The organism is Metabacillus schmidteae (assembly GCF_903166545.1).
GTDB classification, from domain to species: domain Bacteria; phylum Bacillota; class Bacilli; order Bacillales; family Bacillaceae; genus Metabacillus; species Metabacillus schmidteae.
The window spans coordinates 3,597,106-3,654,776 of record NZ_CAESCH010000001.1 but is presented as its reverse complement, the minus strand read 5'-3'; the positions used below and the strand labels follow the sequence as shown (position 1 = coordinate 3,654,776).

Sequence of the window (57,671 nt, the reverse complement as noted above, 5' to 3'; positions counted from 1 at the left end):
GGAAGGGGAATGACCTTGTGGCTCTACACAACTAAAAGTGTGTAATGTCAACAGTAAACGATACTTCGGTATAAACGAACTGAAAGTACACATTGAAAGGTGTCGAATAAGAATGAATCAGACTTTGAAATTAAAATGGCATAGTGTCTATGGGCAAATTCTCTTTGATCGAAAGATCAAAACAGCTTGGGAGAATGTAAAAGTGAATAAGGGTGCAGGAGGAATAGATGAAGAAACGCTTGAAAGTTATGAGAAGAATCTAGAGGAGAACCTTGAAAATCTACTCATGAAACTAAGAGCGAAAGATTACGTACCCTCACCAGTGCGACGTGTTTATATTCCAAAAAAGAATGGGAAGAAACGCCCACTAGGTATCCCAACCATTGAAGATCGTATTGTTCAACAAGCATTACGTAATGTACTAGAACCTAAGTTTGAAAAGGACATTTTCCATAAATGGTCTTGTGGCTATCGTCCCAATGTGGGGGCGAAGCGTGTACTACAATTGATTATGTGGAATATCGAAAATGGCTACAACTATATTTATGATTGTGACATTAAAGGATTCTTTGACAATATTCCCCACAAGAAGCTATTGAAAGTGTTAAACAAGTACATTGCGGATGGAACCGTCCTTGATATGATTTGGAAATGGCTAAAAGCAGGATATATGGAAGAAGGTAAATACCATCAGGTAGATTCTGGAACACCGCAAGGTGGAGTGATCTCGCCTTTACTCGCCAATATCTATTTAAATGAATTGGATTGGACTCTTGACCAACATGGGATAAAGTTCGTCCGCTACGCGGACGATTTCTTACTCTTTGCCAAGAGCAAGGAGGAAATAAAGAAGGCTGAAGAAGTTACAAAGGAAGTATTAAAAGAACTTGGGTTAGAAATCTCTGTGGAGAAGACTAAAATCGTTGATTTTAATAATGATGACTTTGACTTCCTGGGCTTTACTTTTGAGCATTGGAGAAAACGTAAGAAAGATGGGAAACCGTATTACATTACGAAACCTAAAGAGGAAACATGGAGTGACTTTCGCATTAAAATTAAACAACGAACAAGAAAGACTTTAACCTTAAGTAAAGAAAAGTGGCTTGAGAGAGTGAACTCTGTGATTCGAGGGAAAGTTAATTTCTATTTAACGATTTGGAAAGCAGTAGAAGAATTCAAAGAACATGGGCATAAACTAAACTGTTATTTCAATGTTTTTAAGAATGAACTACTCGCAATGGATTCTTACGTTCGAAGAAGGTTGAGAGTGGCCATGATTCATGACCACCCAAGCCAACGCAAGGGGTATGCCATGAATACGAAGTGGAACATAGAATATTTCACTAAGATTGGACTAGTACCTGCGTTTCAGTTGTATTATGGAAAGCAATTTGGTCATACATTGGATGACTACATTCAATACATGAAAGAAAAGCAAAAGAAGAAACAACAAAAGCAAATTCAAAGAGCAAAGGAACGCGGGGAGGAATATTACACTCCTGAACGCGTTCGTAAAATGAACTATGCCAAGCGACTAGCAACATACTGATTAATTCAAACACATTGGTAAGCCGTATGTCTTAATAGGACACGTACGGTTTGATGAGGGGGTAGCCTTGAAAGAGGTTACCCTACTCTATTGTATATAAAAAGCAAAAGAACCGAATCTGTACGATCGGTTCTTTTGCTTTTTTTATTGTCCTTCTTCAGAATCTTCTTCAGAATTTTCTTCTTCTTCATTACTACCGTTAGAGTTGGTAGGAGGAACAGTTGTTTCTACATCTGGTGTGTCAGGCGTTCCACCAGCATCTTCATTTTGACCATCTTCCGGCTTATTGCCTTGATCATTTTCCTGGTTTCCGTCATCTGTATTGCCATTCTGACCGTTACCGTTATTCCCATTATTCCCGTTACCATTGTTTCCATCTTGGTTGTTCCCGTTGTTTTCATTGTTACCTTCTTCGTTACCTTCATTATCTGGTTGTGAGTCTTGATCTGCTTCGTCTTCAGGTAATTCAGGAACATCTCCTTCAGGTTCAGGAACCTGGAGCTTAGTCGCTGCAGCATCACTGCGATTACTATTATCCTCATCACTTACAGCAACTACTTGATAAGAATAAATTGCGCCAGGGATAACGTCACCAACTGTAAAACTCTTATCCTTCGATGTATTTACTACTTCATATGGACCTTCATCAATCGATTGCTTCACTTCGAATGAAACATTTTCAGAGTTTCCATGTTCCCAGCTCAGACTAATCGAATTATTTACTTGATCGTAATTAATTGATAAATTTGATGGTTTATCAATATCAGGTTTTTCAAATTTCTTTGAGACCGTAGTTGGTTCTTCACCTTTTACGAAGTATTCATACGTAATATTGCTGGCCGGAGTGTAGTCACTCGCTAATTTTGCTGGATTTGAGCCTTTTTCAATTGCTTTTTCAACCACACTATTTGGTTGTTCAAAATCAGAGTCATCATCACCGGCAATTTCTGTGAATACTTCTTTAAACATCGCTCTGGCCAAACGTTGATCTTCAGAGTTTAAATAGACCTTCTCACTATCTTCCGTAATATTATAACCAGTCCATACTGCAGCCGTATAATTTGGATTATAACCTACAAACCAAGCATCTTTAGCAGCTCCAGATGGAACATCGTATTTTGCTTTATCGTCTTCCGAGAAATTTGTTGTACCTGTTTTACCAGCTATATTTACCCTTGGAATTTGAACAGATCTTCCTGTTCCATATTCCACAACAGATTTCATCATATCGGTCACCATAAACGCTGTATAATCACTCATGGCTGGTTCAGGATCTGGAGCAAGACTGATTTCAGTTCCATCACTTAACACAATTTTCTTAACAGCATGTGGCTCATTAAATATCCCGTTGTTACCGAATGCACTGAAAGCACCTGCCATTTGAAGAGGGGAAACACCGTGATCAAATCCTCCAATTGCATAGGACTCGTAAATTTCTTCCAGTGGGATACCTAAGCCTTGGGCAAATTTTTGTGCTTTTTCCAAACCAACAGCCTGTAGAGCTTTTAAGGCAGGGATATTACGTGAATCAGCTAATGCATCACGTATTGACATTGTGCCTTTAAAGTTACGGTCATAGTTATTTATAGGCGTTCCATTACTATAGGTATATGGTTCGTCTTTAATCGGATGGTAGGTAGACCATTTTTCATGTTCAATAACAGGGCCGTAATCTAATACAGGTTTAATAGTTGAACCTGGTTGGCGTCTCGTATCAGTAGCATAGTTATATCCACCAACAGGTTGGTTTCGGCCACCACCAATAGCGCGAATTTCGCCTGTTTTTGTATCAATTAAGGCCAACCCTGCTTGGAGCTTATCATCAGGAAAACTAACTGCATCTCCATTTAACACATTCTCAACAGTATCCTGGGCATCAGGATCAAGAGTCGTATAAATCTCTAATCCTGCAGATCCTGCATCAATATCTGTTTTTTCCTTTACTTCTTCAATTACTTCCTCTACGAAAGCATGATATGGATTAGCTTTCTCAGTATCTTCAATTACTGTTGATTGAACAGGGACACTTTTGGCTTCTTTCGCTTCAGCTTCTGTAATAAAACCGTGCTTGGCCATCAGTGTTAATACAATATTACGACGTTTTTCTGCACTTTCTGGATTTGTTCTAGGGTTGTAGTTATTTGGACTCTGCGGAATTCCAGCTATCATTGCTGCTTCATGAAGCTCTAATTCACTTAAATCTTTACCATAAAATGATTCCGCAGCTTGTGCTACACCATACACATTACCAGGAAAATAAATTTTATTTAAATACATCTCAAGAATTTCTTCTTTAGAATATTTTTGTTCTAGTTGAAAAGACAGCCATAATTCTTGAACTTTACGTGTAATGGTTTTTTCTGTTGTTAACAAAGAGTTCTTAATAACCTGCTGAGTGATCGTACTTCCACCTTCAGCTCCAAATCCTTCTTGAATATTGGCAACAAGAGCTCCGCCAAGGCGTATAACATCAACACCATTATGATCATAAAACCTAGCATCCTCAGTTGCCAAGACAGCATTTTCAAGAACTTTTGGAATTTCATCATATGGCACGTATGTACGTTTAACTTGACCAAATTCAGTTATTTCATCGCCATTCATATCATATATTTTCGATGAAAATGAATCTTTTAGTTTTTTATCATCCAGTGGAGGTGCTCCAGCAACCATTACAGCAAATGTTACACCGCCGGCAAGCATGCCAACAATACCAATTGCTAAAAGGCTAATAAGGATTTTTTTCCACAATCCGGGTTTTTGTTTTTTATTCTTCTTTTTCTTTGAACTTTGTTGAGCCTGTTTTTTTCTTCGTTCTTCACGACTCGTATATTGTTCAGACATGTAATTCCAACCTTTCATTTTAGGCTTTACTCATTTTCTTTCATTTTGATAATTAGTTCAAATTAAAGGATCTTTAAAAGTATAGTTTATCTATAATCTTAATATAGTCAATCCTTGCTTGATATCCAGTAGGGATGATATGGCCTATTTCATTCAGCTCTGCCATTGTAATGGATTTTCTGCCACCGTTTAATTGTCGATCCCAAAATGTTAACAGATGTGTAGAATCTAAATAATAAAATTGATTAAAGGCAGATAATATAACAAAACAAATTCCATCTTGAAATAGGACATTTTTCATATGTTCAATTTGATGTGCATGAAAATTTTGCAATGGAAAAGATGTTTTGTTCTTTGTTTCCTTAGCTTCAAAATCAATATATTTACCACGATAAATTCCGTTATAATCTGTTGTTGAGCTTTGTTTAAAATAAGCTTCTTTAATTACAGCAGCACTTCTTCTAGGATAATCCACATTCACAATTTGTACAGGTGTTGGTTTTTTATGTATGACAGCTACTTGATTTTCTAAATAATATTTGTTTGTCTCATTAAGATCATCTTCAAGTGACATGCCACGGTTGCTGTAGGTAATAGAAGGTGGCTGTTTTTTTACTTGTTCAACCTTTGGCTGATAAGCCTTTCCGTTAGGATAACGAAAAATCATACTTTACCTCCTCATTAAAACTACTACCTATCATACCAAAAAAAATGAAAAAGGAATGATAAAAAAGTTTCAATTTTGTTAATGCGTACTTCCTCCTTCATTTGGAAACACTAGATACAAGAGGAGTGTAAAGAATGATGGATAAAAAACCAGGAACATCTCAGTTTAATGAATTAATATTGCTTGCACGTATTGAACAGGAAATTGAAAAGAATAATCTTGACAATATAACAAGAACTAAAGCATATGAAAAATTTTATTTTAAGCACCCTGAGATTAAATGGGCATTTTTAGCAAGCATGGTATCCAGGAATGCTGGTTGGAGTATGACAGATTTAGAAGGAAATTGGTTTCGTAAGGCACTCCCCCAAGAGAAAAGAAGCCTATTGTTCATGACCTATGAACGTGCAAATTGGACGATTTTTTATGACGCATATCCACAGTTGCTTCTTTATGAGTATGCAAAGCACATAAAAAAACCAATATTTAACCTGCTTTCCCATTTTGGTGTATCACAGTTTATGGTTGGAGAATGGGAATACTTCTGGCACTATCAAAAATTAGATCGACTTATGACTGCACTCATTATCAACGAACAAAATGTCATTCAACAACCTGTTATCGAACAGCAAATATATAAACAACATGTCTTTCACTCCGCCCCGTATAAGCTTCAAGATTTGTTCCATTTCAGCACAGTTATTTTTCCAACTCTGCAAGGAAAACTATTTGGTTTTTCTGTTTTTAATTTCCAAACCTTAACAAACCGAATTGACTTAGGAAAACGGTTAGGCTGGCTTTTATTTCAAGCCGGGTTATATCAGCAGTTTGAAGCATTTGCAAAATCTGTACCACACACGGGATCAAGATATGATTATGAAAAGTATTTTCCCGAAAAGAGAAGAAGGGAAACACCTTTATTACGAATGGCATATCCAATTGTCACACATTCATTAGACGGAAAAAGAGAAGATTGGTTTCATGGACAGAGCACAAAAAAATGGTTTAAGGATAAAAAAATACCTTCAAAATATGAATTGACGGATTGGTTTAAACATAAACAAGATCAATTACATCTTCTAAATTTATTGCAGGAATATTGGAGGAATGGGTAAAAAAAGAGCTAAAAAGCAAGGCAATAAGCCTTGCTTCAGTTTGTAGACAAAGTAAAAATCGCTAGCCCTTCAGACTGATTGCTAACGCTTGCTTTCGAGGCACGAAGCCTTGTGAGGAGCGGAGTTACCGGGGTTGGTAATGAGCACCGCAGCAAGGTGAGTAACGAAGAAAGCGAGCGTTTGTCAACAGTCTGAAGCAAGGCAATGAGCCTTGCTTTTTTAAATATCAGTCCTTATGTAGAAGGACGATTCGGACCATCTAACTTTTTGTCCGTAGGAATTTTAGTTTTGTCTTCAGCTGTTTGTTGTTTACCTTTAGGTTTTTTTGCCATCATCAGCACCTCCCATCAATATTTTGCACGATCATCGTCTTTTCCATACAACTCTAATGAAGTTGTCGAAATATGTGCAATTTCACTTTCTTTGCCGAATAGAAACTAGTTTTGTCAAGTATGAAGGGGGAAAAAATGAAATGACGAATACTAAGCAATAGAGGAGGGAGAATGATGAAAAATATGATTGAAAAAAGTGTAATTGAGGAAAAATTAGCAGAGCTGGAAAATGAACTAATGAAACTTGAGATGGTCTTAGATAATCATAAAAACCCTGCATTTACTGAAAAAGAATTATTGGAAAAAGTGAACCGAATCGACCATCAATTAACAACAATATCACATGCATCAATTACCAACGAAGCACATCATAAACAAGATCATTATAAGCAATATCCATTCCCTATCGCTGCAACAAATGTATGAAAATAGTGTATTATAGAGGGATTTTTGATATGATAAGCTTGAGGTGAATAATTTGAGCTATGAATATCTAATCAAATCCTCACTACATCTGTTACAATGTTTAACAGAATGTAAGCAACGATTTGAATCTTTCCAAAAGAAACCTGAGAAAACAGATGCTTATTTCTATGAGCAGGTAAAACCAACTTTTGAATTGGTAAAGGATAAAGCAGATGTGTGGGAACAGCTTGCATCTGAATGGATAAAGAAAAAGAGACCTAAATATATACACCAATCCCAGATTGATTCCGCTAGGGAAAATTTAGAACAAGTTGTTCTCCAATCGTTTTATAAAGACATAAACAACCAACGATTCCATAACATGCATCATTCTGTAGAATACCTATTAAATACAATAATAGATCAAATAGAATAAAAGGACGACTCACAGTGAGTACGTCCTTTTTAGTTTGATTTTTTATTCGTCAACCTTGATACTTACCGGGCGTTCGTTCGCTGTACCTACCGTTTTTATGTCATATTCTACATGTTCAGTATCTTTAGCCATCACTTCCTCACCATGATTGGGAATTGTGGGAGCATGTCCTTTTTCTTTATGATTAAAATGTTTTCCTCTTGCCATTGTTCAGCCTCCTTTTAAGATTCCTTCCTAATATGAGCTAACGTAGCAATATTCATGTATGAACAGAAGTAAAAAGATGAGTGAAACGTTTTACTACGTTGACTTTCTTTTCACGTTATAGGCAAATGAATCATATTATACATTACCATTAATGAGCTATTGGAGGTTTATCTATATGCAACAAGCATATCCATATTTCAATAGAAGATCTAAGAGAAGACAAAACGAGTATTTTCAAACGTATCCGTTTTATGAACATCAACCGATTGGATATCAAAACCCGCAATTTATGAATCCAATGTATACTCGACCACCAGAATTTTCATACCATCAAACCGGATATCAACAACCATATGGAAGTGGCAGTTATAATGGCAATGTAGAAAATAGCTTTATTAATCAACCCTATCCAACACCCTATCCAAAGCCTATGCCTTATTTTAAGCAGCCACAGCCTAGTGGATTTCAAAACGTCATCTCACAATTTAAAAAGTCAGATGGTCAGCTAGACTTTAATAAAATGATGGATACAGCAGGTCAAATGATGAATGCTGTTAATCAAATGGGTGGACTTTTTAAAGGAGTAACATCGATGTTTAAATAATCATCATAGTAATAATTATGTTAGTAAAGGGTCTGTCATGGTAAGACAGCCCCTAAACTTCTTATTTAGTATATTTCTTGGCAAGAAGCTCCTTTACTTCACGATAAGATAGACCGGACTTAGCATTTAACCTTTTAACTTCTTCTACATCAGTGTTAGAGTATTTCTTCGTACTAAAACGTTGCATGAGATTCAATACCTCTATGTTTGTCTTCCATCCGTTCCTTTCTGACTCTTAAAGCAAAGTTTGCTGTTTGAAGATTAGAAATAGCGATGGAGTTTTCCGGACAAGCAAAATCACCATTTTGATGAGATTTTAACTGATCAACGAGTACACTAATAACATCCTCCACTTGACAGCCATTGACACCTTCACGGTCAATTGCGCCAGTTTGGAACTTAATATTAATGTAATGATTACTGTTTCTATTCATATGGACCTCCTGCTTAAGGTTAGATTAGCAACTCATACACTTCATTAAGTTGATTACCTCTTATAAAATCCTGCTCATTAAATGCATACTTAATTTCATCAGGTAAAACATTATTTAGAAATTGAATTTCGTCTTCATCAAGTATTCGAACAAAGTCTAATTCAGAGTGAAATGTACCATGTGTTAATTTGGTAGTAATCCTTTTGCATACTGAGCTTCTATCATAATTTGATAATGATTCTCTTAAGTACCCGAGAGTAAAATCCATAATCCATCATTCCTTAAAAAAATTTTCGAATGTATCAGAATTCGATTGACCAGTTGCGTAAGGATTATCTTCTTTCACATCATCCTTGTCCAAATTCGTTTTAATCACGAGAGACGGAGAAGATGATGCCTCAGCTATTAATCGGTCATCAAGTTCTTTGAAATCAGGTAATTGTTCATTTTTTTTAGGCATACTGTATGCACCTCCCTTATTATTGTTTGATGTGAATTGTTTTTCTTCCGCGACAAAATTTGGATTTTTTACAGGTGTAAAACAAGATGAATGAGTCATGATATAGAAGGGGGTGATGACGATGAAAAAAAGAACACATAAGAATCAAGAAGTTACAAGTTCGGCAAAAGATTTAGCGAAAGACCCTACTCCTGAAGAAAACCCAAAGTATGGGAGTAAATCTCATAAAAATAGTTAAGAAAAAAACGCTTGCTCTCATTTCAGCGATTCATTGATGAGAGTCGAGCGTTTTCATTTGATGTAAGTAATTGTTATTAGCTACTATTTACGAAGCTTAGTTAACCATTGTAGAATAATTATATAGAGTCATCCTCAAGTAATATTTGCTTAGAATTCTTAGGAATTGTAACAAGTAATGAGCCGTTTTTATATTTGGTTTTTATCTCATGTTCTTCTACTTTATAGGGAAGTACAATGGTTTTTGATAAACTATCAAGTGACGAGTAACTTCGAAAAGTTGAAGAGTTTTCGTTATACTCTTTAATTTCTTCCCGATTCGTAATGGAAATCGTTAAATACTGGTCTACGAGCTCAAGTTTGATTTGCTCTTTTTTTACAGGTGGAATTTGCATTTCAATCACACAAGTTTGATCGGTTTCGTAAGTATTAACATGTATTGATTTTTGCGGAAAAGAGCCTTCAAACATAGAATCAAATTCATTCATAAATTGTCTTAACGGTTCTGACCGAAAAAAATGATCAACGATCTGAAAAAAGTCTAACGTTTCATTTTGTTGGTCTTGTTTGTTGTTTGTTAGCTCATTTTTTTTTCTCATAATGTACCCTCCTTGCCTTTTTATGTCAAAGTATTATATGTGGTGAACGAGCCAAATGTTATTTGATTGTAAAAAATTACCTTGCATATGTTTAAGAAGTCCTGCGGTAATATGTCAAGGACCAAAATCAAAGGAATTGGAAATTTCAAGCCCACCAACATCTAAAAAAGACAATACTTAATAAACCCAGTAAATCAGTTATCCATTTACTGGAATTAGTTGAAGGATTTAGGATATTTTATCCCTTAGTTATTCACCTTCCTCCTTGGCGTGTAGACTTGATCGTTGCGTAGCAGCGCATCGACCAACCGCACAAGTTTTCTTGCCGTTAAGACGAGTGCTCTTTTGTGTTGGTGCTTAGGAACCTCACGGTATTTTTTCAGGTAGTATGCCCGAAATTCAGGCTCACATCGTTGAACCGAGTTGGCAGCTTCAACAAGGTAATAACGAAGGAATCTATTTCCTGAACGTATCATTTTGGTTTCCTCAGCTTGAAACTTTCCTGATTGATGCTTGGACCATGTAAGTCCACTATATTTGGCGATAGATGCTTGGTTTTCGAAGCGTTCAATTTGTCCAATTTCCGCTAAGATACCAGCGGTATAAACGGGGCCAATTCCAGGAATCGTCTGTAAGGTATTAGGGATACCTTCTAAAAGCTTCTGGATGGCTTTATCAAGTTCCTTAATTTGTTTAGTTATACTACGGATGGACTCTATTGAAGTCCCTAATAAAAGGTCGATAGAATCTTCCACACACTTTGATAATCGGTAGGAAGAACGCGCAGCCTTTTGAATGGACTTTGCCACACACTCGGCGTCAGCAAAGCGATTTTTGCCCTTATCTTGAAGATAGTCCGCAAGTTCTTGAAGATCCATTGAGCTAATTTCATCTAAGCTATATTGTTCAAGAAATAGCTCTAACATGGCATTTCCAAAAACCGAGCTATCCACTTCGGTCGTAAAGGAACTGCACTTATAAAATAAGTGTTGCAGAAAATATTGCTTTTCTCGTGTTAGGTTGTGAACGAGATGATATCTCATTCTTGTCAACCTTTGAAGAGCAATAAATTGTTCCTGCATAACCGCCGTTAGTGGAAGACGTCCAAAACGTAAGCGATCCGCAATAATCCAAGCATCGACTTGGTCTGTTTTATCCAGGTCAACATAGGACTCTTTAAATTTTTTAATGAGTTTAGGATTAATAGTAAAGACTGTTGTTTTAAATTTTTTAAGAGATTCATCCTCGTGAAAAAACATAGCAGGGTGCCAGCTATAAACTGAAGTGGCCTCCATACCGATTTGAATCTCGGAAATTGAGTTACTTTGGGCTATCTTGACAATCTGATCTTTCAGGTAAGATGCCCCTTTCAAATTGTTGTCAACAGTGAGAGCAGTTAATGCTTCTCCTTCAAAATTCATGACACAAGCTTTCATATCTTGAGAGCTAACGTCTATTCCAACAAATAATTTCATGGTGGTTAACCTCCTTTCATTCTAGGATCAAGGGAAGGACTCTTCGGGATATCCCCAGTGTACTTGTTGGTCAATCACCCTCGCGTATTAGAACTCACACTGGTCCATGGGCTGCCTGGAAGCTGCAACTTCCAGCATGGGCTACCAGAGGGAACAGCCTGCGGGTTAGAAGTTCAAACAAGAACTGAGGAGACAGACTTTTGTAGTAGTCATAGCTACAGGAGACGATAGAAATCCCCCAAACGATCCTAAGACCATTATCTAGGGACATCACGAAAAGTCCACCCCTTGGAATGGGATTTTCAGATAGTGGGGGCTAGCCCCCACTATCTGAACTAACATCTATGGAATTATCAAAGAGCAATTTTTAACTGGAAATTACCTCGAAAGAGGACTATAAACTTACTATACGAGGAGATGATGTTATGCTTAAATCAATTTTTAGTAAAAAAGAAAAACGAAGAACGATAGAAGTGTTCTTTGCTCCGTTATCTGGAAGCTTAATAGAGCTTGAAAATGTTCCTGATCCAGTTTTTTCACAAAAATTGATGGGAGAGGGGATTGCGATAGAACCTGTAGAAGGTAATGTGGTATCCCCAATTAATGGACAGGTTATTCAAGTCTTTCATACGAAGCATGCAATTGGACTCCGTTCAGAAATAGGAATTGAGTGGCTTATTCATATTGGGCTTGAGACAGTGGGATTGAATGGAGTGGGTTTTGATGTGCAGGTGAAGGAAGGACAGAAGGTGAAAGTGGGAGATCCATTAATGACATTTGATCTCAATTTGATTAGAGAAAATGCAGCAAGTACTATTTCTCCTATTATCATTACGAATTCTGATATCGTACAAAGCATTGAGCACCTTTCAGCGGAGAATGTCATTAAAGGTTCCACTCAAATTGCAAATATACACTTAAAATAACAACTACCCGAAAGCAGAATAATTCTGCTTTCTTTATGTTTAAAACAGTTTCTAGTTAATTCCTCTTTATTTGCGAACGTTTATTCGCTAAAATAGAAAACAAAAGCTATATACAAGTAAAAGGTGGATATAATGGAATTCAGAAAATCATTAGAAAGTATTCTTCATTTATTAAAAAATAAACAAGAATTCAATGAGCAAATTGTACATTGGCATACAATCCCTCCTAAAGCGGCTGAAGTTATCAATTTTCCGCCTGATGTTGATCCGCGCTTAAAAGGTGCATTGGAAAAAAGGGGTGTTTCTCAATTATATACACATCAGTACGAAGCATATCAGTTAGCGAGACAAGGTAAAAACTTTGTTGCTGTAACACCAACGGCATCCGGTAAAACGATTTGTTATAATCTTCCTGTTTTACAGCAAGTATTAAAAGAAGAAAACAGCAGAGCTCTTTATTTATTTCCAACCAAAGCATTGGCTCAGGACCAGAAATCGGAAATGAACGAAATAATTGAAGAAATGGGTGTTCAGATTAATTCCTATACATATGACGGAGATACATCACCTGCTATTAGACAAAAGGTTAGGAAAGCAGGTCATATTGTTATTACAAATCCTGATATGCTTCATTCTGCTATTTTGCCGCATCATACAAAGTGGGTTTCTTTGTTTGAAAATCTTAAATATATCGTCATTGATGAATTGCATATTTACAGAGGGATATTTGGAAGTCATGTTGCAAACGTCATTCGCCGCCTAAAACGAATTTGTGAATTTTATGGAAGTAATCCACAGTTTATTTGTACGTCTGCAACAATAGCAAACCCGCAGGAATTAGCTGAGACCTTAACTGGAACGAACATGAATTTAATATCTAGAAATGGAGCACCTTCGAGTAAAAAGCATTTCATCTTTTATAATCCACCTATAATTAATATGCCATTAAATATTAGAAGAAGTGCTACCTTAGAGGTAAGAAGGCTTGCAGGTGAATTTTTGAAAAATAAGATACAAACGATCGTGTTTGCCCGTAGTCGTGTGCGAGTTGAAATTATTTTAACTTATTTACAAGAATTGATTAAAAACGAGCTTACAAAGAAATCAATCCGGGGATATCGAGGAGGATACTTACCAAAGCAAAGAAGAGAAATTGAAAAAGGACTTAGAAATGGCGAGATATTAGGGGTTGTCAGTACAAATGCATTAGAATTAGGTGTAGATATCGGAAGTCTGCAAGTTTGTATCATGACTGGCTACCCGGGAACCATTGCAAGTGCATGGCAACAAGCGGGAAGAGCCGGCAGAAGACAAGGAGAAGCTGTTATTTTGATGGTTGCAAGCTCCAGCCCTCTTGATCAATATATTATTCAAAACCCTCGCTATTTCTTTGAACAAAACCCTGAAACAGCGATAATTAATCCAGATAATTTAGTTGTTCTAGTTGATCATTTAAAATGTGCAGCTTTTGAATTGCCGTTTCGGGATGGAGATACATTTGACGGACTGGAGCTGGAGGATATTTTGCAGTTTCTGGCCGAGGAACGAGTGTTGTATTACAATAACCAAACATATCATTGGATGAATGATTCCTTTCCGGCTCACAACATCAGTCTTCGTTCTGCCTCACAAGAAAATGTGATTATTATAGATCAATCTGATATTTCACATGTAAAAGTAATTGGTGAGATGGATCGCTTTAGTGCAATGACTTTACTCCATGATGAAGCCATCTATTTACATCAGGGCGTGCAATTTCAAGTTGAGAAACTGGATTGGGAAGAGAAGAAAGCGTTCGTTAGAGAAGTAGATGTTGATTATTTTACCGATGCAAATTTAGCTGTACAATTAAAGGTTCTTGAAGAGGATTTAACATTTGAAAAGAACCATATTGTTTTTGGTTATGGAGATGTGACAGTTCAAGCAATGGCAACCATCTTCAAAAAAATCAAATTTGATACACATGAAAATATTGGTTCAGGGCCTATTCACCTGCCTGAGGAAGAGCTTCATACAAATTCTGCTTGGTTAAGCTTGCAGTCTACTGAGATTCAGGAATTAACTGAAAAACGGATAGAGGAATCATTAATAGGTGTAGCAAACGTCTTACAGCACGTTGCTCCGTTAAAGGTCATGTGTGATCCATCTGACTTACATGTTGTAGCTCAAATTAAGGCTATACATAATGGTAAGCCAACTATATTTTTGTATGACCGATATCCGGGAGGTGTAGGTCTTTCAAAAAAAATCTTTGAAACGATGAAACCCGTGCTCTCAGAGGCTTTGAACTTAATTGATAAATGTCCATGTTATTCGGGCTGCCCTTCATGTATAGGTGTAGAAGGTTCATCTGAAACAATGAAAAAAGATGCTTATTTTCTTTTAAGCATATTAAAGGATGAAGCAAATGTCATTAAAACATAAACTGAATCGATTAAAAAAACATGTCGTTCGTGAGGAAGAAGGAGTCATTACTGAAAAAACAGCTCAAGATCCAAATGTACAACTTTGGAAGGATTATCAGACATCTGTTTTCTCTTATGATGGACAGCATTGTTTGATCAGAGAGGTTGTATATCCTCTTGATTATCAACACGGACATTATAAATTAAGAGAGTTTAACGAAGTTGTGGCAAAATGGAATGAAAGTGATCTAAATCATCCCCTCTCTTCCAGGTATCACCTTCCAAGTGAATTGTTTTTCTTTGATACAGAAACGACTGGGTTAGGAGGGGGCACGGGAAATACGATATTTTTATTAGGCCAAGCTCAAGTGTTGGATGATTGTGTCATTGTTAAACAACATTTGTTACCAAAGCCGGGAAATGAAGTTGCTCTCTATCAAAGCTTTTTACAGGGAATTAATAGTAAGACTCTTGTTACGTATAACGGAAAAGCTTTTGACTGGCCACAAGTAAAGACAAGACATACATTAATTCGCGAAAAGGTGCCGAGTCTGCCTCCTTTTGGTCATTTTGATCTATTTCATGCTTCACGTAGATTGTGGAAAAATGATTTGGAATCTGTAAAACTTTCAAAAGTAGAAAGTGAGATATTGGGAATTCATCGAGAAAATGATATCCCTGGATTTTTAGCACCGATGATCTATTTCGAATTCGTCAAACAGCAAAATCCGGAAATTATTACGGGTGTTCTTAAACATAATGAGATTGATGTTTTATCACTTATCACGTTATATATTCATCTTTCTACTAAAATACTGGATATAAATAGTAAAACGACGAACTCTGAACACTATGAAATTGCAAGGTGGCTAGAGTATATAGGTGAGAATGAATCTGCACTCCATGCATACACTTCATTTGTTAAAAAAGAATCTCCTCAGGAACCTAAGGCAAAGTTTGCTTTATCACTTTTATACAAAAAGCAAAAGAATTGGAAACAAGCTGTAAAGCTCTGGGAAGAATTAGTGAGAGGTTCAAAATCAAAAGAGGTTTCTTTTAAGGCTGGAATAGAATTAGCAAAATTTTATGAGCATCATGAGAAAGATTTTGTAAAAGCAATGGAGTTTACAGATATGTTGACACGAATAGTAAATGAATGCAGTGAGTTGAATGATTTAATGCCGCTTAAGGATGTTGTAAAAAGGAAAGAGAGAATTATAAAGAAATATGAAAAAAATATTGCCCGGGCAAGCGCAAAAAATGAGTAATTTCGCCATTTTTTTGACAAAACTTTGAATTTTTTAGAAAGTTGTAAATAAGAATTGTAGGTTTATAGGGAACGATGTAAAATAAGGGACTGTAGTTCAATATTTATCAAGGGAGAAGAACAGCATGTATAAAAGTGTTTTATACTTATTTTTCATCGTAGTTGTATTAACAATGGTCATTCTTACTAACTTTAAAGACAGCTTTTTTACGTTTCTATAAAAATTAGGTTTTTGTATTAGTACATGTATATACCTTTCATCATAGGCTAAAAGTGTAAGACATGATAAAAGATGAAAGGAGAATGCTATATGCATTGTAGACCTAAAGTTATGGCACCAATTGTACACCCAACAAAATGTTGTGTTAATAATACGTACTCTGAAACAATCGTACCACACATTCATCCACAACACACAACAACTGTAAATCATGAATTTTATAAACACCAACACTATTTCCCTCAAACACAATCTGTACAAAATGAGGTTACACACCAACATTTTAACGTGTACGGTCCAACACCAGGTTTCGGACCAGGACCAGGAGCAGGTCCAGGCTTCGGACCAGGACCAGGACCGGGTTTCGGTCCAGGACCATTTTTTAGATAATAAAAAGGAACTAAGGAGCTGAAACCTGGCTCCTTCCCTTTTTTAAGCAATAATCTAGTTCAGTTACAGTTAAACATTCCTTTTATTAAGAGATTAATGACAGGTTTATAACCTCAGAAAAGAGAGAAGTATAATACATGTAATGATATCTTCGTCATAATTAGAAAAACAGTTCGTATAATGTAAAGGTGATTGAATGAAGGTTTTAACCATTTCAGGGTATAAATCCCATGAATTAGGTATTTTTAAACAAGATGATAAAGCTGTGGAGTATATTAAAAAGGCAATTGAGAAGTCATTGCTTGGATTTTTGGATGAGGGATTAGAATGGGTGCTCATAAGTGGTCAAATGGGTGTAGAGTTATGGGCAGCAGAAGTTGTTTTCGAACTTCAGTTGCAATTTCCAGAGTTAAAGCTTGGCATTCTAACACCTTTTCTAAATCAGGAATCAAAATGGAATGAAAGCAACCAGGAATATTATGAATTTATTCTTTCTCAAGCAGATTTTGTAGACAGTATCACAAAAAGAGAGTACGAAAGTCCAATACAATTTAAACAAAAGAATCAATTCCTTGTTCACAAAAGTGAGGGCTTATTACTTGTGTATGACGAAGAAAAAGAAGGAACTCCTAAATTTTTGTTAGAAACTGCAAGAAATAAACAACAAGTAACATCCTATATGATCAGTACAATTAACTTCTTAGATTTACAAAGTGTAGTCGAAGAAGAAACATTAAAAAATAATGATTTCTGGTAAAAAATTAGGTGTTTTACTAAAATTTAAAAGATAATGAAATTGACAATTTACATAATATCTGAAAAAATATAAATTGAGGACTTCGCTATAATGAGGTGAAAGAAATGCTTGCTGATAAATTAAAATTAACAGCTAAAGAAATCTTGGAAAAAGAATTTAAATCAGGTGTTCGAGGTTACAAACAAGAAGAAGTAGATAAATTTTTAGATCTCGTTATAAAGGATTATGAAACATTTCATCAAGAATATGAAGATCTGCAGCAAGAAAATTTACGCTTGAAAAAGCAGTTAGATGATACATACAAAAAACAAACACCTGTACAAACAAATACAACAAACTTTGATATTTTAAAACGATTATCAAATTTAGAGAAACATGTTTTTGGCAGTAAATTGTACGATTGATTCACTAATTATTTCCACTTGTTTTGTATGAGATGATTAGGTATACTTATATTACTGTTTCGTTAATAACGTTCAGGTAATTGCTGCAGTCTATAGGGCTGTAGAGGAAAGTCCATGCTCGCACGGTGCTGAGATGCCCGTAGTGTTCGTGCCTAGCGAATTCATAAGCTAGGGCAGTCAAGTTCGCTTGGCTGACGGCAGGGAAAAGACCTAAGTCCAATCGGATATGGTCTGAATACCTTGAAAGTGCCACAGTGACGAAGTCTTACGAGAAATCGTAAGAGTGGAACGAGGTAAACCCCACGAGCGAGAAACCCAAATTATGGTAGGGGCACCTTCTTGGAGGAATTGAACGAAGAGAAGGACAAAAGCTGAATTGCTTTTGTAGATAGATGATTACCGCCTGAGTACGAGGTTTTTTGCCGTTTGTAGTACGATGGAACAAAACATGGCTTATCGAACGTTATTTGAAATCAGTATGAATTGATAAAGAACAGGGGGCTGATTATTTCAGCTCCTTTTTATTTAGAATATTTTATTGGTATTACTTGGTTATATGTGAAGAATATGGTCGAGGATATAAGATGAATACATGAAAAAAGCTGCATAAGGTAGGGTTGATAATGAAAAATATAACACTAATAGCAACCTCGGCAATGGGATTAGAAGCCATAGTCGGGAAAGAAGTAAAGGATTTAGGATATGAGTGCACAATTGAAAATGGAAAGGTAACTTTTGAAGCTGATGAGCTAGCAATTTGTCGTTCAAACCTTTGGCTACGAACTGCAGACCGTATTAAAATAAAAGTAGGAGAATTTCAGGCAAAAACATTTGATGAGCTGTTTGAAAAAACAAAAGCATTAAATTGGGGAGATTATCTTCCGGAAAACGCTGAGTTTCCCGTAATTGGAAAATCGGTAAAATCAACATTAGCCAGTGTGCCTGATTGTCAAGGAATAGTAAAAAAAGCAATAGTAGAAAAGATGAAATCACACTATAAAACAACAGGCTGGTTTAATGAAGATGGTCCTTTGTATCGGATTGAGGTGGCATTATTAAAGGATGTTGCAACAATAACAATTGATGCAAGTGGTACCGGATTACATAAACGAGGATTTCGCATAGAGCAAGGTGGTGCTCCATTAAAAGAAACATTAGCGGCCGCACTTGTACTTTTGACAAGATGGACGCCTGACCGACCATTTGTAGACCCTTTTTGCGGTTCTGGTACGATTCCGATTGAAGCAGCACTTATCGGACAAAATATTGCTCCTGGATTTAATCGGGAGTTTGCTTCTGAAGCCTGGGACTGGATAGGCAAAGATAAATGGGACATGGCTAGACAAGAGGTTGAGGATAAAGCGAAATATGATCAGAAGCTTGATATTCTTGGTTCTGATATTGATCATAGAATGGTCAATATTGCAAAAGGGAATGCAGAAGAAGCCGGTTTTGGAGATATCATCTCATTTAAACAAATGCAGGTGAAAGATTTTACCACGACAAAAGAATTCGGTGTAATCGTCGGTAATCCTCCATATGGAGAACGCTTAGGTGAAAAAAGAGAAGTTGAGCACATGTATAAAGAGATGGGACAGGCTTTTTCTAATTTAGATACGTGGAGTATTTATATGCTGACTTCACACGAAGACTTTGAACAGTTTTATGGTAAACCTGCCACAAAGAAACGAAAACTCTTTAATGGTTTTATTAAAACAGATTATTATCAATATTGGTCTAGTGTTCGACCACCAAGAAATAAATAGTCTCAATGAAAAAAATTTGATAAAATCAAATCTAATGAAAAGGAGGTGGCCGGTTTGACATCATTAACAGATATTTTAGGACCTAAATATTTTGATCTCGAAGCAGCACGGGTGGACGCTAGTCCAACAGAGATCATTATTACAAATGATGAAGGGACTACATATTATATTGTAACACCTGAAGACGTAACAATTGATTTAGAAGAACATGGATTTAAAAAAGTAGAAGAATAAATCGTATTTCATTTAAAAGAGGGATTCAACTATAACGTTCGAGTCTCTTTTTTATACTTTAAGAAAGTATAATCATATTAAAGGATTAAAGTATAAGAAAAACTAAGGCTTTCACCGTTTGGAATTTGGCGATAAGCCAAGTTTTTCTAATGGAAATAGTTTTGATTTATCCCCTCCTACACTTGAGAATAAATTTCCTTCAATTCGTTCATTATAATATTTGGATATATTCAATAAAAAATTATGGAATATATTATCATTTTTGGATTATATATAAATATCCATATTATTCCCTAGAAGGAGGGGCAGAAATTTGTACGGTAATCACGATTTTCATCTTATAAATAAAGCGTTAACTTCAACTAAAAAGTCGTTAGAAACTGAAATGGGGAGTGAATCAGAGGCTGTAATTCAAATTGGTCAAGCGAAAGAAGATATGATTCGAGCTTTATCCCATGTAACTTCAATAGACCATCAATTAATTTTTGAAACAATGTTCGATCAAGTCAAAGATTTTTAAGTGTAGCCAAAGTTGGCTACTTCTTTTTTTTGAGAAAGATTGGAATGTGTAAAATGGTTACAGAAATGTATGTATCTAATGAATTGATGCAATTTAATTGACTTTTTTTCTAAAAAATATAATAATTATTATTTGCGATTAATTTGAAAATGAAATATGGAGGTAGCGTATATGGTAACATCACGTTTGCCTTTTACCATATCAAAGGATGAGAGCTTTTACCAAGCCTTAAGCAATTGGATAGGAGATGTATTTTACGATATTCTTCCTGAAAAAGGCTTTGAGTTGAGGGATGAACAAATTTTTATGGCTTTTCAACTAGAAAAAGCATTTCAAGAAAAAAAAGTCATGTTCGCTGAAGCAGGGGTAGGGACAGGAAAGACAATTGTATACCTGCTTTATGCTTTATCTTATGCTAGATATACTGGTAAACCGGCAATTATTGCTTGTGCAGATGAAACATTAATAGAACAACTAGTTAAACAAGAAGGCGATATTGCCAAATTGTCTAAACACCTAGATATTAATATGGATGTCAGGTTAAGTAAAACACATAGTCAATATCTTTGCTTAAATAAATTAGATGAAACAATCAAGAAAACGGGAGACGAGAAGTATCTAGATCTATACCAATCACTTCCTGACTTTGTCCATGAAACAGGAGGAATGCAGAAATTTTCAGCATATGGAGATCGTAAGGAATTCGGACATCTCTCAGATGAAGAGTGGGAAAACGTAGGTTGGGACCCTTTTCAGGACTGTTTCACATGTTCACAGAGACATCGCTGTGGGCTAACTTTGTCACGTGATTATTATCGCAAAGCAACCGACATCATTGTTTGCTCACATGATTATTTTATGGAACATATTTGGACATATGAATCCCGGAAGCGGGAAGGGCAAATACCGTTACTTCCAGAATATAGTAGTATTGTATTTGATGAAGGACACCTACTTGAATATGCTGCTCAAAAGGCCTTAACATACCGTGTAAAACAGAGCACTTTGCAAATATTCTTAGAAAAATTATTGCAAAATGAAATTCGCGAAGAACTTGCCTATTTAGTTGAAGATGCACTTGCGGTTAATGATATGTTTTTTGATGATTTAAAAGAATGTACGAGCAGTGTTGAAGGTTCCAATCGCTTACGTATTGACCGAAAAGGTAAACTTCAAGAAACAGCGCTTAACTTGCAACGTAAGTTGTCTGAAATTAGTGAGGCACTTGTATTTGAAGGAGAACTATATACAATTGGTGAATACGAGTTGAAAATTGTAGAAGAATTTATTGATCAAATGGAATACTCACTTTCTCTATTTAATAAAAACACAAATGCAGTAAGCTGGGTTGAAGAAAAAAGTGAGGACTATACATTAGTCATTATGCCTCGAAAAGTAGAGGAAGTTTTAAAGGAAAAAGTCTTCTCGAAAAAGATCCCTATTGTATTCTCTTCTGCAACTTTATCAGAAAATAAATCATTTGATTTTATTTCTGATAGCTTAGGAATTCAAGATTATTTATCACTATCTGTTGAATCTCCTTTTGAATATGAAGAGCAAATGAGCATCCAAATGATGATGCGCGAAAACTCAGAAAATAAATTTGATATAACGATTCAAGAATTAACAAAATCTGAAGGAAGAGGATTAGTTCTCTTTCGATCATTTCAAGAATTAAAGTGGTTCAAGAATAAAGTTTCAGAAATAAGCTTTCCATTTCCAATCCTTTTTGAAGGGGATAAAGAAATTAGCTCTCAAGTAAAGGAATTCCAGGTAAATGAACATTCTGTCCTTTGTGCAGTAAATCTTTGGGAAGGTCTGGATATTCCGGGTCCTTCTCTATCAAATGTTGTAATTTGGTCGTTGCCATTTCCGCCGGACGACCCTGTATTTGAAGCAAAAAAATCTGATAAACATGACCCATATAAGGAAGTTGATATACCTTATATGATACTAAGATTACGACAGGGGATTGGAAGACTAATTCGTACAAGTAGTGACAAAGGCAGCATTTCTATTTTTTATATGGAACAAGACAAAGATGTATTATCAATGATTGAATCAGTTCTGCCTGTAAAACCGTTAATAAAAAACTAAAAAATTCTTTGTATAAAATGTTTTTTTATTGAATGGAAAAAGATACAAAAGCTTAATAATAATAAAAAACATAAACTTCCCCCTGAAAGGATTACCAGGGGGAACTAGTCTTTTATAAAGTCTGAATTATCTTGTTATTACATAGAATAATATATACATAAAACCAACATCATTTCTGTGGGAGTGAGAAAAATGAGTCAATTGGAACAAGAGTTTTTAGACTACATAAAAAAAATGCAATCATACGAAGAAGCAATTAATGTTATGTATTGGGATTTACGTACAGGTGCACCTAAAAAAGGTGTTCAGCAACGATCTGAAGTGATTGGAATGTTATCTACAGAGGCATTTGAAATGCTTGTATCAGATCAAATGAATGAATATTTAACAGCATTGTCAAGTGAAGGGGTTTATGAAAACCTCCAATTTATGACTAAAAAAGCAATTGAGATCCTGAAAAAAGAATACAGAAAAAATAAAGTTATTCCAGCTGAGGAATATAAAGAATATGTTATTCTTTGCTCTAAGGCCGAATCAATCTGGGAAGAAGCGAAAGAAAAATCTGATTTTCAACTATTTGCACCATATCTACAAAAGCTAGTAGACTTTAATAAGAAACTAATTAATTATTGGGGATATGAGGGAAACAAGTATAATGCCCTTTTAAATGAATATGAGCCAGGAGTAACTGTAGAAACGTTAGATCGTGTATTCGCACAGGTTAGAGATCGAATCGTACCTCTCGTAAAACAGATTTCAGAAACATCAATAAAACCCAATACAGACTTCATCTTCAAAAAGTTCCCTAAAGAAAATCAAAAACAACTAAGTGAGTTTTTCTTAAAGGAACTAGGGTATGATTTCGAAGCAGGTAGACTAGATGAAACAGTACATCCATTTGAAATAACACTAAATCGAAATGACGTACGTGTAACGACGAAATATGATGAACAGGACTTCCGTACAGCTATTTTTGGTACAATTCATGAATGTGGTCATGCGATATACGAGCAAAATATTTCAGAAGAGTATGAAGGGACATTACTTTGTAGTGGAACCTCAATGGGAATTCATGAGTCACAATCTTTGTTTTATGAAAATTTTGTCGGCAGAAATAAAGGGTTTTGGCGCCGCTATTTTGATAAGTTAAAAGGATCTTCAGAGGAACAATTTAAAGACATAAGTCTTGATGAGTATTATGAAGCAATAAATGAATCTAAGCCTTCCTTAATTAGAATTGAAGCAGATGAATTAACATATTGTCTTCACATTATCATTCGTTATGAAATTGAAAAAGCGTTGTTTAACGATGACATTTCTGTTGAAGAACTACCTCGTATATGGAATGAGAAATATGAGGAATATTTGGGTGTAACTCCACCAAATGATGCTAAAGGTGTATTACAGGATGTTCATTGGTCAGGAGGGAGCTTTGGCTATTTTCCTTCATATGCATTAGGCTATATGTATGCTGCGCAAATAAAAAACGCTATGATGAAGGATCTACCTAACTTTGATGAACTTATAGAAGCAGGTCAATTTGGGGAAATAAAAGATTGGTTAATATATAAGATTCATAAATTCGGCAGAACGAAACAACCTTTAGAAATCATGAAAGATGTAACTGGAGAAGAATTAAATGCACAATATTTAATTGACTATCTCGAAGAAAAATATAGTAAGATTTACCATTTAACATAAGTTGGTTTGAAATTTTCCGAATATTCAATTGAATAAAAAATAAAAAGTTCGTGTTTTTAACGAAAAACCCTTGAAAATAACAAAAATATTGGTATAATTTTTATTAATTGCATAGCACTCATATAATCGTAGGGATATGGCCTACAAGTTTCTACCGAGCAACCGTAAATTGTTCGACTATGAGTGGAGTTATTTGTTGCTTTTAGTATTGATTATAATACTTAAATTGATGGCGACATTGCTTCCACTTTTAGTTGAAGCAATGTCGCTTTTTTGTTTTTATTTTTAATTTATTAAATATAGCTAGGTTTTATCCTTTTGTTTGCCTAGTTAAAGAAGATTAATTGTTAAAAATCGTTAGGAGGACACAAAATAAATGAGACTACTAAGAGAAAAAATTGAAGAAGAAGGTATCGTTCTTTCTGACGGTGTATTAAAAGTTGATTCATTCCTAAATCATCAAATTGATCCAGTTTTAATGAAAGAAATAGGAATTGAATTTGCGCGTAGATTTAAAAATGATGGTGTCACAAAAATTGTGACAATTGAATCTTCTGGTATATCTCCAGCAGTGATGGCTGGATTGGAAATGGGAATCAAGGTTGTCTTTGCTAGAAAGAGAAAATCATTAACATTAACCAATAATCTCCTAGTCTCTTCTGTTTATTCATTTACAAAACAAGAAGAAAATACTATTGCTGTTTCTGGTCAGTTCATAAGCCCAGAAGACCGCATCCTTATCATTGATGATTTTTTAGCAAATGGTGAGGCTGCAAAAGGACTAGTTGACATTGTCAATCAATCTGGTGCAACTGTTGCTGGTGTAGGAATTGTGATTGAGAAATCCTTCCAAAAAGGAGCAAAAGAATTAACGGATTTAGGGTATCGAGTAGAATCTTTAGCAAAAATAGCTTCTTTAAAAGAAGGACAACTTAGCTTTGTTGAACAACTTGAGGAGGTAACATCATGAAACAAACAGCTAAAAATATTTCACTAGGAATTCAGCATGTACTGGCAATGTATGCAGGTGCAGTTGTCGTACCGCTAATTGTTGGTAGTGCTATTGGTCTATCAGGTTCTCAATTAACTTATCTAGTGGCTATAGACATTTTTATGTGTGGAATAGCTACATTTTTACAAGTTTGGAAAAATCGCTTTTTTGGAATTGGGTTACCAATTGTTTTAGGTTGTACGTTTACGGCTGTAGGACCAATGATCGCGATAGGCAGTGAATATGGTGTTTCTTCCATATATGGAGCTATTCTTGCCTCAGGCTTAATTGTTATCTTAATTTCTTCAATATTTGGAAAACTAGTAAAGTTTTTTCCACCAGTTGTTACAGGTTCCGTTGTTACAATTATAGGGATTACGTTAATTCCTGTTGCAATGAACAATATGGCAGGCGGGGAAGGAAGTCCTGATTTTGGTTCACAAGAAAATTTACTTTTAGCGTTTGGTGTCCTTATTTTAATTATACTTTTAAATCGTTTCTTTACAGGATTTGTACGTGCTATATCTATCTTAATCGGAATTATGGCAGGAACTGTTGCGGCAGGCTTTATGGGAATGGTTGATCTTCAACCTGTTCAAGAGGCTTCTTGGTTTAATATTGGAAAGCCGTTTTATTTTGGAACACCTACTTTTGAATTGACGCCTATTTTAACGATGACGATTGTAGCGGTCGTTAGTATGGTAGAGTCCACAGGCGTATATTTTGCATTAGCAGATATTACTAACAAAAAGATTACTGAGAAAGACTTGGCGAGAGGTTATCGTGCAGAAGGTCTGGCTTATGTGTTAGGTGCGATTTTTAATGCATTTCCTTACACTGCATTTTCACAGAATGTAGGTCTTGTTCAAATGTCCGGAATCAAGACAAATCGAGTGATTTACATTACAGCTATGATGTTAATTGGTTTAGGGCTAGTTCCGAAAATTGCTGCATTAGCTACAATTATTCCATCTTCTGTTTTAGGCGGAGCAATGGTTGCGATGTTCGGTATGGTTGTGGCATATGGCATTAAGATGCTTGGGCAAGTTCAATTTGCAACACAAGAAAACTTACTGATTGTTGCATGTTCTGTAGGATTAGGACTAGGTGTAACCGTTGTACCTGAAATGTTTGCAGGTCTTCCGGAATCAGTTAAAATTCTAACGAATAGTGGAATTGTGGCAGGTAGTGTTACGGCGATCATCTTAAATATTATCTTTAATATTATTCCATCACCTTCAAAACAGAAAAAATCAGAAGAGACAGTTGTTCAAAGTCAGGCTTCATAATAAAAGATTATCTTCAATATCAAGAATTAATTCTGATTAAGATAAAATTTAAATTATTTTTTAATAGTATTAGGTATTTTGCCTGTAGTGTGTTATGCTTTAGCTAACCATTTAGTACCTTTTACATGTTTAACCTTCACCCCATTCAGTAATGAATGGGGATATTTGTGCATTTTTTATTCATTATTTAAATAAAATAAAAAAGGACTCCTTAATGGAGCCCTCAGTAATTATGCTTTATTAACGTTAGTTGCTTGAAGACCGCGTTGACCTTGCTCAGTGTCAAATGTAACTTTTTGACCTTCTTCTAAAGATTTAAATCCTTCGCCTTGGATAGCTGAGAAATGTACGAATACATCATCTCCACCTTCAACTTCGATGAAACCGAAACCTTTATCTGCGTTAAACCATTTTACTGTACCTTGTTGCATAATTATTGCCTCCTGAGTGGATCTAGTCCACAATTTAATACTATAGTTGTTCAATTAGATATCAAAGGCGAAAAGTTTAAATACTTCTTCTTTTCCTTACAGACCGAACAAAAATAATTCTTATTCATCTTAACAGATAATATCTGGAAAAGCAAATAGATATGTAAAGTGCTTTCTCAATATTCATTTTTAACATATGAATATTGAGAGAGCATTTTTTGTTTTTTAAATAAATCAAGGGTTGAAGTAGAAAAACTACGGGATTGTGAAATACTGATAAAATCTAAAAAAGGAGGCGTATTGGTATTGAAAGATCATGAAAAAGTTAGGTCAATAAGTGAATATCAATTGATGAAACAGTTGAAAGAGGAAAAACATGAATTAGTAGAAGTATCAGACTTATCAGAGCTGTCAGACCCGATCCAGACTCAAAATGCAATAAATGATGAGGAAAAGCAACAAATACAAACGACAGTGAAGAATATGTCTCAGTTATGTGGTTGGGTACTATATGATCATGTTGTAATGAGAAACTGCATAAAGCTTATATTTGTTCACCCGGATTATTCGGAAAACAAGGAGATCGTGATTCAAACGGATGATCAAAATCGGTTATTAATTACAGCAGATGAGGAAGGTTACTTTTAAAAACTGTTCTCGTTAGGTTACTTTTGAAAAATTAGTCATGAAGGCTGATGCAAGCCAATAGAATTTTTGTAAAAGTAATCATAGGGAGAATAAGATGAGAGTAAAAGAGCTGAGAGTTACTAAACCAATTTCTGTAGAAGTGTTTATCCAACTGGCAAACCTTGCAAATAAGTTTGAATCAGACATTTATGTGATCGGACCTAATTATAAAATTGATGCCAAAAGCTTAATGGGATTATTAGCCACAGTACGAATTGATGATCAAATTACTATCCTAACTAGTGGAGAAGATGAGGAGGAAGCAATAAAAGCGTGTATCCATTTTTTAAATTAAATTTTTAGTTTTTATTCACCTTGTCCTTAATCGTTGAATACGATATAAAAACAACGATAACGAGGTCAGGTGAAATGACATGAAGACAAAACTGATCAATTGGTTTGAAAAAAGAAAAAAAGTTCATCAAGAAAAGATGATGAAACTTGGTAAGTGTCCTGATTGTCGTGGTTATGGAGTTGTCATTGTACCTATACACTATGCCGGAAGTAATATAGAATGTTATAAATGTAATGGAACAGGAAAATTTTCTGAATGGGAAAAAAATAAAAAATAATGAGAAGGACAGTCCCTTACGAAATCTCTATGGAATGACATTAGTAAAATGTATTCCTGGATTCTGCAGGAACTGTCCTTTTTTAGTTCACATACATTATTTCTCTAGAAGCCGTTCTTTTTGATCTTGGTATTCTTCTTCTGAAAGAATCTCTAAATCATATAGCTCTTTTATTTTCTTTAATTTTTCAAAATTGTCAACTGCAGAATCGACCCTTTGATTTTTTACCTCTTCAACTTTGATCTCAATCATTTCTTTTAATTCATAAGCGAGCTCTTTTTCTTGTTTAGAAAACTCAATTGCATACATATGTTTTTCTTTTTTATTTTCACCTGGACCACAGTCGATTACGATATTTCCATTAGACGCAAAACCCGGTTCCTTTAAGGTAACATTCAAAATGTTTTTAAACTGGAGTAATTTTCCTTTATTAAATTTACCAAGAAATCTATTTTGAATGATTTCAATACTATTTTGGTACATGTATACAGTTGTTTTACTTCCTTTTTTAAACGTGTATTCTTTAAATGCTAATTCAGCCACCGTTTTTCCCCTTTTCTATTCATCATACAAATTTTATAAAAAAGATTTGTCCACGCAGAGACAACATAAACTGCTTTTATTTTACAAAATTTTTAACTAAATTTCATCGCTTTTACGATTAAAATTTTGTAACGAATATTAAAAAAGCAAAAATGCCTTAAACAAACATGTTTAAAAATCAGCCATTAGATCGATATTAAGGAATAATAAGGAATAATGAGGTGATGAATTGGATTTTCTACGTGGGATAGCAGATTGGAAGCAAGCAAGAGTAGAAAAAGTGCATACTGATATGGAGTCTTTGGGGAGATGTCCAGATTGCAGAGGCAGAGGCTTTACTTCATCTTTTACAAGTGTTTATTTACCACCTACATATGATGCTATTTTTGATTGCCCTGGTTGTAATGGCAGCGGTCAATATGAGGACTGGAATGGAAATAATGCTTAAGTAAGTACCGTATTAAGGGTATTATTACTGGTATTGAAAACAAGTGACTATCTGGCATAGGATCTTTTCATTTGAGTAAAAATAGATGTGCTTCACAAAAAAAGTGAGGGGGAGATCTTCAGAATGAAATGGCATAAGCAGCTTTTATTAAAATTACAGGAAAGAAGCGGAAAGAAAATTGCGCTAGCGATAGACACATCAACTAAACAAACGAATACATTACTCATTCAGAATATAGTTAAGCTGTTTGGTGAGGTTGCCCCTCATTCACTTTTAGTGCAAGCAGATTTTAAAATTAGAAACATAACGCCAATAAAAGAAGATAAAATAACGTATTACACTCATGGAAAGTCGTCTTACACCGAAGTATTAGAATGGGCTGATCAAGAAAAGATCGATACTCTATTTTATATTACGGATGTAACGGGCTATTTTTATGAAGAATTAAAAGTGAATTGTGAAGTATTTTGGTTAGTTCCCGATGAATTTGTTCCAAAGGTTCCTTTCGGTAAAGCAATTCGTGTTGCTTAGAAAGAATTAATGAGGCTGATACAACAATTCAGCCTCTGCTTGGATTTAAAGGAGAGAATATAATGACAGGGGATATGATCAAAGAATTTACTGCAAAAAATGGAGAAAAGGTAATGCTTAGACCTGTTCAAATAGAAGATGCAGAACAGATCATTCATGCTGTTGCTCAAATTATTAAATCTGGCGCTTACATTCAGAAAGAATCTGCACGCAGTTTAGCAGAAGAGCAGAGATTTATTGAAAATATGATTCAATTAGATAATATGTATGTTGCTGCAGTCCTAAATGATGAAATAGTAGGCATTGCCCGTGTAATTAGAGGAGAACTTGAAATGAAACGACATACCGGGTTATTTAGAACATGGTTAGTCCAGTCAGCTCAAGGGAATGGTATAGGCTCCGAACTCATGAATTATACAATGAAATGGTGCAGGATTCATCAATTACATAAGTTATGTTTAACAGTATTTGCTTCAAATGGATTGGCCCATAAATTGTATGAACGATACGGTTTTATACAAGAAGGTGTTCAGAAGGAGCAAGTGAAAATTAATGGTTTGTATGATGACGAAATTTTTATGGCTTATTTTTTCAGTAAAAATGAATAGATCATAAGCTGTCTATTTTTATTTAAATCATCATTTATGACTGCAAGCGTATTTCCAGAATTTTCAGCGGTGAGTATTTCTTGTGTATGTTATATAATGAAAGAGCACAACAACAACTCCTTTAAAACGTTGCTTTTCCCCATTTCAAGGGAAAGGCTTTTTTTTTATACATATATAAAGATTCAGTTTTTTTAAGACTTAATAGAACGATATTTAAGGCAGAACATTACCTGCTTTACTAACTTCATATTTGTTGGCGATTTCATTAATCTTTTCATATAGTTCCGGAAATTTGCCGTTTCCAAGGAATACACCTTCAAAGAATCCATAATGATTCCGAACAAGGAAGAAATATAAATATGGTACTTCAAAGAACCATTTAATTTTTTTATGTAAAATATCAATTAACACAATTGAAAATGAGATTTAGCTTTTATAAGAAACCAACAGGATATACGGGACGCCATGTCGAATAATTTTGATTTAGAGAAAAGAGCTTAAAGTAATAATTAAGAATAGCTTTTATATATTTAGAACCAAAATTAGTGAAAAAGGTGGAACTTATGATGGAGCTTTATAAAAGTGGTGAAGAATTAGCTTATGAGATCAGGCAGACAAAAATTTATGGAGAGTCTATTGCTTTTTGGAATTTAGGGCAAGCGGGAATTCTCATAAAAGGAAAAGAAGAGGATGGATTGCTTTGTATTGATCCTTATTTAACCTGTAGTATTGAAGTGAAAAACCCAGAGACTGAATTTAAGAGAGCGTTTCCACCGGTTATTGACCCGGCAATGCTCCAAGAGGTAGACGGGGTATTAGTTACACACGGCCACGACGATCATTTGGATGTTCCCAGTTTAAAAGAGATTGCTAGAGTCTCTGAATCTAGCTTTGGGATCCCGGCACCGCTAGTCACGTTAGTACAAGAACAACTGGAAGCTAAATCTATACATCCAACCAAAGATGGAGATTCGTTCATGATGAAAGGATTTAAGATCACACCCATTGCTGCGGCGCATACAAATTATGAAACTGATTCTTTAAAAAATCATGTTTTTTTAGGTTATTTAATAGAAGTTAATGGAATTCGAATCTATCACAGCGGGGATACAATCGTTACATCTGAACTGATTGAAAAAGTAAAAAATATAAAACCTCATGTTGCATTCTTACCAATAAATGGGTCAGACTATTTCCGCACATCAAGGGGAATAATCGGAAACATGAGTTTCAGAGAAGCAGTGGACTTTTCCGCTATGGTTGGGATCGACCTCATTGTACCGATTCATTATGATATGTTCCCGAATAACCGAGAAAATCCTGCCTATTTTGTTGATTACTTATTTCATCACTATCCTTACCAAAAATTTCATATGATGGTTCCAGGTGAAAGGTTTATTTACCATAAATAATTGATTATTGATAAGGTAAGGAAGAGATGATAAGTTTGAAAAAACAAAGCACCCTCATAGTGAAGAATTAAGGGTGCTTTGTTTTGTCTAGGTATTCATATGTAAAGGTCGAATAGGTAGATGATTAAGGCAGAACATTACCTGCTGCACGAAAGATTTCATACCATTCCTCACGCGAAAGATGAATATCACTTGCCTTACAGCAATCCTTTAACCTGTTTACATTCATCGTGCCGATAACTGGTTGCATATTTGCTGGATGGCGCAATAGCCATGCAATTGCAATCGTCGTATTGCTAACTTCATATTTGTTAGCGATTTGATTAATCTTTTCATTAAGTTCCGGAAATTTATCATTTCCAAGGAATACGCCTTCAAAGAAACCATATTGAAAAGGAGACCAAGGCTGTATCGTGATATCGTTTAGTCTGCAGTAATCTAAAATGCTGCCATCTCTATTAATAGCAGAATCATTTTCCATGTTCACATTAAAGCCATTTGAGATCATGTTTGCGTTAGTAATACTTAATTGCAGCTGGTTTGCCACTATCGGTTGTTTAACTGATTTTTTTAGAAGCTCAATTTGCATCGGGTTTTGGTTGGAAACTCCGAAATTACGTACTTTACCTGAACTTTCAAGCGTATCAAAGGCCTCCGCCACTTCTTCTGGCTCAACTAATGTATCTGGACGGTGAAGAAGAAGAACATCTAGGTAATCAGTATTTAATCGTTTTAGAATACCGTCAACAGATTCTAATATATGTTCTTTTGAAAAATCGAACATTCCTTTTCGAATACCACACTTCGATTGCAGAAAGATTTTCTCACGAACATCATCATTCATATGAATCGCATCTGCAAAAATCTCTTCACACTCTCCACCACCATAAATATCAGCATGGTCGAAGAAGTTAGCACCTAATTCTAATGCTGTTTGAACAAAGTTCTCTGCTTCGTTTTTTTCAAGTGAATTGATGCGCATACACCCGACAGAAATGGCAGGTAATTCTAATTTGCTGTTTCCAAGTTTAATTGTTTTCATTACTATACTCTCCTTTTTTTTATAAAGTACTCGATTGAAGGTCAGTTTCATGGATGACATGAATTCATAAATAAAAACTTACTCACTTTGAAAGAGACATTCCTTCATCACCGTCATCAACCATAGTCTGAAACAATACTCACCTAAAGTAATAACCTGTTCATTCAATTATGCTTATTATCCAATGTGAAAAATAAGGCATTTTCACTGGTTCCGCACATATGGTTATTCAAATGACTGAGTTAGATCCCTCCATTGTTTAAAAATACCTGATGCCACATTAAAGTATTATTCATTACCTAAATTTATTTTAATAAACCAGGGGAAATATTTATAGTACTGAATTTTTTTAAAGATACTTACCGTAACGTTACTTACTATATAATGTTTATTTCACTAATCTAAAAGGTTCATTGTTCGTAGAATATTAAGTTTTTGCTTAAAAATACTGAAATATAAGATTATAATGTTCTAAGAGATAAGTATAATAACTAAGGAAGAATTTTGCGAAATAGATAGAGATCGATGATTATCTGTAAAAAAGAAAGCGTTTAAAACACCTAGAGCAATGAGGCTTAAATTTCAACAAGTCACATATGTCACCTTAAAAGAATGAAAACAAAGGAGTATAACACATGAATACATTAAAAGAACCCTATGATTTTCCGGTACGGGAAAACACAAAAAGTTATCTTGAAATCTTAAATGTAGAAACGGGTGAAAAAAGAACGTTAGCAACCTTTAATCAGGTTATCGAAGCACCAAATTGGACTCGCGATGGCAGGCTTATATATAACAGTGGAGGGTATATCTACTCCATTGACATGAATACACTCAAAATTAATGTAATTGATTCGGGGTTCGCTACTTTTTGTAATAATGATCATGTCTTGGCTCCAGACGAATCTCACATTGCAGTAAGTCATCATACTTTTGAAGATCGTCAATCGCGCATTTATATTTTCCCGATGAAGGGTGGTAATCCGACTCTTGTTACACCGATGGCACCCTCGTACTTGCACGGTTGGTCACCTGATGGTCATACATTAGCTTACTGTGCTGAACGGAACGGACAGTATGATATCTATACAATCCCGACAAGCGGCGGGGTTGAAAAACAGTTAACTAACCTCCCGGGACTTGATGATGGTCCAGAATATTCTCCTGACGGTAAGTATATTTGGTTTAATTCAACACGTTCTGGATTAATGCAAGTTTGGCGTATGAATGCTGATGGCAGTGAACAGACGCAAATGACATTTGAAGAGAGCAATAACTGGTTTCCTCATGTATCTCCGAATGGCGAAAAAGTAGTGTATCTTGCATATCGTAAAGGGGAGGTTGAACCGGGAGATCATCCAGCTAATAAGGAGGTTGAGTTACGAATCATGTCAAGCTCCGGCGTTAAATCCCGTCTACTTCTAAAGCTGTTCGGGGGACAAGGTACAATCAATGTGAATTCTTGGTCTCCTGATAGTAAACAGATTGCATTTGTGAGATATGAGCTCAAATAAATGATAAATGTTGAAATATAGATCGAAAGACTAATAGTCTTCTTTATACAATCAAGGCTTACTTCATAAAAAGGAGTAAGCATTTTTATTTTCAAAAAGACTGCTCTAGTTTTGAAAGTGATTTGTTATAACTTCTATGGAAAAGAATTTTGTACATGGTCTCTAATGTCAAACCGACCCTTTTTTCTGTGTGTGAAAAATGAGATTGGAAGCCTTTAAAGAAGAGCTAAAAATAAATTAAATACCAGGACATATGAAACAGTTAATTAACTAATCAACTTTTCACTATTAAGGTTCTATTGAAAAACTTACCTTTTTGGCTTAATCCACCAATAATATGTCCTTAATGACCACGAATTTATATTTTTAAAAAAGTAAGATATAAAAAAGGCAAGTCATTAATTACCTTTTTATCATTAAGGCATAGGGGGGGTAATGTGAAGATCATTTTTATTTCACTAGATACGCTTAGGGCGAAGAATCTGGGGTGTTATGGGTATAAACATCCAACAAGTCCTTATATTGATCAAATAGCAAAGCAAGGAGTTCTATTTGAAAAAGCATATGCATCGGATATTCCAACAGAAGTTGCTCACACTTGTTTATTCACTGGAAAAGTTGGATTAACGACTGGGGTTGTATCACATGGTTCCCAATCGTCTAATTTACAAAAAGACTACGAATGGCTTCCAACTATATTAAGAAAAACAGGATATACCACAGCTGCTGTAGATAATTTATATCATTTAAAGGAATGGTTCGCCAGAGGATATCAATATTATATAAATACTATTGGAAAAACAAGATGGATTGATGGTCAGACCATTAATAATCTTGCGAAACCATGGATAAATGAACATAAAGATGAAGACTTCTTTTTATTTCTGCACTATTGGGACCCGCATACACCTTATTTACCACCTAAAGAATATATTCCGGAATTTTATGATTCTACTAAAAATCCTTATGATTTAACGAATAAAAGCATGGAGCCGGCGTATAATCACCCTGCATATCCATTTTTTAAGTATCACCACTTCGATTTACTGGGGAATATTACTGATTCAAATTATGTAAACGCTTTATATGATGCAGAAATTAGATATTTAGATGATATGATAAAAGATTTAGATGATTATTTATGTGAATTGGGAATTAAGGATGACACAATGCTTATCTTGTTTGGAGATCATGGAGAAAGCTTAACAGAGCATGATATTTATTGGGATCATTGTGGACTTTATGAAGCAACGGTGCATGTACCAATGATTATTCGTTGGCCAAGAAAAATACCAGAAGGTATCAGAGTTAATCGTTTAGTTCAACATGCTGACTTGATGCCAACCATTCTTGAAGCAATTGGTCATGAATTACCAGACAATCTTGATGGTAAGAGTCTCTGGCCATTAATTCACGGTGAGCATGAAGAACATCATTCTCAAATTTTTCTAAGTGAATGTGCTTGGCAAGCATCTAGAGGTATTCGGACCGAACAATATAAATACATCGAAACATATGATCCAGGTCCTTTTAGCCGACCTCCAACTGAGCTTTATGACGTAATTAATGATCCAAATGAAGAGAATAATCTTTCTCATTTGCTTCCTGGTCAAGTAGATAGATTTAAAAAGAAGTTGAATGAATGGGTAGAATCTAAACTTGATGACAGAGAAGACCCAATGTCAGTTGTTTTAAGAGAAGAGGGACTTCCTTTTAGAAGGAGGATTGAGAAGGTTCTCTCAGAATACGGGATGACATGGGATGAATGGAAAGCTAATCCTATACGACAAAAAATTGATTTCGGTGTAAAAACAAATAGCAGTAGTAAGTAGTAGAGATATAGCGCTAAATATCTGAATATTTTGCATTTTTTATTTAGTATTAAAGTGAATGCCAAAAATTAGGAGTGGATTTTATGAATAGCTTAAGGAAATTGGGTTTGATTTCTACTATTATTCTATTAATTTCATCAGTGCTTACAGGTTGTATCGTTCCTAGCTCTTCTCCAGAAGAAACGACAGAAACAACGGATGATGAAGAATTCAGTGGAACAATCACGATGTATGCGGGAACCTATAGTCCCAACCGGGTATTAAATGCAAATCAAAAGCCTGCAACGGAATTAAAAAAGTTGGCTGAGGAGTATGAGAAAGAAACAGGAATTAAAATTGACTTTATTAAAGGATTACCTGCGGATCAAGATTATATGACATGGGTTCGAACAAAGGCATCTGGTGGGCAATTACCAGATATTATTTGGAGCCAATGGTATGATGCGAATACTGCATTAGCAAAAGGAACACTTACAGATTTGTCAAAATACTTAGATCAGCCCAATCCTTATGTTGACAATAAACCTTGGAATGAACTTTTAAACCAACAAATTATATCTGATACGAAATCAGCGGATGGAAGTACTTATATCATAAATGGAGATTACGTTGGAACCGCAACTTATTTTAACAAAGAAGCATTTGAAAAAGCAGGTATCAAAGAAATGCCTACGACATGGTCAGAGTTTATTGAAGCATGTCAAAAATTAAAAGATGCCGGTTATATACCATTTGCATGGAATCTTGCTTCGACACCTACCGGAACAGATCGTATAACATGGTTAACTCGACTGTTTTTTACAAACTTCTTCGCTGATGAATAAGATGATCTGAGATATACAGGTAATGAGGGTATTACAAATCAAGACCAAGTTATTGCCATTAAAAAAGGTGTCTTCGGATCTGAAAATGAACAATGGATGGCGATTTGGCCTATTTTAAAAGACTTTTCACAATATTGGCAACCAGATTTCACTGGTGGTGATTCAAATGGACAAGGCACAATGCTTGCCTTTTTAACTGGAGAAGTTGGGATGTATTTCGATGGTTCTTGGGCATCACAACAAATTAAATCAGCAAACCCAGATTTTGAATGGTCATCTTTTAAGAATCCGTTTCCTGATACAGCAACTTCAGAATTCGCAACAGATTTTGACTCGTCTGCAGCCATTGGCGGTCCTAGTTCATCCTTTCAATATGCTGTACCGACCAAGAAAGCAAATAATACGTTAACACCAGCTAAAGAGAAGGCGATCGTGGACTGGTTAATGTATATTACGACCCCGGAGCATAATGAAGCAATAGTGAATGAATTAGGGGAAAATGTTCCTACTATAGCAGGTGCACAACCAATTGAAGAACTAACTGGTTTAACAGATCTTGCAAATCAACCTCTACAAAGTGTGTTTGGTGGAATCAACCTTGAAAAGAAAGAGCTTGATGCAATCTATCGTGCTTTCCAAGGATATATTCTTGGTGATACCTCACTAGAGGAGTTTGCTAAGGTGGCAGATACTGAAATGGAAAAGACAGCTGATTCATTGATCCAGCAAAACAACTGGGATTTATCAGAATACTTGGATGAATAATAAATAAACGAGTGCGGGCTAAACTTTTATCTAGGAATCTTTAAGCTTAACAATCGATGATAGTGAAAACTAGCCCGCTTTCTTAATGAAAGGAGAGATACTTGTGCCTGAAACAGTCCAGCAATTAGAAAAAAGTAATGTAATAACGAAAAAGAAAAAGTCAGGAAAATTGCGATATAATTGGAAATCCGGTTACGGTATGCTTATACCTTCCTTTATTCTACTAATTACGTTTATGTATTACCCTGCCTTAATCGCAATCGGCTTTTCATTTACAAATTGGGACGGATTTAACCAGCCTCAATTCACTGGTCTTCAAAATTATATTTCTTTGTTCAAAGACAAAATCTTTTTGATTTCCATGAAAAATGTAGGGATATGGACAATTGTTAAAGTCATCGTTGAATTGCTTGTTCCATTATTCGTTGCTGTCATCATCTTTCATTTGAAAAGTAAAAGAATGCAATATATTTACCGAGTATTATTTGTTATTCCAGTTGTCGTTCCAGGAATTGTTATGTTTATGATTTGGGGGTTTATTTATGATCCCAATGTTGGAGTTCTTAATACATTATTGAAAACATTAGGACTTGAAGGGATTATTCAGAACTGGCTTGGTGATCCAAACATTGCACTATATGCTTTGATGTTCGTAGGTTTCCCTTTTGTCGTCCCTTTTAATCTATTAATTTTCTATGCAGGATTACAGTCTATTTCAGAAAGTGTCTATGAATCAGCAAAACTAGACGGAATTACAAAGGTTAGGAGATTTTTTCAAATTGAAATTCCTTTAGTTATGGGACAAGTGAAATTAATTCTAATCTTAACGGTTATCCAATTACTTCAAAACGTAACGCTTCCACTAGTTATGACAAATGGAGGACCTGGTTATTCCTCATATGTTCCTGGGCTGTATATGTATTTTCTTGCCTTCCAAAACGGAGAATTTGGGTTAGGGATGGCTGTTTCTATGATCATTTTTGTAATTGTACTGATCTTAACTTGGATTCAGATGAAATTTATAAATCCAAGTACAGAATACAAAGCATAAGTAATGAAAGGAGATTACAATGCTCAAGACATTTAAGCAAGATATATGGAGCCATCTATTTCTCATTTTAATGGCATTTATTGCACTTTACCCGTTTTTCTATATGATTATTACTTCGTTTAAAACAAACGGACAGTTTTACAGTAATTTCTTTGGTATAACGTTTCCTTTGCATTTTGAAAATTATGCAATTGCATGGGAATCTATTGGTGGATATATTTTTAATTCTGTTTTTATTGGAGTAGTAAGTGTATTAATTATCATAGCCACTTCAGCTCTAGCGGGATATTCCTTTGCACGCTTACGATTTAAGGGGAAAAACTTCCTATATATGTCTGTTGTTGCCTTACTCATGATACCGGGATTACTTACATTAATTCCTCTTTTCTTACTAGTGAAAAGCTTTGGATTACTAGATTCCTATATTGGTTTAATTATTGCCTTCGCAGCTGGAGGCCAAGCCTTTACTATTTTTGTTTTTAGGCAATCATTTGCCTCCTTGCCGGAGGAGTTATTTGAAGCAGCACGTATTGATGGTTGTGGCGAGCTTCGTGTATTTTGGCAGATTGTACTTCCATTATCCAAGCCGATCATAGGTACAATGGCGATATGGAATCTTTTAGCCATTTGGAATGAGTATATGATGCCACTTGTTTTATTGAGCGATTCAAGTAAATTCCCAATAACAGTAGGACTGATTCAATTTGAAAGTCAATTTGTATCACAAACATTATATGGACCGATGTTTGCAGGGTACACAATTGCTTCGTTGCCATTACTCATCTTGTTCTTATTTACAATGAGGCTGTTTATGAAAGGATTAACTTCCGGTGCTGTAAAAATCTAACCTCTCAATAATATTGAGGTAATTACACCATGTAGAATTAATTGATAAATCTATGCTTAAAGTGTTAAATATCATGTTTGGCCTGAATGACCATTAAAGTGGCAGAATGAGCAATGAAGAACCTGGGTGGTTTTAGTTAATATTTACTCAAGGATCATTAATATATAGAAAGTAAAAAAATAGAAAGGAAATGGGGAATGTATATTGGCAGGAAAGTATACATGGATTATTCCAGATGGGTTTTTACAGCCCAAAAGTATGGGGGATCAAATCAGCCATGAGGCGGTTTGTGTATTAAATTTAACAGAAGATCATGCAGACATTCAACTGACATTTTATTTTGAAGATCGAGATCCCATGGAGTTGTTTTTCTCAGAATGTGGCTCAAAAAGAACACATCATATTCGGTTAGATAAATTAAAAGACCGTGAAGGTAATTTAGTTCCTAGAAATATTCCGTATGCAATAAAGGTAGATAGTAGTGTACCCATTATTGTCCAGCATAGCAGATTAGATACATCACAAGAAGCACTTGCTCTGTTTACCACAATGGGGTATGCGATCGAAGGGTAGGAGAAGTCGAAACCAATTGGTGTTTTACGTAGGCAGGTACGAGAAATGAAATGTTAAATGCTTAAATGGAGGATGAAGAAATGACGTTAAAAGTAGCAGTTGTAGGAATAGGGAACATTGGAAGTATACATGCTTCAGTTTATAAAGAAAATCAGAATACCGAAATTGTAGCAGTATGTGACATCCTGAAAGTAAAAGCAGATCAGGCAGCCAATAAATTTGGCTGTAAAGCATTCTACAGTGTTAAAGAGATGCTGGATAGCGGAATAGAGTTAGATCTTGTAAGCGTTTGTACAAAAGGTGAAGAAAATGGAAGTGAGCATTTTGAGCCAACAATGGAATTGTTGAACGTTGGAATTCCTGTACTTGGTGAAAAGCCGATTTCAAACAATATTGAAGAAGGCAGAAAAATGGTTGAGCTTGCCAGGCAAAATAAGATTCCTTATGCAGTAAATCTCAACCACAGGTTTACACCAGCTGCTGAAAAAGCGAAGGATTGGGTGATAAATGGCCGTCTAGGAAAACTCCATATGATCAATATGAGAATGTGGATTAACAATCCAGTAGAGAGCTCACCTTGGTTTCATTTACGCGCATTACACCCACACTCCTTCGATGTGATCAGATATTTCGGCGGTGATGTGAAAAGAGTTGGGGCGTTTATGATGAAGGGGGAAGGAAGACAAATTTGGTCAAACACTCAAATCATACTAGAGTTTGAGAATGGTGCAATTGGAAATTTAGTAGGAAGCTATGATGCTGGAGCAAGCTATGGGTTAGAACTATGTGAAGTAGTAGGCTCGAAAGGTCGATTTGTCCTTGAAGATGCATGTGAACAATTAACATTTTACCCAAGAACAAGTATTGAGACAGAAAGCTATCGTTATCTTGGAGGAATGAGATCATTTCCGGAAACGTTTAAATCACGTATTGATTCATTTATTAATCAGTTAATAGGCGGTGTTCCATATGATCAAGTGGATGGTTCAGGGGAAGATGCCTTAAAGGCACAGCAAATTATTGAAGCAGCCATTCTATCATTTGAAACTGGGTCAATCGTTGATGTAAAAGATGTAGAGTTAATTTCAGGAGGGATAAAATGATTAAACTTGGGGTAAATTCTGTTTTATTTAAGGATTTTGATTTTGCGACAGCTGCCAAACAAATTGCTTTGTGTGGATATGATGGAGTAGAAATTTCTGCTATAAAAGGAATGTGTGAGCATTTAGATTTAGATCGTTGGAAAGAGCAGGCAGAAGAATTAAAGTCGGTAATTCAGGAAAATAACCTAGAATTTCTGTCAATGGAGGTTGCTTCATTAGATGAAGATCGGCTGACCAAAGCTTTTGAGGCAGGAGCTGAAATTGGCATTCCGATCATTAATGTGGGACCTGGAGGTAAATCAGGAGTTGAGGGTGATCTTCAGCAGTCAATTGAAACTCTTTACCGATTATCAAAAAAAGCAGAAACCTATGGTGTCACCCTTTGTGTAAAAGCACATGTAGGTAATGCAATCTACAATACACCAACAACACTTCGAGCTATGAATGAAATTTCATCCCCATCATTTGGAATTGATATGGATCCAAGTCACATCTATCGCGGAAATGAAAATCCTGAAGAAGAGCTAACTAGAGTTATAGAAAGAGTGAAACATATTCATATTCGAGATTGTAAAGGCCGTTCTAAAGGTCCAGGGACTATCGAAAACCAAGCATGTGGACGGGGTGATATTGACCTTTTTGCCTATTGTAAAGCAATGGTTGATGGACATTACAGCGGACCGGTATGTTTAGAAGTAATCGGAGCGAATCAACATTCTTTAGAAGATGTTTCAATTGTAGCAGCAGAAAGCTATGGATATTTGAATGCATGCTTAAAAGCTTTAGGTGCAAGAGAAACAAACTTTGTTCAGAAAGGATAATGTGCTATGAAAAGAGGAGCAAATGTCATTCTTTTTGGGATTGATAGTCTAAGAAGAGATCGAATGAGTTCATATGGATACCATCGATTAACAACACCACATATTGATAAGGTAGCTCAAACAGGAGTGCTATTTGAAAACCACTTTAGCCCAAGTATTCCTACAACACCAGGATATGCATCAATGCTTACTGGTATGGATTGCTTCGGTACGGATGTTGTGGCACTTAGACATAAAGGACCGTTGGGTGAACATGTTCAAACTTTGCCAGAAGTTCTTAGTGAAAATGGCTATAACACAACATGTATTGGCTTTACTGGAAACCCTTCATCGAGAGGATTTCAAAAATACATTGACTATGAAGCTTGGCAACCTGATGAAACAGGACGTTGTCCCAAAGCGCAAAACTTAAATGAAGTTGCCATTCCTGAATTGAAAAGACTAGCAAATGAAGATAAACCATTTTTCCTGTTTTTAAGACATATGGATCCACATTCGCCATATTTACCACCAAATCCATACGAAAGAATGTTTTATGATGGTGATGAATGTGATCCCGCAAATGATTCCTTAAAAGAAATGAAGGAATTTAAACCATTCTCTGACTTTATTACATCTTGGATTCCGGAGGGGTGTACTGATTCAGAATACATTGATGCACAGTACGATGGTGCTGTAGCCTATATGGATGCTTGCATACAAACCATTTTAACATCTGTTGAAACATTAGGATTAGAAGAAGAAACACTTATCATCATTACTTCAGATCACGGAGAAACCCTAAATGAACATGATTGCTGGTATGATCATCACAGCCTATATGAACATAATCTTGTTGTACCATTAATCCTTAAGTATCCTGGGAAATTACCAGAAGGGAAAAGAATTACTGATTCTTCCTTAATAAAAGATATTATGCCAACAATAGTAGATTTGTTAGGTATAGAAACAAATATCTCATTTGATGGAAGAAATCTAATGTCTTTAGTCAGAGGGGAAGACGATGAGTTTAAACAGGAATCAGAATTCTATCTTACAGAATGTACATGGATGCGTAAACACGGCTGGAGAACACCGGAATGGAAGTTGATTATTGCGCTTGAACCAGATTTTCATTTTAAGCCGGAAGTGGAATTGTACCATCTCATAAAAGACCCAAAAGAATTACAAAATGTAGCTGAAGATGAGCCTGAAGTAGTCAATTTTTTAATAGGCAGAATGAATGACTATATAAATAAGCGAGAACAAGAGAACGGGCGGACAAATCCAATGTACACAAATCTAAATTGGCACGGTTTAGATCGAGGTCCTTTTAAAACATCAAAAGAAGCTTACGATTCAATGTATATAGGATCAATTAATACAGCACAAAAGCTACAAGAAAAGGAAAAAGAAGAACAACATTAATATGTTTATTTTTCTGAGGTGCTTCAATGATTTTTTTTTTTGAAGCATCTCTAAATGGAAAGGACGGGGGTATATTGATAAAGGTAGCTGTTGTTGGTGTAAATAATATCGGTAAGATTCATTGCCGCTATTATATGGAGAATCAAGATGCTAAGCTTGTAGCTGTTTGTGACTTAAATGAAGAATTAGCGAAAGCTGCGGCTCATGAATTTAATGTACATTCATATACAGATTTACATAAGCTTCTGGAAAAGGAGGAAATTGATGTTGTTAGTATAGCAACTGGTGGTAAAGAAAACGGATCTCATCATTTTTCCCCTGCCATAACAGCAATAGAGGCTGGGAAAGATGTGCTTGTTGAAAAACCATTGTCCAATTCTATTGAAGAGGCACGAGAGCTTGTCCATTTTGCGAAAGTTAATAATGTTCGATTAGCTTGTAATTTAAACCACCGATTTGTACCAGCAGCTCTTCAAGCTAAAAAGTGGATACAAAATGGAGACCTTGGAACTTTACTCTATCTTAATATGAAATTAACCATTGGGAACCCTAATGAATCAAGTCCCTGGATCCATTTAAGAGCACTTCATCCACACTCTATTGATGTAATTCGGTATTTTGGGGGAGACATTAAACGAGTGCAAGCATTTATGACAAAAGCTCCTGGAAGAAAGGTATGGTCTACCGCATCGATTAATTTAGAATTTGAATCTGGTGCTGTTGGGCATTTGACTGGAAGTTATGATATGGATAATGGCCATCCAATTGAATTTTGTGAAGTTGCCGGAAATAAAGGAAGATTTACGATAGATAATGTATATGAGAACTTAACATATTACCCTCACAAAAGCAGAGAATTGAAGGTTGTCCGCAATTCTGTATTAACTGGAATGAAAGGATTTAATGAAACATTTAAAAATAGAATAGATACATTTATTAGCGAAATAAAATGTTCTGTATCACCACAACAAATTACTGGGACTGGTTATGAAGCACTATGTGCTCAAGAGGTAATTGAGGCAGCCATTCGTTCTCAATTAGAAAATGGAGCTGTTATAGAGATTGGAAAATAATATAGTAACAAATGATCATTTTCATTTGACAGATTGACTATAGGAAAATGATGTTTAAAATTAAATGTAAGCACCTTCATGTACTGCTAGATAAACTTTCATTAATATTTTTATCTAGAGGGGGAAAATAAATGTCGGCAACTACATATCAGAGTAGTGAATATTTGAAGTCCAATGAATTTCCGTTTTGGATCCAAAGGTTTTATCATGATACTTTTAACATTCCTGCTGAACATTCACATGAATTTATTGAACTCGTATTTGTAGTTAATGGTCATGGAAGCCATATTTTTGAAGGCCAATCGTACATGCTAAAAACAAATGATATATTTATTATAAACCCTGGTGAAGTACATACATTTAAAATTGAAAAAAATGAATCCTTGGAAATTATTAATTGTTTATTTCTTCCTAGTTTAATCCAAGATTCATGGTTGAAAGAATTAGGTGTATCTCAATCAATGGATTATTTTTATATCCATCCCTTCTTAGATAAAAATGAGCGTTTCCATCACTTGTTAAACTTAGATGTAAGTTATTCCTCGAGATTATTGCATTTATTAGAGGGAATGATGCATGAATATAACAAAGAAAATTCATGTTACTCCACCTTAATACGACTACAGCTAGTAGAGTTACTCATCCTCTTATCTCGTATTTATAATGAGAGGAATTCCCAAAAAAGAAAGTCCCTTTCAAAGCAAGAAGATGGAAAACTATTGATTCAAAGAATTTGCGGATATTTAACCAGGAATTTCGACCAAAAGATCTCCATCCAGAACCTCTGTCAGTTATTTAATATTAGTCCACGCCACCTAAACCGCTTATTTAAACAAGAAACCGGACAAACCATCGTAGAGATGGTTCATAATATAAGAATTGAAAAAGCTAAACAGTATTTAGTAGAAACTGATGAAAAAGTGATTAATGTTGCCATAAGGGTTGGATATGATGATCCTGCATTTTTTAGTCGATTATTTCGTAGAATTGTTGGCTGTTCTCCTGGTAAATTCAAAGCAAGCAAAATGAATGGCGATATCTCAAAAATTTTAAAATAGGGATAAGAACGTAACACTTAACAGTACATACATTTAACAACGGATTTATAGCTTTTTATATATAAATTAGAAACACTCCTCATATTAAGAATTAAATTTTCAGCTTGGATTCAACTTTTTCATTCTTTCAAAAAAACTATTACTATAGAAAAGGAGTTCATCTTACATGGCAACCCTTCATTTAATGGTCGGTCTACCTTGTAGTGGTAAGACAACTTTTGCCCGGGAACTTGAAAAAAGATACTCCGCACTTAGACTTTCTCCCGATGAATGGCATACGAGACTAGGTCATGAATACGGGTATAAAATGACAGAGTTAGATGAGGAAATCCACAATGCTAGACATGATGCAGTGGAATCTCTTATGTGGGATGTCGCAGCAAGAGTTTTAGCTCTTGGTGTTGATGCTATTCTGGATTTTGGATTCTGGGGAAGATGTGAACGAGATCAGTTTCGTTCTCGTGCTAAAGAATTGGGAGCTGACTTTAGGATCCATTTTATGGATATATCAGAAGAGGTTCTGTTTGAACGTTTAAGGTCTAGGAATGCTCAGAAACCAGATGCAACTTTTGTAATACCAGAAGCTAAACTTAAGGAGTGGATGAAAATCTTTGAGAAGCCTTCACCAGATGAGCTTGAGTATTAAGCTTAAATTGACAATTATGAATGACATGTTGAGAACAACAACCGGTTAGGTTAATACAGGAACTGAGGAAGAAGAGCTTAATATTAAGCATATAGATGCAGTGCTTTAACTTAAACCAATAACTTAAATAATAAGATAAACCGCGGTATAACTGCTTGCGGTTTTTTATCATTTTTTAAAGTTTGACATCTTGAGAAGGACTTTTATTTATCATAAAATACAAACGTTTGTACTTATTTTATAAGGGTTTAAATTAGTCTAAAAATAATAGTTCAATTATCTTATTTTTGTATTCTTGGCTAATGAAAAATGAAAAAAGCGCCATTAATTTATAAAGTGATTAATAAAAATGGTTAAATTTTAACATTATAGTATATTTTTTAGTGTTTCAATTGTCAAAATTAGAAGATGTGTTTTTTGGTATAAAAGTAAAAAATATACATTTATTGACGATGTATTCTATGTGAAAATAATCGTACAATACAAGATAGGTTCATGTGTTATAGAAAGGACCCTGGTATTCACCTCAGTCCTCATACATTACGTCATACATTTGCTGCACACTTAGCTATTAAAGGAATGCCGTTACCATGTGTCCAAGATCTTTTAGGGCATGATAGTCCTCATCAAACACAGCTATATGCTCGGTTATATAGTCATGATCGAAAGGAAATGTATGATGAATGGATGTAATATAATGCTTTAAAGTAAAAAAGGAATTCCGCGTAAATTACATATTAACACAACTAAATCAGAGTAGATAAAAACGTCTCAAATCCTTGATAGTGATGGAATAAGGCGTTTTTTTATTATACCAGTAACTAACGATAAGTATTATTAACACGTATTAACTACAACTAAATTAGAGTAGTTAAACCGTCTCTGGGTTTGGAATAGTTTCAAAAGAATAATAGTGTGCAGTTCCCTTAAATAGCTAAAGAGTGATCTTCAGCAAATAGCAATTAGTAGAAAAAGAAAGCGCAAGCTCTTGATTTTTGACGAAGATTTGTTGGTTGAAAGAATTTTTACTCACCTTGAGAGACGAGTGAAAGAAAAAGTGTTAGAATATAGTCGGTACCATGCCTCCATCCATACGGATCGGAGAACCTTTAAAAGCGGATGCATAAGGGCTACATATAAAGGCAGTTAATCTACCTATCTCAGTTGGCCTGATAAATCGTTGGATTTCAGACTGAGGTAGATTTGTAGTCATAAATTCTTTCTCTTTTTCAAAAAAAGGCATACCTTCATTAGGGTACATCCCCTCAATTATTTGATGCACATTCTCGGAGAGTGTTGGTCCCGGCATGATCGTATTGACAGTAACTTCTTTTCCTATTGTTAATTTGGATAGGTTTTTTGACAATGATAATAGCATTGATTTTGTTATACAATATTGAGGCATTTGTCCAGAAGGCATAACTGCTTCTTCACTCGCAATAAAGATAACTCGACCAAAATTATTTTTTATCATTTTAGGTAAGTAAAATTTAGATAATCCATTTGCGGCAAGAACATTCGTACGGATATACTTTTCCCATACTTCATCGTCGATGTCCTCATATTTCATCATTTCATAAATTCCCATATTGTTAACTAAAATATCAATTTGGGGATGTTTATTAAATAATGCTTCCCTTTGTTGACGATCTACAATATCGGCAGTAGCGTTTTGAGGGAAGGTATTAGGGAACTCTAACTTCATTTCATTTACGATTCGTTCCACCTCTTCGTCATTTCGTCCATTAATTAGTACATGAACACCTTCTTTTGCAAGTTCAATGGCAATTGCTTTACCGATCCCTCTTGTTGATCCAGTGACTAAAGCTGTTTTATTTTTTAAATCCATATCCATGATACATTGCTCCTTTTCGTTTTTAAAAAATAATCCTTTTATATTGTAGTTATTATTAAGTTAGCCGGCTGTAAATACAGTGCCAAAAAGTAAACTAGTCAATTAATCAAGTTTAAACCGAGATGTTCAGTACGCCACTTTAAAGGAGTAGCACCTTCCCAAAGGTGAAAGGCGCGGTAGAATGAGTTTTGGTCTTCATATCCAATCAAAAAGGCGACCTCTTTAATATCAAGTGACGGGTCTGCCAGGTATTCTCTTGCCTGCTTATATCGAACTTTTGTTAACAAATGCTTGAAGCTCGTGCCTTCTTCAGTAAGACGCCGCTGCAAGGTACGATCGCTTATCCCTAACTCGCTCGCAATAGTCTGAATGTCAGGGCGACCTCCTGTTAGGCTACGTTTCATGATCCACTTGACCGTCTCAGTAATTGATGTGCTGCGAGCCTGCTCATTCAACGACTGTTCCAGTACGGGAGTCAGGATCTCCAGCAATTCTGCATTGTACGAGACAAAGGGACGATCCAGATCTGCTCGATGTAAAGTCAACCGGTTACAATTTGTACCGATCTGAATTTGGCAGCCGAAGTAATCTTCAAGTATCTGAAGGTCGCCGATTGAATCGGGAGAAATTTCGACGAACTTTGCTGTCAAAGGTTGACCTGTGCCCCGGCGTCCCAGCTCGAGTAGAAATGCCAACGTAATACCAATTAGAATGGGCAGACCGGGTTGCTCACTATGCAATGATTCTATTTCAATTATGCAGTTTTCACCTTCCTCGGTGATATGTATGCTTTCAGGAGGACACAGTTGTTTGTACCTGGCCATTCGCTTTAACGCATCACGATAGTCACGAGCATGGTAAGTTGCTAAGACAGTCGGGGGGAAATGATCTGTTTCAAAGGATGTCGCAAGCTTGATGATTCCTTTGGCAGTGTCATCAATGAGATCGGAATAAGCCTGCCAGATCGCGAAATATTGAGCTGTGGTGACAACTGGATCAGAAATAATGGTGATTGGCAATTGTGCTTTTCGAACCACCTCGTGGGCGACAATCCCCAATTGACGTAATCCTTCCCAAAATCCTGCCGGAATTTTAATATGATCAGAGGTATACAACGTCATATATATTGGCCTCCTTTATCTATTTAGATTAGTAGTTTTAAGCGTAATTTCTGTCCTTCTTTGCTAACGTTACAGTTTAATAGTACCTCTTAAGCGCTACCTTGTAACTAGCAATTGGTGACAAAGCACTTGCTAACTACGCCAAATGTAAGAAAAACGACAGACATAATATAAAAAATAAAATTTGTAATTACGGGAGAAATTTGTGGAGATCAAATAAATCTTTAGCTAAGCCAATAAATGTCTTGTCTTGTCAATTCCAGGGAATTTAATTGACCAGTTTCATAATAAGATAAGATAGGATCTATAAATATTTATGTCAAGCGGTTGACCTACAAAAAAGGATGAATCTTCTAAAGGTATAAACGTACCACTTTGCCCATGATATTGGCGGACCAGGATTAATACTAATTTTAATCATTGCCCTTATTATTTTCGGACCTTCTAAGTTACCGGAAATTGGAAGAGCATTTGGCTCAACATTAAGGGAATTTAAAAAGTCTACCAGAGATCTTGTAACAGATGACTCAAATTCAGAAACATCTAATAAGAAAGATAACTAACTAAATAATAATAGGAGATGTAGGTCCTCTCTTACATCTTCTTTTTCCTGGAGTGATTAGGTTGGAAGATCAAAACATGCGCTTAGTTCAGCACTTTGAAGAATTACGTAAACGCATTATTATCACTATAGTTGCCTTTCTGTTGTCTTTAGTCCTAGCATTTATATATGTCCAAGATATTTATCATGTGTTAGTTCAAGACTTGCCATTTAAGCTGGCTCTGTTAGGACCGAGTGATATCTTATTTGTTTATTTAATGATTGCATGCGTTGTTGCTATTACAGCTACTATACCAGTTGCTGCGCACCAAGCTTGGTTGTATGTACGTCCAGCATTAACACCAAAAGAACGCAGAGTTACCATCGCTTATATTCCAGCATTATTTACTCTATTTATATTAGGAATTAGTTTTGGCTACTTTATCCTATTTCCTCTTGTATTAAATTTTTTAATGTCGCTATCTAATGATATGTTTACTACTTTCTTTACAACGGAGAAATATTTCAAATTTTTGCTTCACATGACTTTGCCTTTTGGATTTCTGTTTGAACTTCCCGTTGTCATTATGTTTTTGACAAGTTTAGGAATTATCAATCCATACCGTTTGCAAAAAATTAGGAAATATGCATACTTTCTGTTAATTTTTGTTTCAATTTCGATTACGCCTCCAGACTTTCTTTCAGATATCCTGGTGGTTATACCTTTATTACTCTTATATGAAATTAGTATCAGCTTATCTAAATTAGTTTATAAAAGACAGCAAAGGACTAAAGAAGAAAATAATGAGGTATACAAAGAATCTGTTTAATAAATATAAAAGCTGATCCCTTAAAATAAGGTGAGGGAATTAGCTTAAAGATGTCCTTAAGTTTGCTTAACAGACTAAATTCGTATGCCCATAGAACAGCAACAAGACAATCATAGCCAGTGCTAAAGGAAAATGAATATCGAATAAAGTTAGAATAGAAGATTTTACACGAAAAAATAGAGAACGGTGAATTTGAGTACCTCAAAATTCATCGTTTTCATTTTTTATAGCTAATTATATCCCCAATCTCTTTTTTGTCCAGGTTTATATTTAATATAAAGTCCTACTTTCATTCAAAAAACAGCTAGATATTTGATAAGTCCTTTTACCTAATATTACACATCATATTGACAGAATGTATAATCAACTTTACTATTTTTATTGTTAACTAATTAATAGATTTGGTTAACATATTGGTTTTTCTGCTGGACCAAGCTGTTGAACAAATGAAAGAAAGAGGATGAAAAGATGCAAGAGAATAATTTTTATAGTGTCAGAATGAGAGCATCAAAGGGAGGTTCGCATGGATATGGGGGAAAGCATATATCTGGCGGTGAGTTGCTTTCAACTAACAGTGATCTTCAACAAGCAGTGAATGTTTTATTGAAAAAGGGGCTTACCCATTCAAGAGGAAAACCCGATTATATGCAAATACAGTTTGAACTATTAAATGAGCAGATAAAACGACTAAAGCCGTTAAACGTTAAGACAAATATAGTGGAGACAGTAGAAAATGGAAGAGAACTAGCTTGTTTCCTTTTGGAAAAGGCTGGCGTCCCGAAAAGGATCATCGACAAAGCATTAGGGCAGCTAACAAATTGTTTTGGCTTCAGAGGGGCAATGTTGATCGATATTTATTCAGGTAAGCGAATTGATGAGAGAAATGCTAAAGGTGTACGTGTTTCAAGAATGGATTGGCTTGATAACAACTTTAAAAAATGGGCTACCCATTATCAATTTCCGCAGAATTCCAGATTAAAAGAGGCACTGGTACTTGCATCAAAGGTAAGTGAACACCATGCTACTGTCGCTGAATTGTGCTGGTCAGATGATCCTGATTATATAACAGGATATGTTGCAAGTAAAAATATAGGATATCAACGAATCACAAAGTTAAAAGAATACGGTGATGAACAGGGCTGTCGAATATTCTTTGTTAATAAGTTAGAAGATGTAAACTCCTACATAAATTATTTAGAAAAACAGCCGGTTTTTATTGAATGGGAGGAAGAGAATGACACAGAAATTGATTGAAAAAAGTAAAAAATATCTATGGCTGCCTTTCACTCAGATGAAGGATTATGATGAACATCCATTGATTATCGAAAGTGGTAATGGAATAAAAGTAAAAGACATTTATGGCAAGGAATATTATGATGGCTTCTCTTCAGTTTGGCTTAATGTACATGGTCATCGTAAGAAAGAATTAGATGAAGCGATTAAGAAACAGCTTGGAAAAATTGCACATTCCACATTGTTAGGTATGACAAATGTTCCTGCAACAGAACTTGCCGAAAAGCTAATTGGACTAACTTCAGAGAAATTGACACGAGTTTTTTATTCAGATAGTGGTGCAGAAGCGATGGAAATAGCGCTGAAAATGGCTTTTCAATATTGGAAAAACATAGGGAAGCCAGAGAAGAAAAAGTTTATCTCGATGCAAAATGGATATCATGGCGATACGATTGGTGCTGTAAGTGTAGGTTCAATCTCACTTTTCCATGATGTATATGGTGCTTTAATGTTTGAAAGTTTTAAGGCCCCTATTCCTTACGTATATCGCTCTGAAAGCGGCAATCCTTCACAGTGCCGAGATGAATGCTTACATACACTTGAACAGCTGCTGATTGAAAAGCACCAAGAAATAGCCGCGCTTTCCATTGAATCAATGGTACAGGGAGCCGCCGGGATGATCATCATGCCAAAAGGTTTTTTAGCCGGTGTTCGTAAACTTTGTACAAAATATGATGTCCTGATGATAGTGGATGAAGTTGCAACAGGCTTTGGTCGCACAGGGAAAATGTTTGCCTGTGAACATGAACAAGTACATCCGGATTTAATGGCAGCTGGAAAGGGAATTACAGGTGGGTATTTACCAATTGCGGTGACATTTACAACAGAGAAAATTTACAATGCATTCTATGATGACTATAAAAAGCTAAAAACCTTTTTTCATGGCCATTCCTATACGGGAAATCAGCTTGGCTGTGCAGTAGCACTAGAAAATTTACGTTTGTTTGAAGCGGAAAAGATCGTTGAACAGGTATTCAAAAAATCAAAGGATCTCCATATTCTCCTTAAAGGGCTGGATTCACACCCTCATGTTGGAGAAATCAGGCAGCTGGGTTTTATGTGTGGAATAGAACTTGTTCAATCTAAAGTAACAAAAAAACCTTTTCCTGCAGAAAAACGCATGGGATATCACGTTTCATTAAAAATGAGAGAGCTTGGCATGCTCACGAGACCACTAGGTGATGTGATCGTATTTATGCCACCGCTTGCTAGTTCAAACAGTGAACTTAAAGCAATGGTCACGATTATGAAACATGCAATAAATGAGGTAACCACATGCTAAACGATGATAGGTGGTTAAATAAGCGTTTAGACAGAATGAAAGAGGCTGGATTAACTCGGCATATACGAACAATAAATAATCAAAGTGTCTTTTCTTCAAATGATTATTTAGGATTGGCAAAAGATAGACGGTTGATTTCGGCAGCAAAAAGGACACTTGATGACTGGGGAGTTGGAAGCAGTGGATCAAGACTAACAACAGGTAATTCTGAGTGGCATGAAAAACTTGAACATCGTATTGCAGGCTTCAAGCAAACGGAAGCAGCTCTTTTATTTTCAAGTGGTTATTTAGCTAATATCGGTGTTCTGTCATCACTGCCAGAAAAAGGGGACATCCTTTTAAGCGACGAATTAAATCATGCCAGTATTATTGATGGCTGCCGCCTATCAAAAGCTGACACCGTTATCTATAAACATGTTGATCTGGATAATCTAGAAACAAAGTTGAAAGAAACAGCATCTTACAAACGTCGATTTATTGTAACAGATGGAGTATTCAGTATGGACGGTAATATTGCACCTTTGGATAAAATTATGGTACTTGCAAAAAGCTATCATGCCTGTGTGATTGTTGACGATGCTCATGGTACAGGGGTTTTAGGAGAAAACGGCAGGGGGACAAGCGATTATTTCGGGGTAATGCCTGATGTGGTCATTGGAACATTAAGCAAAGCAATTGGATCAGAAGGAGGTTTTGTCGCTGGTTCTAAAACTTTAATTGACTTTCTTGTCAATCACGCGCGAACGTTTATTTTTCAAACCGCGATACCTCCTGCTAATTGTGCGGCTTCTTATACTGCCTTGGGAATCATTGAGCAAAGCAAAGAAAAGCGCCTACAGCTGAGATCACATTTCTTTCAAATCAAGAAAGAACTTAAAGAAATGGGCTTTTCAGTAAAGGGAGCTGATACACCAATTATCCCAGTTATTATTGGCGATACACAAAAAACTGCGATATTTGCAGAAAAGCTACAGGAAAAAGGAATATTTGCACCTGCTATCCGTCCACCCACTGTAGCAATTGGAGAAAGTCGTATTCGATTAACAGTCACAACAGAACATTGCACGAATGAAATTAATTATTTGCTGGAGACATTTAATTTAGTAGGAAAAGAGTTGAATATGATTAAATGAAGGGTTTCTTTGTTACAGGAACAGATACAGGAGTTGGAAAAACCGTTATAGCATGTGGACTAGCTGTTGCATTTATTGAAAATGGGATGGATGTTGGCGTATTTAAACCATTATTAAGCGGGATCTCCCGTTCACATCCGCAAAGTGATACAAGTTTACTGTTGCAAATGTCACAATCCTCTTTATCTCATAAGGAGATTACTCCATTTGAATTTGCTCAGCCGCTTGCCCCTTCTGTTGCAGGGAGGCTTGAAGGAAATGCTGTAGGGCTTGAAGAGGTGGTAAATCATTGGGAAGGAATAAAAGGAAAACACGAATATTTCATCGTAGAAGGTGCTGGCGGTATTGCAGTTCCGCTAGGTGATCGTTTTTTAGTTAGTCATTTAATAAAGGCCTTACAGCTGCCAATTGTGATAGTAGCACGACCGAATCTTGGGACGATCAATCATACGTTTCTTACAGTTCAATATGCAAAAAGCATGGGTATTGAGGTTGCTGGAATTGTAATTAATGGCCTTAGCGATCAACCAGATCTTGCAGAAAAGACAAACCCGAATGTGATAGCAGATGTATGCAATGTGCCTATTCTAGGCATCACACCAAAATTAAAAGAGATAACAAAGGAAGGCATACTAAGAATGGTACTGGATAACATAGACATGTCATTACTTAGCAATTGGTTAAGACTGAAGCAACAGAGGTGAAATTTGATAGATACATAGAAAAAAAGTGGAGAGGGGACAGATAGAAGACATGTTAAATCAAAAGCAAGCGGAAGGAACTGCCATTCCATTTTCCTTTACTTCTACAGAATTTTTAAGCAAACCCTATCCATTTTACGATAAGCTGCGTTCCGTGCATCCAATATGCTGGGGGAGTTTATTAAAAAATCCGGGCTGGTATGTAACCGGATATGATGAGGTACTTATGATTCTTAAGGATTCCAGATTTAAAAATCGGATCCCCCTGCCTCAATCTACAAAAAAATATGAGGAGTTGAAAAACATACAAAATGATATGGTGCTTTTTAAGAATCAACCTGACCATATGCGGTTAAGAAGGTTGATTAGCAATGGGTTTACATCTAACGCTGTGGAGTATTTTCGCCCTTATATAAGAGAAGCGGTTCTTGATTTACTTGATTGCATTAAAAAAAGGAATAGAGTGGACCTTGTTTCAGAGTATGCTTTTCCATTAGCAAGCCTCATTATCGCCAACATACTCGGAGTACCAGCAGAAGAACGAAAACAATTTAAAGAACTAGCTGCAAGCTTAATTCAAACAGTTGATTTTACCCGTTCAAGAGAAGGGTTAAGAACTGGAAATGATTCAATGATCAAGGCATCAGCCTATTTTAATAAGCTTATAGAAATGCGAGTGCTTAATCCAAAAGATGACCTAATCACCCTATTAAGTAAGGAGGTAACAGATGGGGGCAAATTAACAAGAGAGGAACTACTTTCAACATGTATTTTACTTGTCATTGCCGGCCATGAGACTACAGTAAACCTTATTAGTAATTCCATCCTCACCTTATTACAACATCCTGAACAACTAATAAAGTTAAAGGAAGAACCCGAGCTTATCAACGTGGCTGTTGAGGAGTTTTTGCGTTATGAGAGCCCAACCCAGATGACTGCACGAATAGCATCCGATGATATTGAACTTGAGCAAACAACGATTAAGAAAGGGGAGCATGTCTATCTATTCCTAGGTGCTGCTAATCGTGATCCGAATAAATTCAATCATCCGCATTTGCTTGATATAACGCGCAACCCAAATCCTCATCTTGCTTTTGGCTATGGCCCGCACTTTTGTCTAGGTGCTTCATTAGCACGTATTGAAGCACAAGTTGCCATTCAGGAACTTTTGCAACAACTGCCTAACTTCCGACTAGCTACTGATGATTGGCAATGGAGAAAATTAATTGGATTTAGGTCATTGAAAGAACTGTATATTGTCTTTGATTAATTAATATTATGCGGTCGCACATATGAAATCATATCATAGTTTATTTGACAAAAAACCAGCTAATAATTGGTCATTAATAGCTGGTTTTATATTCAACAAATCGACTTTATCTAACAATTCTAGGGCCTAATCTCAATGGATTATTATCAGGATTTAGGTCCAATTTGAGTTGTTTAAACAAATTCTTAAAACTGTTAGATTTCACTTTTTGTCCAAATTCTTTGCTTTTGAACTTTTACCTTTAACTATTCAAGGAAAAAGATGCATGAATGATATAAAAATGGAAACTCTAAAAACTAAATACTGTAGCTGAAAAATTTGGAGTGTAATGAATGAATACATGGGGCCGTATATTCAAGAAGAAAACACAAAATGTATTTAATGATGAAACGGATTCTTCCTCGATTGAATACGATCTCAGTCCTTCATTAGAGGATAATATAGGAAAAGTTAGAGAAGCAATGGGTTATAGTGATGATTTAATTGTACGGGAATTTGAAATGGGAAAACCACTTATCCATAAGGTTGCAACAATTTATTTAAATGGATTAACGGATAAAGATCTAATGGGAAATTTAGTTATTGAAAAGCTTTTGGCTGACACGAATGTTGTTGAAAATAAAGAAGGGGATTGGACCCCAGATCTGATAGGTGCTTATGTAAAAGATCATCTTTTGTCAGTAACACATGTTGAAGACGCAATAGATTTAAAAAAGCTTTTATCTTTACTATTAACTGGTCAAACAATCGTGCTTATTGATGGATGTAATCAGGCTTTTGCCTGTGCTTCGCAAGGTGGAGAACTTAGATCAATACAAGAGCCAACGACAGAAAATTCAGTTCGAGGACCTAAAGAGAGTTTTACAGAGTCGATAATTACAAATACCTCGTTGATTCGCCGTCGAATAAAAAGTCCCAATGTTTGGCTTGAAACAAGGAAACTTGGAAATATCACACAAACAGATATAGGTGTTATGTATATAAACGGGATTGCAAATGAAAAACTTATTAATGAAGTAAGGGAACGGTTAGAAAAGATCGATGTAGATGAAATTCAAGGTTCAAATACCATTGAGGAATGGATTGCTGATGATTTCTTAACACCATGGCCAACCATCATGACAACTGAACGGCCTGATGTTGTTTCTGGTAATTTGTTAGAGGGACGGATCGCTATTTTTGTAGATGGAACACCTATACCTTTAATAGTTCCAGCTACATGGAATCAATTTTTTCAAACGGCTGAAGATTATTACTTACGATGGAATATTAGTGTTTTTTTGCGGTTCATTCGGATTATTTCTTTTCTAATAACGCTTTTAGGACCATCCCTTTTTATTGCATTTATTTCTTTTCATCCGGAGCTAATTCCAACACCTTTACTTATTAATCTTGCTGCGCAGCGTCAGGCCATTCCATTTCCGGTCATTATTGAGGCATTATTAATGGAATTTACATTTGAGGTATTGAGAGAAGCAGGGATCCGGATGCCTCGACCTGTTGGACAGGCGGTATCAATTGTAGGT

The 57,671-nt window shown here is 35.5% G+C and carries 62 protein-coding genes, 1 other RNA gene, 1 pseudogene and 1 riboswitch (1 of these 65 running past the window's edge); of the genes and pseudogenes, 48 read left to right on the top strand and 16 right to left on the bottom strand.

Features of this window, described 5'->3' with window-relative positions:
* The first annotated feature begins 112 nt into the window (after positions 1-112).
* A complete protein-coding gene (gene ltrA, locus HWV59_RS17775; RefSeq protein WP_175639689.1) occupies positions 113-1,549 on the top strand; it encodes a group II intron reverse transcriptase/maturase in 1,437 nt (478 codons plus the stop codon).
* Positions 1,550-1,693: 144 nt separating this feature from the next.
* Here ltrA and HWV59_RS17770 read toward each other — a convergent pair whose 3' ends face one another.
* Positions 1,694-4,393: a penicillin-binding protein 1A gene (locus tag HWV59_RS17770; RefSeq protein ID WP_175639688.1), complete on the bottom strand. Its 2,700-nt coding sequence runs from the start codon at positions 4,391-4,393 to the stop codon at positions 1,694-1,696.
* A gap of 73 nt (positions 4,394-4,466) precedes the next feature.
* Positions 4,467-5,057: a Holliday junction resolvase RecU gene (recU, locus tag HWV59_RS17765; RefSeq protein WP_328824338.1), complete on the bottom strand. Its 591-nt coding sequence runs from the start codon at positions 5,055-5,057 to the stop codon at positions 4,467-4,469.
* Between the two features lie 137 nt (positions 5,058-5,194).
* Between recU and HWV59_RS17760 the strand changes: the two genes are divergently transcribed.
* Positions 5,195-6,175: a DUF2515 domain-containing protein gene (locus tag HWV59_RS17760; RefSeq protein WP_407941587.1), complete on the top strand. Its 981-nt coding sequence runs from the start codon at positions 5,195-5,197 to the stop codon at positions 6,173-6,175.
* Between the two features lie 233 nt (positions 6,176-6,408).
* On the opposite strand, the gene HWV59_RS17755 is transcribed toward HWV59_RS17760, so the two are convergent.
* Positions 6,409-6,507 carry a hypothetical protein gene (locus HWV59_RS17755; protein ID WP_034332300.1) on the bottom strand — a complete coding sequence of 33 codons (99 nt, stop codon included), beginning with the start codon at positions 6,505-6,507 and terminating at the stop codon, positions 6,409-6,411.
* A 174-nt stretch (positions 6,508-6,681) separates the two neighbouring features.
* Between HWV59_RS17755 and HWV59_RS17750 the strand changes: the two genes are divergently transcribed.
* Together HWV59_RS17750 and HWV59_RS17745 are read left to right on the top strand one after the other, a co-directional pair.
* The gene (locus tag HWV59_RS17750) at positions 6,682-6,933 is read left to right on the top strand and encodes a hypothetical protein (RefSeq protein ID WP_175639686.1); all 252 of its coding nucleotides are present in this window, start codon (positions 6,682-6,684) and stop codon (positions 6,931-6,933) included.
* Between the two features lie 52 nt (positions 6,934-6,985).
* On the top strand, positions 6,986-7,348 hold the full coding sequence (locus HWV59_RS17745; RefSeq protein ID WP_175639685.1) for a DUF1798 family protein: 363 nt from the start codon (positions 6,986-6,988) through the stop codon (positions 7,346-7,348).
* Between the two features lie 42 nt (positions 7,349-7,390).
* Here the strand turns inward: HWV59_RS17745 and HWV59_RS17740 are convergent, their stop codons facing one another.
* Positions 7,391-7,555 carry a hypothetical protein gene (locus tag HWV59_RS17740; protein WP_175639684.1) on the bottom strand — a complete coding sequence of 55 codons (165 nt, stop codon included), beginning with the start codon at positions 7,553-7,555 and terminating at the stop codon, positions 7,391-7,393.
* A gap of 175 nt (positions 7,556-7,730) precedes the next feature.
* On the opposite strand from HWV59_RS17740, the gene HWV59_RS17735 reads away from it, so the two are divergent.
* Entirely contained in the window at positions 7,731-8,159 is a 429-nt protein-coding gene (locus tag HWV59_RS17735; RefSeq protein ID WP_175639683.1) for a YppG family protein, read from the top strand.
* Positions 8,160-8,220: 61 nt separating this feature from the next.
* On the opposite strand, the gene HWV59_RS27335 is transcribed toward HWV59_RS17735, so the two are convergent.
* The 6 genes from HWV59_RS27335 to HWV59_RS17710 form a co-directional block, all read right to left on the bottom strand.
* Entirely contained in the window at positions 8,221-8,346 is a 126-nt protein-coding gene (locus HWV59_RS27335; protein ID WP_268921772.1) for a hypothetical protein, read from the bottom strand.
* Positions 8,333-8,593, bottom strand: coding sequence for a hypothetical protein (locus tag HWV59_RS17730; protein ID WP_102229172.1), 261 nt, complete (start codon positions 8,591-8,593; stop codon positions 8,333-8,335). The genes HWV59_RS27335 and HWV59_RS17730 overlap by 14 nt, the downstream gene beginning before the upstream one ends.
* A gap of 19 nt (positions 8,594-8,612) precedes the next feature.
* On the bottom strand, positions 8,613-8,861 hold the full coding sequence (locus HWV59_RS17725; RefSeq protein ID WP_175639682.1) for a sigma-G-dependent sporulation-specific acid-soluble spore protein CsgA: 249 nt from the start codon (positions 8,859-8,861) through the stop codon (positions 8,613-8,615).
* Positions 8,862-8,867: 6 nt separating this feature from the next.
* The gene (locus HWV59_RS17720; RefSeq protein ID WP_175639681.1) at positions 8,868-9,053 is read right to left on the bottom strand and encodes a hypothetical protein; all 186 of its coding nucleotides are present in this window, start codon (positions 9,051-9,053) and stop codon (positions 8,868-8,870) included.
* A gap of 356 nt (positions 9,054-9,409) precedes the next feature.
* Positions 9,410-9,889: an Hsp20/alpha crystallin family protein gene (locus HWV59_RS17715; protein WP_175639680.1), complete on the bottom strand. Its 480-nt coding sequence runs from the start codon at positions 9,887-9,889 to the stop codon at positions 9,410-9,412.
* 245 nt (positions 9,890-10,134) lie between these two features.
* The gene (locus tag HWV59_RS17710; protein WP_175639679.1) at positions 10,135-11,364 is read right to left on the bottom strand and encodes an IS110 family RNA-guided transposase; all 1,230 of its coding nucleotides are present in this window, start codon (positions 11,362-11,364) and stop codon (positions 10,135-10,137) included.
* Between the two features lie 425 nt (positions 11,365-11,789).
* Between HWV59_RS17710 and HWV59_RS17705 the strand changes: the two genes are divergently transcribed.
* From HWV59_RS17705 to HWV59_RS17640, 14 genes are all read left to right on the top strand, one after another.
* Complete coding sequence (locus tag HWV59_RS17705; protein ID WP_175639678.1) at positions 11,790-12,290, top strand: PTS sugar transporter subunit IIA; 501 nt, start codon at positions 11,790-11,792, stop codon at positions 12,288-12,290.
* 132 nt (positions 12,291-12,422) lie between these two features.
* The gene (locus HWV59_RS17700) at positions 12,423-14,714 is read left to right on the top strand and encodes a DEAD/DEAH box helicase (RefSeq protein ID WP_175639677.1); all 2,292 of its coding nucleotides are present in this window, start codon (positions 12,423-12,425) and stop codon (positions 14,712-14,714) included.
* Positions 14,698-15,963, top strand: coding sequence for a ribonuclease H-like domain-containing protein (locus HWV59_RS17695; RefSeq protein WP_175639676.1), 1,266 nt, complete (start codon positions 14,698-14,700; stop codon positions 15,961-15,963). The genes HWV59_RS17700 and HWV59_RS17695 overlap by 17 nt, the downstream gene beginning before the upstream one ends.
* Positions 15,964-16,272: 309 nt before the next feature.
* Entirely contained in the window at positions 16,273-16,572 is a 300-nt protein-coding gene (locus HWV59_RS17690; RefSeq protein WP_175639675.1) for a CotD family spore coat protein, read from the top strand.
* 196 nt (positions 16,573-16,768) lie between these two features.
* Entirely contained in the window at positions 16,769-17,329 is a 561-nt protein-coding gene (locus HWV59_RS17685; protein WP_175639674.1) for a DUF1273 domain-containing protein, read from the top strand.
* A 104-nt stretch (positions 17,330-17,433) separates the two neighbouring features.
* Complete coding sequence (gene gpsB, locus HWV59_RS17680; RefSeq protein WP_102229163.1) at positions 17,434-17,733, top strand: cell division regulator GpsB; 300 nt, start codon at positions 17,434-17,436, stop codon at positions 17,731-17,733.
* Positions 17,734-17,801: 68 nt separating this feature from the next.
* Positions 17,802-18,194, top strand: an RNA gene (gene rnpB / locus HWV59_RS17675) — RNase P RNA component class B.
* 162 nt (positions 18,195-18,356) lie between these two features.
* Entirely contained in the window at positions 18,357-19,499 is a 1,143-nt protein-coding gene (locus HWV59_RS17670) for a THUMP domain-containing class I SAM-dependent RNA methyltransferase (RefSeq protein ID WP_175639673.1), read from the top strand.
* A gap of 54 nt (positions 19,500-19,553) precedes the next feature.
* Complete coding sequence (locus HWV59_RS17665) at positions 19,554-19,733, top strand: hypothetical protein (RefSeq protein ID WP_175639672.1); 180 nt, start codon at positions 19,554-19,556, stop codon at positions 19,731-19,733.
* A gap of 313 nt (positions 19,734-20,046) precedes the next feature.
* Complete coding sequence (locus HWV59_RS17660; RefSeq protein ID WP_175639671.1) at positions 20,047-20,253, top strand: hypothetical protein; 207 nt, start codon at positions 20,047-20,049, stop codon at positions 20,251-20,253.
* 171 nt (positions 20,254-20,424) lie between these two features.
* A complete protein-coding gene (locus tag HWV59_RS17655; protein ID WP_175639670.1) occupies positions 20,425-22,350 on the top strand; it encodes an ATP-dependent DNA helicase in 1,926 nt (641 codons plus the stop codon).
* A gap of 192 nt (positions 22,351-22,542) precedes the next feature.
* Positions 22,543-24,051, top strand: a complete 1,509-nt coding sequence (locus HWV59_RS17650; RefSeq protein WP_175639669.1) for a carboxypeptidase M32 — start codon at positions 22,543-22,545, stop codon at positions 24,049-24,051.
* Between the two features lie 98 nt (positions 24,052-24,149).
* Positions 24,150-24,251, top strand: a riboswitch (purine riboswitch).
* Between the two features lie 176 nt (positions 24,252-24,427).
* Positions 24,428-25,021, top strand: a complete 594-nt coding sequence (locus HWV59_RS17645) for a xanthine phosphoribosyltransferase (RefSeq protein WP_175639668.1) — start codon at positions 24,428-24,430, stop codon at positions 25,019-25,021.
* Complete coding sequence (locus tag HWV59_RS17640; RefSeq protein WP_175639667.1) at positions 25,018-26,331, top strand: nucleobase:cation symporter-2 family protein; 1,314 nt, start codon at positions 25,018-25,020, stop codon at positions 26,329-26,331. Before HWV59_RS17645 ends, HWV59_RS17640 begins: the two co-directional genes overlap by 4 nt.
* A 230-nt stretch (positions 26,332-26,561) precedes the next feature.
* Here the strand turns inward: HWV59_RS17640 and HWV59_RS17635 are convergent, their stop codons facing one another.
* The gene (locus HWV59_RS17635; protein ID WP_026562009.1) at positions 26,562-26,762 is read right to left on the bottom strand and encodes a cold-shock protein; all 201 of its coding nucleotides are present in this window, start codon (positions 26,760-26,762) and stop codon (positions 26,562-26,564) included.
* 306 nt (positions 26,763-27,068) lie between these two features.
* Between HWV59_RS17635 and HWV59_RS17630 the strand changes: the two genes are divergently transcribed.
* The 3 genes from HWV59_RS17630 (at position 27,069) to HWV59_RS17620 (ending at position 28,021) form a co-directional block, all read left to right on the top strand.
* Complete coding sequence (locus HWV59_RS17630) at positions 27,069-27,410, top strand: hypothetical protein (protein ID WP_102229155.1); 342 nt, start codon at positions 27,069-27,071, stop codon at positions 27,408-27,410.
* Between the two features lie 94 nt (positions 27,411-27,504).
* A complete protein-coding gene (locus tag HWV59_RS17625) occupies positions 27,505-27,744 on the top strand; it encodes an HPr family phosphocarrier protein (RefSeq protein WP_175639666.1) in 240 nt (79 codons plus the stop codon).
* A gap of 79 nt (positions 27,745-27,823) precedes the next feature.
* Entirely contained in the window at positions 27,824-28,021 is a 198-nt protein-coding gene (locus HWV59_RS17620; RefSeq protein ID WP_102229153.1) for a methionine aminopeptidase, read from the top strand.
* A gap of 96 nt (positions 28,022-28,117) precedes the next feature.
* Here HWV59_RS17620 and HWV59_RS17615 read toward each other — a convergent pair whose 3' ends face one another.
* Positions 28,118-28,564 (bottom strand): SHOCT domain-containing protein, encoded by a 447-nt coding sequence (locus HWV59_RS17615; RefSeq protein ID WP_175639665.1) that lies wholly within the window; start codon positions 28,562-28,564, stop codon positions 28,118-28,120.
* 229 nt (positions 28,565-28,793) lie between these two features.
* Between HWV59_RS17615 and HWV59_RS17610 the strand changes: the two genes are divergently transcribed.
* From HWV59_RS17610 to HWV59_RS17600, 3 genes are all read left to right on the top strand, one after another.
* Positions 28,794-29,012 (top strand): methionine aminopeptidase, encoded by a 219-nt coding sequence (locus HWV59_RS17610; protein WP_175639664.1) that lies wholly within the window; start codon positions 28,794-28,796, stop codon positions 29,010-29,012.
* 123 nt (positions 29,013-29,135) lie between these two features.
* The gene (locus tag HWV59_RS17605) at positions 29,136-29,543 is read left to right on the top strand and encodes a VWA-like domain-containing protein (RefSeq protein ID WP_102229150.1); all 408 of its coding nucleotides are present in this window, start codon (positions 29,136-29,138) and stop codon (positions 29,541-29,543) included.
* Positions 29,544-29,605: 62 nt separating this feature from the next.
* The gene (locus HWV59_RS17600; protein ID WP_175639663.1) at positions 29,606-30,151 is read left to right on the top strand and encodes a GNAT family N-acetyltransferase; all 546 of its coding nucleotides are present in this window, start codon (positions 29,606-29,608) and stop codon (positions 30,149-30,151) included.
* 237 nt (positions 30,152-30,388) lie between these two features.
* Here the strand turns inward: HWV59_RS17600 and HWV59_RS27125 are convergent.
* Positions 30,389-30,481: pseudogene (locus HWV59_RS27125) on the bottom strand (aldo/keto reductase); the annotation flags it as partial.
* A gap of 236 nt (positions 30,482-30,717) precedes the next feature.
* On the opposite strand from HWV59_RS27125, the gene HWV59_RS17595 reads away from it, so the two are divergent.
* Positions 30,718-31,563 (top strand): MBL fold metallo-hydrolase, encoded by an 846-nt coding sequence (locus tag HWV59_RS17595; RefSeq protein WP_175639662.1) that lies wholly within the window; start codon positions 30,718-30,720, stop codon positions 31,561-31,563.
* 124 nt (positions 31,564-31,687) lie between these two features.
* Here HWV59_RS17595 and HWV59_RS17590 read toward each other — a convergent pair whose 3' ends face one another.
* Positions 31,688-32,605, bottom strand: a complete 918-nt coding sequence (locus tag HWV59_RS17590) for an aldo/keto reductase (RefSeq protein WP_102229148.1) — start codon at positions 32,603-32,605, stop codon at positions 31,688-31,690.
* A gap of 635 nt (positions 32,606-33,240) precedes the next feature.
* On the opposite strand from HWV59_RS17590, the gene HWV59_RS17585 reads away from it, so the two are divergent.
* The 14 genes from HWV59_RS17585 to HWV59_RS17520 all read left to right on the top strand — a co-directional run bounded on the left by HWV59_RS17585 (position 33,241) and on the right by HWV59_RS17520 (position 46,812).
* Positions 33,241-34,119 carry a TolB family protein gene (locus HWV59_RS17585; protein WP_102229147.1) on the top strand — a complete coding sequence of 293 codons (879 nt, stop codon included), beginning with the start codon at positions 33,241-33,243 and terminating at the stop codon, positions 34,117-34,119.
* Between the two features lie 437 nt (positions 34,120-34,556).
* Entirely contained in the window at positions 34,557-35,951 is a 1,395-nt protein-coding gene (locus tag HWV59_RS17580; protein ID WP_175639661.1) for a sulfatase family protein, read from the top strand.
* A gap of 83 nt (positions 35,952-36,034) precedes the next feature.
* Positions 36,035-36,775 (top strand): ABC transporter substrate-binding protein, encoded by a 741-nt coding sequence (locus HWV59_RS17575; RefSeq protein ID WP_175639660.1) that lies wholly within the window; start codon positions 36,035-36,037, stop codon positions 36,773-36,775.
* Positions 36,776-36,871: 96 nt separating this feature from the next.
* Positions 36,872-37,540: a type 2 periplasmic-binding domain-containing protein gene (locus tag HWV59_RS17570; protein WP_175639659.1), complete on the top strand. Its 669-nt coding sequence runs from the start codon at positions 36,872-36,874 to the stop codon at positions 37,538-37,540.
* A 103-nt stretch (positions 37,541-37,643) separates the two neighbouring features.
* Positions 37,644-38,591 (top strand): carbohydrate ABC transporter permease, encoded by a 948-nt coding sequence (locus HWV59_RS17565; RefSeq protein ID WP_175639658.1) that lies wholly within the window; start codon positions 37,644-37,646, stop codon positions 38,589-38,591.
* Positions 38,592-38,610: 19 nt separating this feature from the next.
* Positions 38,611-39,438, top strand: coding sequence for a carbohydrate ABC transporter permease (locus HWV59_RS17560; protein ID WP_102229143.1), 828 nt, complete (start codon positions 38,611-38,613; stop codon positions 39,436-39,438).
* A gap of 204 nt (positions 39,439-39,642) precedes the next feature.
* Entirely contained in the window at positions 39,643-40,011 is a 369-nt protein-coding gene (locus tag HWV59_RS17555) for a sensory rhodopsin transducer (RefSeq protein ID WP_102229142.1), read from the top strand.
* Between the two features lie 80 nt (positions 40,012-40,091).
* Positions 40,092-41,114: a Gfo/Idh/MocA family protein gene (locus HWV59_RS17550; protein ID WP_175639657.1), complete on the top strand. Its 1,023-nt coding sequence runs from the start codon at positions 40,092-40,094 to the stop codon at positions 41,112-41,114.
* The gene (locus tag HWV59_RS17545; RefSeq protein ID WP_175639656.1) at positions 41,111-41,935 is read left to right on the top strand and encodes a sugar phosphate isomerase/epimerase family protein; all 825 of its coding nucleotides are present in this window, start codon (positions 41,111-41,113) and stop codon (positions 41,933-41,935) included. The genes HWV59_RS17550 and HWV59_RS17545 overlap by 4 nt, the downstream gene beginning before the upstream one ends.
* 6 nt (positions 41,936-41,941) lie before the next feature.
* Entirely contained in the window at positions 41,942-43,342 is a 1,401-nt protein-coding gene (locus tag HWV59_RS17540; RefSeq protein WP_175639655.1) for a sulfatase, read from the top strand.
* A gap of 26 nt (positions 43,343-43,368) precedes the next feature.
* Positions 43,369-44,415 (top strand): Gfo/Idh/MocA family protein, encoded by a 1,047-nt coding sequence (locus HWV59_RS17535; protein ID WP_217708475.1) that lies wholly within the window; start codon positions 43,369-43,371, stop codon positions 44,413-44,415.
* 131 nt (positions 44,416-44,546) lie between these two features.
* Positions 44,547-45,473 carry an AraC family transcriptional regulator gene (locus HWV59_RS17530; RefSeq protein WP_175639654.1) on the top strand — a complete coding sequence of 309 codons (927 nt, stop codon included), beginning with the start codon at positions 44,547-44,549 and terminating at the stop codon, positions 45,471-45,473.
* A 166-nt stretch (positions 45,474-45,639) separates the two neighbouring features.
* Positions 45,640-46,119 (top strand): AAA family ATPase, encoded by a 480-nt coding sequence (locus HWV59_RS17525; RefSeq protein WP_102229136.1) that lies wholly within the window; start codon positions 45,640-45,642, stop codon positions 46,117-46,119.
* A gap of 456 nt (positions 46,120-46,575) precedes the next feature.
* Positions 46,576-46,812: a tyrosine-type recombinase/integrase gene (locus tag HWV59_RS17520; protein ID WP_321197505.1), complete on the top strand. Its 237-nt coding sequence runs from the start codon at positions 46,576-46,578 to the stop codon at positions 46,810-46,812.
* Positions 46,813-47,179: 367 nt separating this feature from the next.
* On the opposite strand, the gene HWV59_RS17515 is transcribed toward HWV59_RS17520, so the two are convergent.
* Together HWV59_RS17515 and HWV59_RS17510 are read right to left on the bottom strand one after the other, a co-directional pair.
* Positions 47,180-47,974 (bottom strand): SDR family NAD(P)-dependent oxidoreductase, encoded by a 795-nt coding sequence (locus HWV59_RS17515; RefSeq protein ID WP_102229134.1) that lies wholly within the window; start codon positions 47,972-47,974, stop codon positions 47,180-47,182.
* Positions 47,975-48,072: 98 nt separating this feature from the next.
* Positions 48,073-49,095 carry an AraC family transcriptional regulator gene (locus HWV59_RS17510; RefSeq protein ID WP_175639653.1) on the bottom strand — a complete coding sequence of 341 codons (1,023 nt, stop codon included), beginning with the start codon at positions 49,093-49,095 and terminating at the stop codon, positions 48,073-48,075.
* 386 nt (positions 49,096-49,481) lie between these two features.
* On the opposite strand from HWV59_RS17510, the gene tatA reads away from it, so the two are divergent.
* The 8 genes from tatA to HWV59_RS17470 all read left to right on the top strand — a co-directional run.
* Complete coding sequence (tatA, locus tag HWV59_RS17505) at positions 49,482-49,658, top strand: twin-arginine translocase TatA/TatE family subunit (RefSeq protein ID WP_175640105.1); 177 nt, start codon at positions 49,482-49,484, stop codon at positions 49,656-49,658.
* 76 nt (positions 49,659-49,734) lie between these two features.
* A complete protein-coding gene (gene tatC / locus HWV59_RS17500; protein WP_407941640.1) occupies positions 49,735-50,466 on the top strand; it encodes a twin-arginine translocase subunit TatC in 732 nt (243 codons plus the stop codon).
* 468 nt (positions 50,467-50,934) lie between these two features.
* A complete protein-coding gene (bioW, locus tag HWV59_RS17495; protein WP_175639651.1) occupies positions 50,935-51,720 on the top strand; it encodes a 6-carboxyhexanoate--CoA ligase in 786 nt (261 codons plus the stop codon).
* Positions 51,701-53,041 carry an adenosylmethionine--8-amino-7-oxononanoate transaminase gene (bioA, locus tag HWV59_RS17490; RefSeq protein WP_175639650.1) on the top strand — a complete coding sequence of 447 codons (1,341 nt, stop codon included), beginning with the start codon at positions 51,701-51,703 and terminating at the stop codon, positions 53,039-53,041. Before bioW ends, bioA begins: the two co-directional genes overlap by 20 nt.
* Positions 53,035-54,174, top strand: coding sequence for an 8-amino-7-oxononanoate synthase (bioF, locus tag HWV59_RS17485; RefSeq protein ID WP_235991770.1), 1,140 nt, complete (start codon positions 53,035-53,037; stop codon positions 54,172-54,174). The genes bioA and bioF overlap by 7 nt, the downstream gene beginning before the upstream one ends.
* Positions 54,171-54,878 (top strand): dethiobiotin synthase, encoded by a 708-nt coding sequence (bioD, locus tag HWV59_RS17480; RefSeq protein WP_175639649.1) that lies wholly within the window; start codon positions 54,171-54,173, stop codon positions 54,876-54,878. The genes bioF and bioD overlap by 4 nt, the downstream gene beginning before the upstream one ends.
* A gap of 49 nt (positions 54,879-54,927) precedes the next feature.
* Positions 54,928-56,145: a cytochrome P450 gene (locus HWV59_RS17475; RefSeq protein ID WP_175639648.1), complete on the top strand. Its 1,218-nt coding sequence runs from the start codon at positions 54,928-54,930 to the stop codon at positions 56,143-56,145.
* Positions 56,146-56,477: 332 nt separating this feature from the next.
* Positions 56,478-57,671, top strand: the 5' portion of a protein-coding gene (locus HWV59_RS17470) for a spore germination protein (RefSeq protein ID WP_175639647.1). The gene runs 402 nt beyond the window's last position; only the first 1,194 of its 1,596 coding nucleotides appear in the window; its start codon is at positions 56,478-56,480; its stop codon lies beyond the right edge, outside the window.

Bases quoted from the DNA above. Each gene is read 5' to 3' on its own strand.
- HWV59_RS17600 (WP_175639663.1), top strand. From the start codon at position 29,606: ATGACAGGGGATATGATCAAAGAATTTACTGCAAAAAATGGAGAAAAG.
- HWV59_RS17585 (WP_102229147.1), top strand. From the start codon at position 33,241: ATGAATACATTAAAAGAACCCTATGATTTTCCGGTACGGGAAAACACA.
- bioA (WP_175639650.1), top strand. From the start codon at position 51,701: ATGACACAGAAATTGATTGAAAAAAGTAAAAAATATCTATGGCTGCCT.
- HWV59_RS17740 (WP_175639684.1), bottom strand. From the start codon at position 7,555: ATGGCAAGAGGAAAACATTTTAATCATAAAGAAAAAGGACATGCTCCC.
- HWV59_RS17570 (WP_175639659.1), top strand. From the start codon at position 36,872: ATGGCGATTTGGCCTATTTTAAAAGACTTTTCACAATATTGGCAACCA.
- HWV59_RS17725 (WP_175639682.1), bottom strand. From the start codon at position 8,861: ATGGATTTTACTCTCGGGTACTTAAGAGAATCATTATCAAATTATGAT.
- HWV59_RS17575 (WP_175639660.1), top strand. From the start codon at position 36,035: ATGAATAGCTTAAGGAAATTGGGTTTGATTTCTACTATTATTCTATTA.
- HWV59_RS17715 (WP_175639680.1), bottom strand. From the start codon at position 9,889: ATGAGAAAAAAAAATGAGCTAACAAACAACAAACAAGACCAACAAAAT.
- HWV59_RS17635 (WP_026562009.1), bottom strand. From the start codon at position 26,762: ATGCAACAAGGTACAGTAAAATGGTTTAACGCAGATAAAGGTTTCGGT.
- HWV59_RS17700 (WP_175639677.1), top strand. From the start codon at position 12,423: ATGGAATTCAGAAAATCATTAGAAAGTATTCTTCATTTATTAAAAAAT.
- HWV59_RS17475 (WP_175639648.1), top strand. From the start codon at position 54,928: ATGTTAAATCAAAAGCAAGCGGAAGGAACTGCCATTCCATTTTCCTTT.
- HWV59_RS17730 (WP_102229172.1), bottom strand. From the start codon at position 8,593: ATGAATAGAAACAGTAATCATTACATTAATATTAAGTTCCAAACTGGC.
- tatC (WP_407941640.1), top strand. From the start codon at position 49,735: ATGCGCTTAGTTCAGCACTTTGAAGAATTACGTAAACGCATTATTATC.
- HWV59_RS17655 (WP_175639670.1), top strand. From the start codon at position 20,425: ATGGTAACATCACGTTTGCCTTTTACCATATCAAAGGATGAGAGCTTT.
- bioW (WP_175639651.1), top strand. From the start codon at position 50,935: ATGCAAGAGAATAATTTTTATAGTGTCAGAATGAGAGCATCAAAGGGA.
- bioF (WP_235991770.1), top strand. From the start codon at position 53,035: ATGCTAAACGATGATAGGTGGTTAAATAAGCGTTTAGACAGAATGAAA.
- HWV59_RS17720 (WP_175639681.1), bottom strand. From the start codon at position 9,053: ATGCCTAAAAAAAATGAACAATTACCTGATTTCAAAGAACTTGATGAC.
- HWV59_RS17530 (WP_175639654.1), top strand. From the start codon at position 44,547: ATGTCGGCAACTACATATCAGAGTAGTGAATATTTGAAGTCCAATGAA.
- HWV59_RS17545 (WP_175639656.1), top strand. From the start codon at position 41,111: ATGATTAAACTTGGGGTAAATTCTGTTTTATTTAAGGATTTTGATTTT.
- HWV59_RS17685 (WP_175639674.1), top strand. From the start codon at position 16,769: ATGAAGGTTTTAACCATTTCAGGGTATAAATCCCATGAATTAGGTATT.
- HWV59_RS17755 (WP_034332300.1), bottom strand. From the start codon at position 6,507: ATGGCAAAAAAACCTAAAGGTAAACAACAAACAGCTGAAGACAAAACT.
- HWV59_RS17560 (WP_102229143.1), top strand. From the start codon at position 38,611: ATGCTCAAGACATTTAAGCAAGATATATGGAGCCATCTATTTCTCATT.
- HWV59_RS17690 (WP_175639675.1), top strand. From the start codon at position 16,273: ATGCATTGTAGACCTAAAGTTATGGCACCAATTGTACACCCAACAAAA.
- bioD (WP_175639649.1), top strand. From the start codon at position 54,171: ATGAAGGGTTTCTTTGTTACAGGAACAGATACAGGAGTTGGAAAAACC.
- HWV59_RS17735 (WP_175639683.1), top strand. From the start codon at position 7,731: ATGCAACAAGCATATCCATATTTCAATAGAAGATCTAAGAGAAGACAA.
- HWV59_RS17705 (WP_175639678.1), top strand. From the start codon at position 11,790: ATGCTTAAATCAATTTTTAGTAAAAAAGAAAAACGAAGAACGATAGAA.
- HWV59_RS17510 (WP_175639653.1), bottom strand. From the start codon at position 49,095: ATGACGTTGTATACCTCTGATCATATTAAAATTCCGGCAGGATTTTGG.
- HWV59_RS17515 (WP_102229134.1), bottom strand. From the start codon at position 47,974: ATGGATATGGATTTAAAAAATAAAACAGCTTTAGTCACTGGATCAACA.
- HWV59_RS17540 (WP_175639655.1), top strand. From the start codon at position 41,942: ATGAAAAGAGGAGCAAATGTCATTCTTTTTGGGATTGATAGTCTAAGA.
- HWV59_RS17625 (WP_175639666.1), top strand. From the start codon at position 27,505: ATGAGAGTAAAAGAGCTGAGAGTTACTAAACCAATTTCTGTAGAAGTG.
- HWV59_RS27335 (WP_268921772.1), bottom strand. From the start codon at position 8,346: ATGCAACGTTTTAGTACGAAGAAATACTCTAACACTGATGTAGAAGAA.
- HWV59_RS17650 (WP_175639669.1), top strand. From the start codon at position 22,543: ATGAGTCAATTGGAACAAGAGTTTTTAGACTACATAAAAAAAATGCAA.
- HWV59_RS17535 (WP_217708475.1), top strand. From the start codon at position 43,369: ATGATTTTTTTTTTTGAAGCATCTCTAAATGGAAAGGACGGGGGTATA.
- HWV59_RS17525 (WP_102229136.1), top strand. From the start codon at position 45,640: ATGGCAACCCTTCATTTAATGGTCGGTCTACCTTGTAGTGGTAAGACA.
- HWV59_RS17750 (WP_175639686.1), top strand. From the start codon at position 6,682: ATGAAAAATATGATTGAAAAAAGTGTAATTGAGGAAAAATTAGCAGAG.
- HWV59_RS17620 (WP_102229153.1), top strand. From the start codon at position 27,824: ATGAAGACAAAACTGATCAATTGGTTTGAAAAAAGAAAAAAAGTTCAT.
- ltrA (WP_175639689.1), top strand. From the start codon at position 113: ATGAATCAGACTTTGAAATTAAAATGGCATAGTGTCTATGGGCAAATT.
- HWV59_RS17760 (WP_407941587.1), top strand. From the start codon at position 5,195: ATGATGGATAAAAAACCAGGAACATCTCAGTTTAATGAATTAATATTG.
- HWV59_RS17605 (WP_102229150.1), top strand. From the start codon at position 29,136: ATGAAATGGCATAAGCAGCTTTTATTAAAATTACAGGAAAGAAGCGGA.
- gpsB (WP_102229163.1), top strand. From the start codon at position 17,434: ATGCTTGCTGATAAATTAAAATTAACAGCTAAAGAAATCTTGGAAAAA.
- HWV59_RS17550 (WP_175639657.1), top strand. From the start codon at position 40,092: ATGACGTTAAAAGTAGCAGTTGTAGGAATAGGGAACATTGGAAGTATA.
- HWV59_RS17640 (WP_175639667.1), top strand. From the start codon at position 25,018: ATGAAACAAACAGCTAAAAATATTTCACTAGGAATTCAGCATGTACTG.
- HWV59_RS17670 (WP_175639673.1), top strand. From the start codon at position 18,357: ATGAAAAATATAACACTAATAGCAACCTCGGCAATGGGATTAGAAGCC.
- HWV59_RS17645 (WP_175639668.1), top strand. From the start codon at position 24,428: ATGAGACTACTAAGAGAAAAAATTGAAGAAGAAGGTATCGTTCTTTCT.
- HWV59_RS17695 (WP_175639676.1), top strand. From the start codon at position 14,698: ATGTCATTAAAACATAAACTGAATCGATTAAAAAAACATGTCGTTCGT.
- HWV59_RS17770 (WP_175639688.1), bottom strand. From the start codon at position 4,393: ATGTCTGAACAATATACGAGTCGTGAAGAACGAAGAAAAAAACAGGCT.
- HWV59_RS17710 (WP_175639679.1), bottom strand. From the start codon at position 11,364: ATGAAATTATTTGTTGGAATAGACGTTAGCTCTCAAGATATGAAAGCT.
- HWV59_RS17590 (WP_102229148.1), bottom strand. From the start codon at position 32,605: ATGAAAACAATTAAACTTGGAAACAGCAAATTAGAATTACCTGCCATT.
- HWV59_RS17595 (WP_175639662.1), top strand. From the start codon at position 30,718: ATGGAGCTTTATAAAAGTGGTGAAGAATTAGCTTATGAGATCAGGCAG.